55 protein-coding genes and 1 tRNA gene (2 of these 56 running past the window's edge) are annotated in these 54,225 nt (G+C 68.8%); 28 read left to right on the top strand and 28 right to left on the bottom strand.

What is annotated here, in order from left to right:
- The 8 genes from AC3WL8_RS21740 to gspF all read left to right on the top strand — a co-directional run.
- On the top strand, positions 1 to 680 hold the 3' portion of the coding sequence (locus AC3WL8_RS21740) for a PulJ/GspJ family protein (protein WP_211980392.1). The gene continues 25 nt to the left of window position 1, outside the view; 680 of the gene's 705 nt are visible here — the last part of the coding sequence; its start codon lies off the left edge, out of view; the stop codon is at positions 678 to 680.
- A complete protein-coding gene (gene gspK / locus AC3WL8_RS21735) occupies positions 677 to 1,717 on the top strand; it encodes a type II secretion system minor pseudopilin GspK (RefSeq protein WP_211980393.1) in 1,041 nt (346 codons plus the stop codon). The genes AC3WL8_RS21740 and gspK overlap by 4 nt, the downstream gene beginning before the upstream one ends.
- 270 nt (positions 1,718 to 1,987) lie before the next feature.
- Entirely contained in the window at positions 1,988 to 3,415 is a 1,428-nt protein-coding gene (gene gspL / locus AC3WL8_RS21730; RefSeq protein WP_153954267.1) for a type II secretion system protein GspL, read from the top strand.
- 14 nt (positions 3,416 to 3,429) lie between these two features.
- Positions 3,430 to 4,038: a type II secretion system protein M gene (locus AC3WL8_RS21725; protein WP_013958290.1), complete on the top strand. Its 609-nt coding sequence runs from the start codon at positions 3,430 to 3,432 to the stop codon at positions 4,036 to 4,038.
- A complete protein-coding gene (locus AC3WL8_RS21720; RefSeq protein WP_153954266.1) occupies positions 4,038 to 4,847 on the top strand; it encodes a type II secretion system protein N in 810 nt (269 codons plus the stop codon). The genes AC3WL8_RS21725 and AC3WL8_RS21720 overlap by 1 nt, the downstream gene beginning before the upstream one ends.
- A gap of 34 nt (positions 4,848 to 4,881) precedes the next feature.
- Positions 4,882 to 7,320 (top strand): type II secretion system secretin GspD, encoded by a 2,439-nt coding sequence (gspD, locus tag AC3WL8_RS21715; RefSeq protein ID WP_211982350.1) that lies wholly within the window; start codon positions 4,882 to 4,884, stop codon positions 7,318 to 7,320.
- An 8-nt stretch (positions 7,321 to 7,328) separates the two neighbouring features.
- Entirely contained in the window at positions 7,329 to 8,882 is a 1,554-nt protein-coding gene (gene gspE / locus AC3WL8_RS21710) for a type II secretion system ATPase GspE (protein WP_305852184.1), read from the top strand.
- A 15-nt stretch (positions 8,883 to 8,897) separates the two neighbouring features.
- Positions 8,898 to 10,115 carry a type II secretion system inner membrane protein GspF gene (gene gspF / locus AC3WL8_RS21705; protein WP_013958294.1) on the top strand — a complete coding sequence of 406 codons (1,218 nt, stop codon included), beginning with the start codon at positions 8,898 to 8,900 and terminating at the stop codon, positions 10,113 to 10,115.
- 83 nt (positions 10,116 to 10,198) lie between these two features.
- Here gspF and AC3WL8_RS21700 read toward each other — a convergent pair whose 3' ends face one another.
- The gene (locus AC3WL8_RS21700) at positions 10,199 to 11,500 is read right to left on the bottom strand and encodes an NYN domain-containing protein (RefSeq protein WP_211980394.1); all 1,302 of its coding nucleotides are present in this window, start codon (positions 11,498 to 11,500) and stop codon (positions 10,199 to 10,201) included.
- Between the two features lie 348 nt (positions 11,501 to 11,848).
- On the opposite strand from AC3WL8_RS21700, the gene AC3WL8_RS21695 reads away from it, so the two are divergent.
- The gene (locus AC3WL8_RS21695) at positions 11,849 to 15,442 is read left to right on the top strand and encodes an indolepyruvate ferredoxin oxidoreductase family protein (RefSeq protein WP_211980395.1); all 3,594 of its coding nucleotides are present in this window, start codon (positions 11,849 to 11,851) and stop codon (positions 15,440 to 15,442) included.
- Between the two features lie 56 nt (positions 15,443 to 15,498).
- On the opposite strand, the gene AC3WL8_RS21690 is transcribed toward AC3WL8_RS21695, so the two are convergent.
- The gene (locus tag AC3WL8_RS21690) at positions 15,499 to 16,110 is read right to left on the bottom strand and encodes an HD domain-containing protein (RefSeq protein ID WP_211980396.1); all 612 of its coding nucleotides are present in this window, start codon (positions 16,108 to 16,110) and stop codon (positions 15,499 to 15,501) included.
- A gap of 138 nt (positions 16,111 to 16,248) precedes the next feature.
- Here AC3WL8_RS21690 and AC3WL8_RS21685 point away from each other — a divergent pair, with 138 nt between their 5' ends.
- The 5 genes from AC3WL8_RS21685 (at position 16,249) to AC3WL8_RS21665 (ending at position 20,195) form a co-directional block, all read left to right on the top strand.
- Positions 16,249 to 16,668 carry a GNAT family acetyltransferase gene (locus tag AC3WL8_RS21685; protein WP_041228224.1) on the top strand — a complete coding sequence of 140 codons (420 nt, stop codon included), beginning with the start codon at positions 16,249 to 16,251 and terminating at the stop codon, positions 16,666 to 16,668.
- Between the two features lie 32 nt (positions 16,669 to 16,700).
- Positions 16,701 to 17,051, top strand: coding sequence for a GFA family protein (locus AC3WL8_RS21680; protein WP_013958300.1), 351 nt, complete (start codon positions 16,701 to 16,703; stop codon positions 17,049 to 17,051).
- Positions 17,052 to 17,058: 7 nt separating this feature from the next.
- Positions 17,059 to 17,478 carry a VOC family protein gene (locus AC3WL8_RS21675; RefSeq protein ID WP_013958301.1) on the top strand — a complete coding sequence of 140 codons (420 nt, stop codon included), beginning with the start codon at positions 17,059 to 17,061 and terminating at the stop codon, positions 17,476 to 17,478.
- A gap of 83 nt (positions 17,479 to 17,561) precedes the next feature.
- Entirely contained in the window at positions 17,562 to 18,878 is a 1,317-nt protein-coding gene (locus AC3WL8_RS21670; protein ID WP_371827380.1) for an MFS transporter, read from the top strand.
- Between the two features lie 93 nt (positions 18,879 to 18,971).
- Complete coding sequence (locus AC3WL8_RS21665; protein WP_211980397.1) at positions 18,972 to 20,195, top strand: MFS transporter; 1,224 nt, start codon at positions 18,972 to 18,974, stop codon at positions 20,193 to 20,195.
- Between the two features lie 4 nt (positions 20,196 to 20,199).
- Here AC3WL8_RS21665 and AC3WL8_RS21660 read toward each other — a convergent pair whose 3' ends face one another.
- Positions 20,200 to 21,084 carry a DODA-type extradiol aromatic ring-opening family dioxygenase gene (locus AC3WL8_RS21660; RefSeq protein ID WP_013958304.1) on the bottom strand — a complete coding sequence of 295 codons (885 nt, stop codon included), beginning with the start codon at positions 21,082 to 21,084 and terminating at the stop codon, positions 20,200 to 20,202.
- A 232-nt stretch (positions 21,085 to 21,316) separates the two neighbouring features.
- Between AC3WL8_RS21660 and AC3WL8_RS21655 the strand changes: the two genes are divergently transcribed.
- The 3 genes from AC3WL8_RS21655 to AC3WL8_RS21645 all read left to right on the top strand — a co-directional run bounded on the left by AC3WL8_RS21655 (position 21,317) and on the right by AC3WL8_RS21645 (position 24,261).
- Positions 21,317 to 21,700, top strand: coding sequence for a hypothetical protein (locus tag AC3WL8_RS21655; protein WP_211980398.1), 384 nt, complete (start codon positions 21,317 to 21,319; stop codon positions 21,698 to 21,700).
- A 152-nt stretch (positions 21,701 to 21,852) separates the two neighbouring features.
- Positions 21,853 to 22,869, top strand: coding sequence for a hypothetical protein (locus AC3WL8_RS21650; protein ID WP_249221210.1), 1,017 nt, complete (start codon positions 21,853 to 21,855; stop codon positions 22,867 to 22,869).
- Between the two features lie 81 nt (positions 22,870 to 22,950).
- Positions 22,951 to 24,261, top strand: a complete 1,311-nt coding sequence (locus AC3WL8_RS21645; protein WP_492378778.1) for an MFS transporter — start codon at positions 22,951 to 22,953, stop codon at positions 24,259 to 24,261.
- A gap of 76 nt (positions 24,262 to 24,337) precedes the next feature.
- Here AC3WL8_RS21645 and AC3WL8_RS21640 read toward each other — a convergent pair whose 3' ends face one another.
- Positions 24,338 to 24,694, bottom strand: coding sequence for a hypothetical protein (locus AC3WL8_RS21640; protein ID WP_013958309.1), 357 nt, complete (start codon positions 24,692 to 24,694; stop codon positions 24,338 to 24,340).
- A gap of 105 nt (positions 24,695 to 24,799) precedes the next feature.
- Here AC3WL8_RS21640 and AC3WL8_RS21635 point away from each other — a divergent pair, with 105 nt between their 5' ends.
- The gene (locus tag AC3WL8_RS21635) at positions 24,800 to 25,417 is read left to right on the top strand and encodes a DNA-3-methyladenine glycosylase I (RefSeq protein WP_013958310.1); all 618 of its coding nucleotides are present in this window, start codon (positions 24,800 to 24,802) and stop codon (positions 25,415 to 25,417) included.
- 415 nt (positions 25,418 to 25,832) lie between these two features.
- Here the strand turns inward: AC3WL8_RS21635 and AC3WL8_RS21630 are convergent, their stop codons facing one another.
- Complete coding sequence (locus AC3WL8_RS21630; protein ID WP_492378777.1) at positions 25,833 to 26,801, bottom strand: cation diffusion facilitator family transporter; 969 nt, start codon at positions 26,799 to 26,801, stop codon at positions 25,833 to 25,835.
- A 150-nt stretch (positions 26,802 to 26,951) separates the two neighbouring features.
- On the opposite strand from AC3WL8_RS21630, the gene AC3WL8_RS21625 reads away from it, so the two are divergent.
- Complete coding sequence (locus tag AC3WL8_RS21625; protein WP_010813430.1) at positions 26,952 to 27,203, top strand: hypothetical protein; 252 nt, start codon at positions 26,952 to 26,954, stop codon at positions 27,201 to 27,203.
- Between the two features lie 79 nt (positions 27,204 to 27,282).
- Here the strand turns inward: AC3WL8_RS21625 and AC3WL8_RS21620 are convergent, their stop codons facing one another.
- The 19 genes from AC3WL8_RS21620 to AC3WL8_RS21530 form a co-directional block, all read right to left on the bottom strand.
- Complete coding sequence (locus tag AC3WL8_RS21620; RefSeq protein WP_013958312.1) at positions 27,283 to 27,960, bottom strand: aspartate/glutamate racemase family protein; 678 nt, start codon at positions 27,958 to 27,960, stop codon at positions 27,283 to 27,285.
- Positions 27,961 to 28,215: 255 nt separating this feature from the next.
- A tRNA-Ala gene (locus AC3WL8_RS21615) sits at positions 28,216 to 28,291 on the bottom strand.
- A 74-nt stretch (positions 28,292 to 28,365) separates the two neighbouring features.
- A complete protein-coding gene (gene soxB, locus AC3WL8_RS21610; protein WP_492378776.1) occupies positions 28,366 to 30,087 on the bottom strand; it encodes a thiosulfohydrolase SoxB in 1,722 nt (573 codons plus the stop codon).
- A 61-nt stretch (positions 30,088 to 30,148) separates the two neighbouring features.
- Complete coding sequence (locus AC3WL8_RS21605; RefSeq protein ID WP_492378775.1) at positions 30,149 to 30,640, bottom strand: TlpA family protein disulfide reductase; 492 nt, start codon at positions 30,638 to 30,640, stop codon at positions 30,149 to 30,151.
- A gap of 5 nt (positions 30,641 to 30,645) precedes the next feature.
- Positions 30,646 to 31,308, bottom strand: coding sequence for a sulfur oxidation c-type cytochrome SoxX (soxX, locus tag AC3WL8_RS21600; RefSeq protein ID WP_013958315.1), 663 nt, complete (start codon positions 31,306 to 31,308; stop codon positions 30,646 to 30,648).
- A 19-nt stretch (positions 31,309 to 31,327) separates the two neighbouring features.
- Positions 31,328 to 32,155, bottom strand: coding sequence for a sulfur oxidation c-type cytochrome SoxA (gene soxA, locus AC3WL8_RS21595; RefSeq protein WP_153954255.1), 828 nt, complete (start codon positions 32,153 to 32,155; stop codon positions 31,328 to 31,330).
- Positions 32,156 to 32,228: 73 nt separating this feature from the next.
- Positions 32,229 to 32,681, bottom strand: coding sequence for a DsrE family protein (locus AC3WL8_RS21590; RefSeq protein ID WP_013958317.1), 453 nt, complete (start codon positions 32,679 to 32,681; stop codon positions 32,229 to 32,231).
- Positions 32,682 to 32,766: 85 nt separating this feature from the next.
- A complete protein-coding gene (soxZ, locus tag AC3WL8_RS21585) occupies positions 32,767 to 33,078 on the bottom strand; it encodes a thiosulfate oxidation carrier complex protein SoxZ (protein WP_013958318.1) in 312 nt (103 codons plus the stop codon).
- Positions 33,079 to 33,124: 46 nt separating this feature from the next.
- Positions 33,125 to 33,580 carry a thiosulfate oxidation carrier protein SoxY gene (gene soxY, locus AC3WL8_RS21580; RefSeq protein ID WP_013958319.1) on the bottom strand — a complete coding sequence of 152 codons (456 nt, stop codon included), beginning with the start codon at positions 33,578 to 33,580 and terminating at the stop codon, positions 33,125 to 33,127.
- Positions 33,581 to 33,735: 155 nt separating this feature from the next.
- Positions 33,736 to 34,062 carry a c-type cytochrome gene (locus AC3WL8_RS21575; RefSeq protein WP_013958320.1) on the bottom strand — a complete coding sequence of 109 codons (327 nt, stop codon included), beginning with the start codon at positions 34,060 to 34,062 and terminating at the stop codon, positions 33,736 to 33,738.
- Positions 34,063 to 34,179: 117 nt separating this feature from the next.
- Positions 34,180 to 35,217, bottom strand: a complete 1,038-nt coding sequence (locus AC3WL8_RS21570; protein ID WP_211980401.1) for a c-type cytochrome — start codon at positions 35,215 to 35,217, stop codon at positions 34,180 to 34,182.
- Positions 35,201 to 36,550, bottom strand: a complete 1,350-nt coding sequence (soxC, locus tag AC3WL8_RS21565; RefSeq protein WP_153954253.1) for a sulfite dehydrogenase — start codon at positions 36,548 to 36,550, stop codon at positions 35,201 to 35,203. The genes AC3WL8_RS21570 and soxC overlap by 17 nt, the downstream gene beginning before the upstream one ends.
- Before the next feature lie 108 nt (positions 36,551 to 36,658).
- The gene (locus tag AC3WL8_RS21560) at positions 36,659 to 37,078 is read right to left on the bottom strand and encodes an ArsR/SmtB family transcription factor (protein ID WP_013958323.1); all 420 of its coding nucleotides are present in this window, start codon (positions 37,076 to 37,078) and stop codon (positions 36,659 to 36,661) included.
- A 47-nt stretch (positions 37,079 to 37,125) separates the two neighbouring features.
- Positions 37,126 to 38,016 carry an EamA family transporter gene (locus tag AC3WL8_RS21555; RefSeq protein ID WP_211980402.1) on the bottom strand — a complete coding sequence of 297 codons (891 nt, stop codon included), beginning with the start codon at positions 38,014 to 38,016 and terminating at the stop codon, positions 37,126 to 37,128.
- A gap of 115 nt (positions 38,017 to 38,131) precedes the next feature.
- Positions 38,132 to 39,397, bottom strand: a complete 1,266-nt coding sequence (locus AC3WL8_RS21550) for an FCSD flavin-binding domain-containing protein (RefSeq protein ID WP_492378774.1) — start codon at positions 39,395 to 39,397, stop codon at positions 38,132 to 38,134.
- Positions 39,398 to 39,412: 15 nt separating this feature from the next.
- Complete coding sequence (locus AC3WL8_RS21545) at positions 39,413 to 39,763, bottom strand: c-type cytochrome (protein ID WP_013958326.1); 351 nt, start codon at positions 39,761 to 39,763, stop codon at positions 39,413 to 39,415.
- Between the two features lie 167 nt (positions 39,764 to 39,930).
- Positions 39,931 to 40,791: a BON domain-containing protein gene (locus AC3WL8_RS21540; RefSeq protein ID WP_013958327.1), complete on the bottom strand. Its 861-nt coding sequence runs from the start codon at positions 40,789 to 40,791 to the stop codon at positions 39,931 to 39,933.
- Positions 40,792 to 40,837: 46 nt separating this feature from the next.
- On the bottom strand, positions 40,838 to 41,425 hold the full coding sequence (locus tag AC3WL8_RS21535) for a phosphoheptose isomerase (protein WP_492378773.1): 588 nt from the start codon (positions 41,423 to 41,425) through the stop codon (positions 40,838 to 40,840).
- Complete coding sequence (locus AC3WL8_RS21530; protein ID WP_492378772.1) at positions 41,422 to 41,883, bottom strand: YraN family protein; 462 nt, start codon at positions 41,881 to 41,883, stop codon at positions 41,422 to 41,424. The genes AC3WL8_RS21535 and AC3WL8_RS21530 overlap by 4 nt, the downstream gene beginning before the upstream one ends.
- An 18-nt stretch (positions 41,884 to 41,901) precedes the next feature.
- Between AC3WL8_RS21530 and rsmI the strand changes: the two genes are divergently transcribed.
- On the top strand, positions 41,902 to 42,810 hold the full coding sequence (gene rsmI, locus AC3WL8_RS21525; RefSeq protein ID WP_153954249.1) for a 16S rRNA (cytidine(1402)-2'-O)-methyltransferase: 909 nt from the start codon (positions 41,902 to 41,904) through the stop codon (positions 42,808 to 42,810).
- 87 nt (positions 42,811 to 42,897) lie between these two features.
- Here rsmI and AC3WL8_RS21520 read toward each other — a convergent pair whose 3' ends face one another.
- Positions 42,898 to 43,665: a septal ring lytic transglycosylase RlpA family protein gene (locus AC3WL8_RS21520; protein ID WP_194946812.1), complete on the bottom strand. Its 768-nt coding sequence runs from the start codon at positions 43,663 to 43,665 to the stop codon at positions 42,898 to 42,900.
- Between the two features lie 281 nt (positions 43,666 to 43,946).
- Between AC3WL8_RS21520 and AC3WL8_RS21515 the strand changes: the two genes are divergently transcribed.
- The 3 genes from AC3WL8_RS21515 to AC3WL8_RS21505 all read left to right on the top strand — a co-directional run bounded on the left by AC3WL8_RS21515 (position 43,947) and on the right by AC3WL8_RS21505 (position 45,693).
- Positions 43,947 to 44,597 (top strand): MBL fold metallo-hydrolase, encoded by a 651-nt coding sequence (locus tag AC3WL8_RS21515; protein ID WP_013958332.1) that lies wholly within the window; start codon positions 43,947 to 43,949, stop codon positions 44,595 to 44,597.
- A 4-nt stretch (positions 44,598 to 44,601) separates the two neighbouring features.
- On the top strand, positions 44,602 to 45,258 hold the full coding sequence (locus AC3WL8_RS21510) for an exonuclease (protein WP_492378771.1): 657 nt from the start codon (positions 44,602 to 44,604) through the stop codon (positions 45,256 to 45,258).
- A 207-nt stretch (positions 45,259 to 45,465) separates the two neighbouring features.
- Positions 45,466 to 45,693 carry a hypothetical protein gene (locus AC3WL8_RS21505; protein WP_010812133.1) on the top strand — a complete coding sequence of 76 codons (228 nt, stop codon included), beginning with the start codon at positions 45,466 to 45,468 and terminating at the stop codon, positions 45,691 to 45,693.
- Positions 45,694 to 45,781: 88 nt separating this feature from the next.
- On the opposite strand, the gene arsC is transcribed toward AC3WL8_RS21505, so the two are convergent.
- Positions 45,782 to 46,141: an arsenate reductase (glutaredoxin) gene (gene arsC, locus AC3WL8_RS21500; RefSeq protein ID WP_492378770.1), complete on the bottom strand. Its 360-nt coding sequence runs from the start codon at positions 46,139 to 46,141 to the stop codon at positions 45,782 to 45,784.
- A gap of 174 nt (positions 46,142 to 46,315) precedes the next feature.
- Between arsC and AC3WL8_RS21495 the strand changes: the two genes are divergently transcribed.
- Positions 46,316 to 46,897, top strand: a complete 582-nt coding sequence (locus AC3WL8_RS21495; protein ID WP_013958335.1) for a GNAT family N-acetyltransferase — start codon at positions 46,316 to 46,318, stop codon at positions 46,895 to 46,897.
- Positions 46,898 to 47,392: 495 nt separating this feature from the next.
- On the opposite strand, the gene AC3WL8_RS21490 is transcribed toward AC3WL8_RS21495, so the two are convergent.
- Together AC3WL8_RS21490 and AC3WL8_RS21485 are read right to left on the bottom strand one after the other, a co-directional pair.
- The gene (locus AC3WL8_RS21490) at positions 47,393 to 48,661 is read right to left on the bottom strand and encodes a M20/M25/M40 family metallo-hydrolase (RefSeq protein WP_013958336.1); all 1,269 of its coding nucleotides are present in this window, start codon (positions 48,659 to 48,661) and stop codon (positions 47,393 to 47,395) included.
- A gap of 59 nt (positions 48,662 to 48,720) precedes the next feature.
- Positions 48,721 to 49,977: an allantoate amidohydrolase gene (locus AC3WL8_RS21485; protein WP_013958337.1), complete on the bottom strand. Its 1,257-nt coding sequence runs from the start codon at positions 49,975 to 49,977 to the stop codon at positions 48,721 to 48,723.
- Positions 49,978 to 50,403: 426 nt separating this feature from the next.
- Here AC3WL8_RS21485 and AC3WL8_RS21480 point away from each other — a divergent pair, with 426 nt between their 5' ends.
- The 4 genes from AC3WL8_RS21480 to AC3WL8_RS21465 all read left to right on the top strand — a co-directional run.
- A complete protein-coding gene (locus tag AC3WL8_RS21480; protein ID WP_041228234.1) occupies positions 50,404 to 51,804 on the top strand; it encodes a C4-dicarboxylate transporter DctA in 1,401 nt (466 codons plus the stop codon).
- A 47-nt stretch (positions 51,805 to 51,851) separates the two neighbouring features.
- On the top strand, positions 51,852 to 52,544 hold the full coding sequence (locus tag AC3WL8_RS21475) for a GntR family transcriptional regulator (RefSeq protein ID WP_013958339.1): 693 nt from the start codon (positions 51,852 to 51,854) through the stop codon (positions 52,542 to 52,544).
- 581 nt (positions 52,545 to 53,125) lie between these two features.
- Positions 53,126 to 53,929, top strand: a complete 804-nt coding sequence (locus AC3WL8_RS21470) for an SDR family oxidoreductase (RefSeq protein WP_013958340.1) — start codon at positions 53,126 to 53,128, stop codon at positions 53,927 to 53,929.
- A gap of 42 nt (positions 53,930 to 53,971) precedes the next feature.
- On the top strand, positions 53,972 to 54,225 hold the start of the coding sequence (locus AC3WL8_RS21465) for an enoyl-CoA hydratase-related protein (RefSeq protein WP_340530978.1). 526 nt of this gene lie beyond the right edge of the window; the window shows 254 of its 780 coding nt (coding positions 1–254); its start codon is at positions 53,972 to 53,974; its stop codon lies off the right edge, out of view.

The following is a 54,225-nucleotide window of genomic DNA, read 5'->3' as shown; positions in this document are numbered from 1 at the left end:
GCCGCCGCCCAAGGCGGCCCGGCGGCTTCACGCTGCTGGAGATGCTGGTCGCCATCACGCTGCTGGCGGTGATGGCGGTGATCGGCTGGCGCGCGCTGGACAGCCTGACGCGCAGCCGCGAGCGCCTCACCGACCACGACGCGCGCCTGGACGCGCTGAAAGTGCTCTACGGCCAACTCCAGGCCGACTGCGAGCACCTGGCCAACCCCACGCTGCTGCAGGCCAGCCCGGTCGAGATCGGCCAGAATCGGCTGCTGCTGGTGCGCGACCGGCGCGACGAAGGCCAGCCGCCTACCTGGCAGGTGCTGTCGTACCAGCTCGACGGCAATACCCTGGTGCGCGTGGCGGCACCGCCGGTGAACAGCAGGGCCGGCCTGCAGTCGGCGCTGCTGGCCCTGCGCCAGGGCGGCGGCAACACCGCGCAGGTGCGGCGCGTGCTGGCCGACGTGGACGGCATGAGCATGCGCGCATGGGTGGAGCCCGCCGGCTGGCAGGCCGACAGCGGGCGCATCCGCAACGTGCTGTTCGCGGGCAATGCCGCCAGCGCCGTGGCCGCCTCCGCGCCCGGCGCGGCACAGCCCAACACCGCGGTGCGCGCAGTGGAACTGACCATCTTCGCCCGCATGGGCGATGGCGATGCGCCGCGGCAGTTCCAGAAGATCTGCATGACCGGGCTATGAGGCAAGCCGGCCGCCCGCCTCGCCTGGTGCCGTTGCGCCGCCGCCCGCGCGGTGCGGCCGTGGTCACCGCGCTGCTGATGGTGACGCTGGCCGTGGTGGTGGTGTCCGGCATGCTGTGGCGCCAGCAGGTGCAGATCCGCGCCATCGAGAACCAGCGGCTGCTGGCCCAGGCCACCTGGATCGAGCGTGCCGCCGTGGACTGGGCGCGGCTGATCCTGCGCGACGACCAGCGCCGCACCAATGTCGACGAACTGGGCGAGCCGTGGGCGGTGCCGATCGCCGAGACGCGGCTGTCGGACTTCCTCGGCGCGGCACTGCGCACCGATGTCGCGGGCGAGACCTCGTTCCTGTCGGGCCGCATCCTGGATGCGCAGGCGCGCCTGAACCTGGCCAACCTGGTGGTGTGGACCGCCACTGGCGGCGAAGGCGGCCAGGCAGGCCGCGCGGCCTCGGTCGACCCGGCGGCGCAGGCCGCATACCGCCGCCTGCTGCAGACGGTCGGCCTGAACCCGGCGCTGGCCGAGAACACGGCGCGCTACATGCTGCAGGCCGCGCAGGGCGGCAATGCCAGCGGCCAGCCGGCGCCGCGCCCGCTGGACAGCGTGCAGGGGCTGATGGCACTGCCCGGCTACACGCCGGAGATGGTGGCGGTGCTGGAGCCCTTTGTTACCGTGCTGCCCGAGCGCACGCTGGTCAACGCCAACACCGCCGAGGCCGAGGTGCTGGCTGCGGTCATCGACAAGCTGCCGCTGGAGCGCGCGCGCGAACTGGTGCGCCAGCGCGACCGCGCCTACTTCAACAACCTGGGCAACCTGCAGACCCAGCTGGCCGCGGTGGCGCCGCAGGCGGATGCCGCCAACCTCGGCAACCTGCTCGACGTGCGCACGCACTACTTCCTGGTCTACGGACTGGTGCGGCACGAGCGCGCCACCCGGCTGCAGGTGTCGCTGATCTTCCGCGGCGAGCCGCTGGGCACGGCCAACACCACCCGCGTGGTCTGGACCCAGGATGCGGACCGGCTGCCGGACCTGCGCTGAGCGGCGCCCACCAAACCAGGCAACAGGCCGAATTTGCACGCGCAAGCAACCGGGGAGAATGGTATTGACGCGGTTTAGTCACACAGGCAAGGTATGCTGCGGCGCTGGCGCGAGCGTGGCCCCAGCCCACCCGCCGCCGTCCGGCCTTCCTGGCCGCCCGCCGGCATCCCCGCGCCCCGGCAAGTTTCTGACTCCGGGGCGATCCAGGGCGCATCCCAACCGGCCATGCGCCTGCCCGAGCCGTTCCACTGACGCCAAAGCAAGGAAACCTTGAGCACCACCCTGTACGTCCGCCTGCCGCACCGGCCGCATGACCAGCCGCAACCGTGGCAGTTCGGCACCCTGCCGTTCGCGCTGGTGCGCACGGCCACGGCCGACGCAGCGCGGCGTGGCCAGGCCCGTGCGGCACCGGAAGTGTTGCGCGAAGGCCACGCCCGCATCGCTGACCTGCCCGCGGCCGAGCGCCTGGTGCTGATCCTCGCCGCCAGCGACGTACTGCTGACCACCGCCAGCGTGCCGCCGCTGCCGCCCGCCCGTTTGAAACAGGCGCTGCCCAACCTGGTCGAGGACGCGCTCGCCACCGATGCGCAGCCGTGCCATATCGGCGTGGGCCCTGCCCTGGACGGCAGCGCCGCGCGCGGATCGCGCCAGCGGCTGCTGATGGTGGCCGACCGCGCCTGGCTGCGCGCCGTGCTCGACGCCTTTGCCGAACACCGCCACCGGCGCCGCCATGTGCTGGCCGCGCAGCTGTGCGTGCCGCTGGCCGCCGCCGCGCAAGCCAGCACCGAGCCGTCACTGGCGAGCACCGACGCGCCGCCACCGGCGGCCACGCTGGTGGTCGAAGCCGCCGCCAGCGCCCTCGCCCGGAGCGGCGAGTTGAGCGATGCGTTAAGCGGCGAACTGCCCGCCACCGCCGCCGACGCCGCGCGCCAGTGGCAACTGACCGTGCGCACCGGCGCCCACGCCGGCTACGGCTTGCTGCTGGGCGACGATGCCCTGGCCGCGTGGCAGGCGCTTGCGCCTGCCGGCACCTGGTATGCCGATGCCGACGCTGCCGCCGCGGCCCCGGTGCCCGACCTGCGCCAGGCCGCCCGCACCAGCTGGCAGCTGTGGATCGAAGGCGCGCAGGACTGCCTGCGCGAGCCGGCGCTGGACCTGGCGCAGTTTGAATTCGCGCAGGGCCGTGCCGACCGCTGGAACCTGGTGGCATGGCGCGTGCCGCTGGCATTGCTGGCGGGCATCGTGCTGGTCCAGGTCATTGGCATGAACACGCACTGGCTGCTGCTGCGGCGCGAGCAGCAGCGGCTGGAAGCCGCGCAGTTGCAGGCGCTGCACGGCGCCTTCCCGCAGATCCAGACCGTGCTCGACGCGCCGCTGCAGATGCGGCGGCAGGTCGAGCAGCTGCGCACCGCCAGCGGCCGCAGCACGCCGGAAGACTTCCTGCCGCTGGCCGACCGCTTTGCCCAGGCCGCGCGCAGGCTGCCGCCCGACGCGCTGCAGGCGCTGGAGTACCGCGGCCGCATGCTGGTGGTGACGCTCAAGCCGGGCACGGACACGGCCGGGCTGCGCAGCGCCGCGCGCCAAGCCGGACTGCAGATGGAAGAAGACAAGGCCGGAAGTGCCGCTGGCAGTACCAGCAGCAGCGCAGGCACCCCGGTGACGCCCGGCTCCCGCTGGACCGTCAGGCCCGGCCTGTAAGCGGGCCCACCAGCATGAACCCCATGAAAGACACAGCCCGAAGCCAGACGCCACGCGCCAGCCGGCCAGGCGCGACCTCTGCGCTGCGCACGCGCCTGGCGCGGCTGCGCCCGTCCGTGCCGCAGGCGTGGCAGGAGCGCTTCAACGCCTTCTGGTCGGCGCGCAACCCGCGCGAACAGGCCATCCTGGGCGGCGGCGGCGCCGTGCTGGCGCTGGTGATCGGCTACCTGGTCCTGTGGGAGCCGGCCGCCGACGGCCGCGAGCGCCTAGCGCGCAACCTGCCCAAGCTGCGCGCCGACCTGGCCGAAATGGAAACCCTGGCGCAGGAAGCCCGCGGCCTGAAGGCCACGCCGGCGCCATCGCTGCGCGGCGACGCGCTCACGCAAGCGCTACAGGACAGCCTGGGCCAGCACGGCCTGAAGGCGACCCGGCTGGCCGCCGGCGCCGACAACAGCGTGCAGGTGCAGCTGGACAAGGTGCCGTTCGGCGCGGTCAGCGGCTGGCTGCAGGACGTGCGCCAGCAGCAGCGCATGAAGGTGATCGACGCCCGTATCGTCTATGTCGGCGCCACGGCGCTGGTGAACGTCAGCGCGACCCTGCAGGGTCCGGGCGGCCGCAGCTGATGGTACGGCTGGAAACGCTGCGCCTGCCGCGCCGCAAGCTGCGCCAGCCGGCCGCATGGCGGCGCCTGCGCTGGCTGGGGCTTGGCCTAGCGAGCGCCGCGGTGACCGTGGTGGCGATGCTGCCGGCGGCATGGATCGCCGCGCGCGTGGCCACGCAGACGCAGGGACGGGTACTGCTGGCCGATGCCAGCGGCTCGCTCTGGCATGGCAGCGCCACGCTGGCGCTGTCGGCCGGCGCCGGCAGCCAGACCGCGACCGTGCTGCCCGGCCGGCTGCAATGGACGCTGGCGTTCTGGCCGCTGCTGGGCGGCAGCGCGCGCCTGGTGGTGAGCCACTCCGAGGCCATGGCCGCGCCGGTCGCCATCACCGTGACCCCCGGCGGCTGGAGTGCGCAGGCAGGCGCCATCCGGCTGCCCGCGGCGCTGCTCGAAGGCATCGGCGCGCCGTTCAATACGCTGCGCCCGGACGGCCTGATGCGCGTGGACTGGTCCACGCTGCAGGGACGCTTTTCGGGCCAGGGCATGCGCGGCCATATGACGCTGCGCATCGAACAGGTGTCGTCGGCCGTGAGCCGGCTGCGCCCGCTGGGCAGCTACCGCGCCGAAATCGACTGGACCGGCGAGGGTGGCGGCAAGCTGCAGCTGAGCACCATCGCCGGGCCGCTGCACCTGGAGGGCAGCGGCACGCTGGGGCGGCAGGCGCGCTTCGAGGGCACCGCGCACGCCGAGCCCGAAGCGGCAACGCAACTGACCAGCCTGCTGAGCCTGCTGGGACGACGAGACAACCATGTGACAAGGCTGCGCTTCTGATGCCTGGCCAATCCAGGAGCGCCCGGAAATGACTATGAAAACCCACGCCATCCGACCTGTTTTCCACACCGCCTGCGCCCGCGCCGTGGCCCTGCTGTGCGGGCTCTCGCTGCTGGCGCCCGCGCCGTTGTGGGCCCAGCCCGGCGCGCGCACCGGCACCCCGCCCGCGCCGCCCGACATCACGCCGTCCAACCGCGACCAAGTGGTGCTGAACTTCGTCAACGCCGACCTTGACTCGGTGGTCAAGGCGGTCGGCCAGGCCACCGGCAAGAACTTCGTGATCGACCCGCGCGTGAAAGGCACGGTCAACCTGGTCACCGAGCAGCCGGTCTCGCGCGCGCAGGCGCTGCAGACGCTGGGCTCGGTGCTGCGCATGCAGGGCTATGCCATGGTCGAGAGCAACGGCTTCACCAAGGTCGTGCCCGAGGCCGACGCCAAGCTGCAGGGCTCGCCCACGGTGATCGGCGCCAGCCCCAGCCGCGGCGACCAGGTGGTGACGCAGGTGTTCCGGCTGAACTATGAATCGGCCAACAACCTGGTGCCGGTGCTGCGGCCGATGATCGCGCCCAACAACACCATCACCGCCTACCCGGCCAACAACACGCTTGTCATCACCGACTACGCCGACAACCTGCGCCGGCTGGCGCGCATCATCGCCGCGGTCGATGCGCCGGCCTCGGGCGAGGTCGAGCTGGTGCCGCTCAAGCACGCCCTGGCCAGCGATACCGCGGCGGTGCTGCAGAAGCTGCTCGACCCCGGCGCCGCGGGCGCCACCGGCGGCGGCGCACCGGGCGTCGACGCCAGCCTGCGCACCTCGGTGGTGGCGGAGCCGCGCAGCAATTCGCTAATGATCCGCGCCACCAGCCGCGCGCGGCTGCAGCAGGCGCGCCAGCTGATCGAAAAGCTCGACCAGCCCTATGCGCGCCCCGGCAATATCTGGGTGGTGCCGCTGAAGAACGCCGATGCGATCAAGCTGGCGGCCACGCTGCGCGCCATTGTCGCCGCCGACAGCAGCTTTGCCAGCGCCACCCAGCCCGGCGGGCAGGCCGGCGGCATCGGCGGCGCGGGGGGCATGACCAATGTCTCGACGCCGGCCGGCGGGCAATTCACCGGCGGCGCCACCGGCACCCAGGCCAGCATGCGGGGCGGCACCGGCGCGGCGGGAGGCTCCGGCGGCGCCTATGGCAACTCGGCCTTCGCCGCGTCGTTCGGCACCAATACCCAGCCGGCCACCGGCGGCATCATCCAGGCCGACCAGTCCACCAACTCGCTCATCATCACCGCCAGCGAACCGGTCTACCGCAACCTGCGCGGCGTGATCGACGACCTCGACGCGCGCCGCGCGCAGGTCTACATCGAGTCGATGATCGTCGAAGTGACCTCCACCCAGGCGAGCGAGCTGGGCATCCAGTGGCAGGGCCTGATCAGCTCGTCGAGCGGCAACAACAACGTCTTTGCCGGCACCAACTTCGGCACCGGCGGACAGAACATCCTGAACCTGACCCTGGCCGGGGCGCTGGCCGACACCAACCGCGGCGCCGCCATCGCCGCGGCGCAAGGGTTCGTGAAGGACGTCGGCGGCCTGAACCTGGGCATCGTCAACAAGGCGATGGGGCTGGGCGCGCTGCTGCGCGCGCTGGGCTCCAACGGCAGCGTCAATCTGCTGTCCACGCCGAACCTGATCACGCTGGAGAACGAGGAAGCCAAGATCCTGATCGGCCAGAACATCCCGATCACCACCGGCTCCTATGCCCAGACCGGCGGCGCGGCGTCGGTCACGCCGTTCCAGACCTTCGACCGCAAGGACGTGGGCATCACGCTGCGCGTGAAGCCGCAGATCACCGACGGCGGGCTGGTGAAGATGCAGATCTTCCAGGAATCGTCGTCGGTGGTGCAGTCCACCGCCAACCTGATCCAGGGCCCGACCACCAACGTGCGCTCGATCGAGACCAATGTGCTGGTCGACGACGGCCAGATCATCGTGCTGGGCGGCCTGATCGAGGACTCATACGGCGACGGCGTGCAGAAGGTGCCGCTGCTGGGCGACATCCCATGGATCGGCGGCCTGTTCCGCTACGAGAACAAGAACCGCTCCAAGACCAACCTGCTGGTGTTCCTGCGCCCCTATGTGATGCGCACGGCCGGCGCCACCGACCGCCTGACGCAGGACCGCTACGACTATATGCGCGCGCAGCAGCAGGGCTTTGTTTCGCCTAACATCATGATGCGTGATACCAACACGCCGTTGCTGCCGCCGGCCGAGGCTCCGTCCACGCCGTTCGTCGATCCGCGTGCAAACGGCCCGGTTGCCGCCCCGTTGCCCCTGCAGCAGCCCCTTCCGCAGAATGCCCCGCAGCCCGGCGTGCCGGGCCAGCCACAGCCCGTGCAGCCGGCACCGCAGCAGCTGCCGCAAGCACCGGCGAACGCACCCCAGCCGCTGAGCCTGCGCGGCGAGTCTGCGTTCCAGAACTAGGCCCCGACATGGCTAGCGAAGTCCAAACTGCCCTGCCCGCCGGCGCCAGCGCGCCGGCCGAGACCCTGGAGCCGCCCTCGCCGATGGCCGCGCGGCTGGTCTCGTACGGCTTTGCGCGCGAGGCGCCGCTGCTGGTCGCGCACCAGCGCCCTGACGGACTGGAAGTCTGGGTGACCCGTGCCACGTCCCCGACCGCGCTGGCCGAGGTCGCGCGCGTGCACGGCGCGCTGCGGCTGCGCGTGCTTGAGCCCGACGCACTGGAACTCGCCATGGCCGACGCCTACAACCGCCAGGACGCCGGCAGCGCCGCGCAGGTGGTGGGCGAGGTCGAAGGCGAGGTCGACCTGTCGCGCCTGATGCAGGACATCCCGGCGGTGGAGGACCTGCTTGAATCCGAGGACGACGCGCCGATCATCCGCATGATCAATGCGCTGCTGACGCAGGCCGCGCGCGAAGGCGCCTCGGATATCCATATCGAGCCGTTCGAGTCGTCGTCGGTGGTGCGCTTTCGCGTGGACGGCACGCTGCGCGACGTGGTGCGGCCGAAAAAGGCGCTGCACGGCGCGCTGATCTCGCGCATCAAGATCATGGCGCAGCTCGATATCGCCGAGAAACGCCTGCCGCAGGACGGCCGCATCACGCTGCGCGTGGGCGGGCGCCCGGTCGACGTGCGGGTCTCGACCCTGCCCACCGGCCATGGCGAGCGCGCGGTGCTGCGCCTGCTGGACAAGGAAGCGGGCCGGCTCGACCTGGCCAAGCTGGGCATGGCGCCCGGCACGCTGCGCGGCTTCGACCACCTGATCCGCCAGCCGCACGGCATCGTGCTGGTGACCGGGCCGACCGGCTCGGGCAAGACCACCACGCTGTATGCGGCGCTGTCGCGGCTGGATGCGCGCACCACCAACATCATGACGGTGGAAGACCCGATCGAGTACGACCTGGACGGCATCGGCCAGACCCAGGTCAACGCGCGCATCGACATGACCTTCGGCAAGGCCCTGCGCGCGATCCTGCGCCAGGACCCGGACGTGGTCATGATCGGCGAAATCCGCGACCTGGAAACCGCGCAGATCGCGGTGCAGGCCTCGCTGACCGGCCACCTGGTGCTGGCCACGCTGCACACCAACGACTCGGCCTCGGCGGTGACGCGGCTGGTCGACATGGGGATCGAGCCGTTCCTGCTGTCGTCATCGCTGCTGGGGGTGCTGGCACAGCGGCTGGTACGCCGCCTGTGCCAGCACTGCAAGCGCGAGGAAGTGATCGAGATCACTGCCGCCGAGGCCGAGGTGCTGCACGCGCAGGGCAAGCCGCTGCAGACCGTGTGGCACCCGGTGGGCTGCGACAAGTGCGGCCAGTCCGGGTACCAGGGGCGCATGGGCGTGTATGAGCTGCTGACCGTCGGTGACGAGATCCGCACCATGATCCACCGGCAGGCGCCGGAGTCCGAGATCAAGCAGGTGGCACTGGCGCACGGCATGCACACCATGCGCGGCGACGCGCAGCGCTGGGTCGACAGCGGCGCGACCTCGCTTGAGGAAGTGCTGCGCGTGACGCGCGACTAAAGCGGAGCCACCCGAATGCCAGCCTTCCGCTACGAAGCCGCCGACGCCGCCGGCAAGACCGACCGCGGCGTGATCGAGGCCGACAGCCCGCGCCAGGCGCGTTCGCAGCTGCGCGCGCGCGGGCTGACACCGCTGACCGTTGACCCGCTGGCTGGTGCCGGCCTGGCGCCGCGCAGCGGCAGCCAGCTGTTTGCGCGCAGGCTGTCGACGCAGGAGCAGGCGCTGTTCACGCGCCAGCTGGCCAGCCTGATCGTGGCCGGGCTGCCACTGGACGAGGCCCTGGGCGCACTGGCCGACCAGGCCGAGCGCGCCTATGTGCACGAGCTGCTGGCCGGCATCCGCGCCGAGGTGATGGGCGGCAGCTCGCTGTCGGTGGCGCTGGCGCAGCACCCGCGCGACTTCCCCGACATCTACCGCGCGCTGGTCTCGGCCGGCGAGCACTCCGGCCACCTGGGACTGGTGCTGGAGCGGCTGGCCGGCTATATCGAGTCGCGCAACACCCTGACCTCCAAGATCCGGCTGGCCTTCACCTACCCCGCCATCGTCACGGTGGTGGCGTTCGCCATCGTGATCTTCCTGCTGTCGTACGTGGTGCCGCAGGTGGTGAGCGTGTTCGCCAACACCAAGCAGAAGCTGCCGACGCTGACCATCGTCATGCTGGCGCTGTCGGACTTCGTGCGCAACTGGTGGTGGGCGGCGCTGGCGGTGATCGCGGTGGCGGCGTTCAGCATCCGCCGCCTGCTGCGCCAGCCCGCGGTGCGGCTGGAATGGCACCGCTGGCTGCTGACCGCGCCGCTGCTGGGCAAGCTGATCCGTGGCTACAACACCGCGCGCTTTGCCGGCACGCTGGCCATCCTGGTGTCGGCCGGGGTGCCGATCCTGCGCAGCCTGCAGGCCGCGGGCGAGACGCTGACCAACGAGGCGCTGCGCGCCAACGTGGAAGACGCCAACACCCGCGTGCGCGAAGGCGCCTCGCTGGCGCGCGCGCTGGCGGCGCAGAACCAGTTCCCGCCGGTGCTGGTGCACCTGATCCGCTCCGGCGAAGCCACTGGCAACCTGCCGGTGATGCTGGACCGCGCGGCCCAGGGCGAGGCGCAGGAACTGGAACGCCGCACGCTGTTCCTGACCAGCCTGCTGGAACCACTGCTGATCCTGACCATGGGCGTGGTGGTGCTGCTGATCGTGCTGGCGGTGCTGATGCCGATCATCGAAATCAACCAGCTGGTGCGGTAAGGACCTCTGCAAAAGAAAACGCCGGCGCGATGCCGGCGTTTTCTTTTTGGCGGGTGGGGCCGGCATGGCGCCGGCCGGCCACATTACTCCGCTTTCTTGGCCGGGCGCTTGCGCGTCTTCCTGGCCGGTGCACGGGCGGGCGCCGCCTCGGCAGCGGCCGCCTCAGGCTGGGGCTGGGCCTCTGGCTGCGCTTCAACCTGCGCCGACAGCACCGTCGTGCCCGGCGCGGCAAAGATCGACTGGTCGATCGGCCACGGGGTTTCGCTCAGCGTCACGTCAGGGCGGCGCGTGGCGCGTTTGCGTGCGGGGCGGGCCTTGGACTCTGCCTGCGGCGCTGCCTCCGCCACCGGCTCGGCAACGGGCTCCGGTTCGGCCACTTCGGCGGCGATGACAGACTGCCCGATCGCGGGTTCGCGCACTGGCACCGGCTCAGGCGCCGCCTCTGGCTGGGCCACGACGGGCGCAGGCGGATCCGCGGGCACGGGCGCCGGTGCCGGCTGGCGGCGCGCTTCAGGCTGTGCCTGAGCCTGCTGGGCCTGGCGCTGCTGCTGCGACTGCTGCGGTTGGGATTGCTGCGGCTGCGGCTGGCCACGCCCGTCGCTCTCCCCGCCCCCCTTGGAACGCTTCTTGAGCCGGATCCAGATGGTCTTGTTGTTGCCGCCGTTGCGGGTCTCGACCTCGAACAGGCCGGTGGCCTGCACCAGCTCGGAAAGCTTGCCGTAGCCGTAGTTGCGCGAGTCGAATTCCGGCGCCTGCTTGGCGATATGGTTGCCCATGCTGCCGAGCGTCAGCCAGCCGTCTTCATCCGACACGGCCTGCGCCGCGTTCTGCAGCAGGCGCACCAGGCGCGAGTCCTGGCGCAGTTCGCCGGTGCTGCGCTTGCGCGTGGGCGCGGCAGCCCCGTCGACGCCTTCGGTCCCTTCCGTATCCGCGTCGGCGCGCAGCACGTCGGAGTAGATGAACTTGTCGCAGGCGGTGACAAAGGGCTTGGGGGTCTTGCGCTCGCCGAAGCCATAGACGGTCAGCCCCTGCTCGCGGATGCGCGAGGCCAGGCGGGTGAAGTCGCTGTCGCTGGAGACGATGCAGAAGCCGTCGAAGCGCCCGGTGTAGAGCAGGTCCATGGCGTCGATGATCATGGCGCTGTCGGTGGCGTTCTTGCCCACGGTGTAGCGGAACTGCTGGATCGGCTGGATCGAGTGCGACAGCAGCCGCTCCTTCCAGCCGGCCAGGTTGGGTCGGGTCCAGTCGCCGTAGATGCGCTTGACGGCGGCCACGCCGTACTTGGCGACTTCGGCCAGCAGGCCTTCGACGATGGCGGGCGCCGCGTTGTCGGCGTCGATCAGCACGGCCAGGGTCGCGGTGCCCTGGCGGGGGGAATTGGTCATGTTCAGGTAGTCACTGGTTTGCCCGTCTCATGCGTACATCAGGACGGGCAATCGGAAATCAGGTTGCACCAGGCTGGCTGTGCAGGTGTGGCGCATCGCGGACAGCCTGGCAGCGGCACGGGCCGTCTCGATGCAACGCAGTGTACACGCGAACCCCTGTCCATACGGGAAATCACGGGCGCGACGGGCACGCTTTGTGCTGCATTGCAAGGTACCGCCAATTATGTGGCGGTGCTACCATGCCGCGCAGAGACACGACCGCCCTACACCTTCACAAGAGGCTACGAGGCGGTCGCCCACAACTGTAGGTGTCGGTGATCCCGACAGCACGCCCATAGAGGAGCACCTATGAATGCCCCCCTGACCCCTCCGGTCAGCGACGCCATCCGCCGCGCGCTCGAAAACGTTTCCCTCGAAGATAAATACACGCTGGAGCGTGGCCGCATCTATATCAGCGGCACGCAGGCGCTGGTACGCCTGCCAATGCTGCAGCAGGAGCGCGACCGTGCCGCCGGCCTGAACACCGCCGGCTTTATCTCCGGCTACCGGGGCTCGCCGCTGGGCGCGCTGGACCTGTCGCTATGGAAGGCCAAGAAGCACCTCGCCGCGCACAATATCGTGTTCCAGGCCGGCCTCAACGAGGACCTGGCCGCTACCTCGGTGTGGGGGTCGCAGCAGGTCAACATGTACCCGGATGCCAGGTTCGATGGCGTGTTCGGCATGTGGTACGGCAAGGGGCCGGGCGTGGACCGCACCGGTGACGTGTTCAAGCATGCCAACTCTGCGGGATCGTCGAAGCATGGCGGCGTGCTGGTGCTGGCCGGTGACGACCATTCGGCCAAGTCCTCGACGCTGGCGCACCAGTCCGAGCACATCTTCAAGGCCTGCGGCCTGCCGGTGCTCTATCCGTCGAACGTGCAGGAGTACCTGGACTACGGCCTGCACGGCTGGGCCATGAGCCGTTACTCCGGCCTATGGGTGGCGATGAAGTGCGTGACCGACGTGGTGGAATCGTCGGCCTCGGTGGAACTGGACCCGCACCGCGTGCAGATCGTGCTGCCGGACGACTTCATCATGCCGCCGGGCGGCCTGAATATCCGCTGGCCGGATCCGCCGCTGGAACAGGAAGCGCGACTGCTCGACTACAAGTGGTACGCGGGCCTGGCCTATGTGCGTGCCAACAAGATCGACCGCATCGAGATCGATTCGCCGCACGCGCGCTTCGGCATCATGACCGGCGGCAAGGCCTACCTGGACACGCGCCAGGCGCTGGCCGACCTGGGCCTGGACGATGCCACCTGCTCGCAGATCGGCATCCGCCTGTACAAGGTCGGCTGCGTGTGGCCGCTGGAGGCGCACGGCGCCCGCGCCTTTGCTGAAGGCCTGCAGGAAATCCTGGTGGTCGAAGAGAAGCGCCAGATCATGGAGTACGCGCTCAAGGAAGAGCTGTACAACTGGCGCGATGACGTGCGCCCCAAGGTCTACGGCAAGTTCGACGAGAAGGACAACGCGGGCGGCGAATGGTCGATCCCGCAGAGCAACTGGCTGCTGCCGGCGCACTATGAGCTGTCGCCGGCGATCATTGCCAAGGCCATCGCCACGCGCCTGGACAAGTTCGAGCTGCCGATGGACGTGCGCGCGCGCATCACCGCGCGCCTGGCCATCATCGAGGCCAAGGAAAAGGCGCTGGCCACGCCGCGCGTGACGGCGGAGCGCAAGCCCTGGTTCTGCTCGGGCTGCCCGCACAACACCTCGACCAATGTGCCCGAGGGCTCGCGCGCGCTGGCCGGCATCGGCTGCCACTACATGACGGTGTGGATGGACCGCAATACCAGCACCTTCAGCCAGATGGGCGGCGAAGGCGTGGCGTGGATCGGCCAGGCGCCGTTCGCGGGCGACAAGCACGTGTTCGCCAACCTGGGCGACGGCACCTACTTCCACTCCGGTCTATTGGCGATCCGCGCGTCGATCGCGGCCAACGTCAACATCACCTACAAGATCCTGTACAACGATGCGGTGGCGATGACCGGCGGCCAGCCGGTGGACGGCCAGCTGTCGGTGCGGGACATCGCCTGGCAGGTGCACAGCGAAGGCGCGAAAAAGATCGTCATCGTCAGCGACCAGCCGGAGAAGTACAACGGCGCGATCAAGCTGCCCGAAGGCGTCACGATCTATCACCGCGACCAGCTCGACAGCGTGCAGCGCGAGCTGCGCGAGGTGCCGGGCTGCACCATCCTGATCTACGACCAGACCTGCGCCACCGAGAAGCGCCGCCGCCGCAAGCGCGGCACGATGGAGGATCCGCAACGCCGCGCCTTTATCAACGACGCGGTGTGCGAAGGCTGCGGCGACTGCTCGGTCAAGTCCAACTGCCTGTCGGTGGAACCGCTGGAAACGGATTTCGGCACCAAGCGCCAGATCAACCAGTCGTCATGCAACAAGGACTTCTCGTGCCTGAATGGCTTCTGCCCGAGCTTTGTCACGGCCGAAGGCGCGCAGGTGCGCAAGCCCGAGCAGCACGGCGTGTCGATGGACACCCTGCCCGCGCTGCCTGACCCGGAACTGCCGCCGATCCGCCGTGCCTACGGCATCCTGGTGACCGGCGTGGGCGGTACCGGCGTGGTGACCATCGGCGGCCTGCTCGGCATGGCCGCGCACCTGGAGAACAAGGGCGTCACGGTGCTCGATATGGCGGGCCTGGCGCAGAAAGGCGGCGCGGTGCTGTCGCACGTGCAGCTGGCCGCGCGCCCGGACGACCTGCATGCCACCCGGATCGCCATGGGCGAGGCGGACCTGGTGATCGGCTGCGATGCGATCGTGTCGGCCACCGACGAAGTCATCTCCAAGACCCAGGCCGGCCGCACCCGCGCCGTGGTCAACACGGCGCAGACGCCGACCGCCGACTTCATCAAGAACCCGAAGTGGCAGTTCCCGGGTCTGTCGGCCGAGCAGGACGTGCGCACCGCCGTGGGCGAGAAGTGCGAGTTCATCAACGCCTCGGGTCTCGCCGTGGCGCTGCTGGGCGACGCGATCTACACCAACCCGCTGGTGCTGGGCTACGCCTGGCAGAAGGGCTGGATCCCGCTGACGCTGCAGGCACTGGAGCGCGCCATCGAACTCAACGGCGTCGCCGTCGAGAAGAACAAGGCCGCGTTCGACTGGGGCCGCCATATGGCGCACGACCCCGAGCACGTGCTGTCGCTGACCGGCAAGCTGAAGAACACCGCGGAAGGCGCGGAAGTGGTCAAGATGCCGACTTCCAGCGGCGCGATGCTGGAGAAGCTGATCGCCCGGCGCATGGAACACCTGACGGCCTACCAGGATGCCGCCTACGCGCGCACCTACCGCGAAGCCATCGACCGCGTGCGCGTGGCCGAGAGCACGCTGGCTGGCAGCGGCAAGGCCCTGCCGCTGACCGAGGCCGCGGCGCGCAACCTGGCCAAGCTGATGGCGTACAAGGACGAGTACGAGGTGGCGCGGCTCTACACCGACCCTGCCTTCCTCGACAAGCTGCGTGCGCAGTTCGAAGGCGAACCGGGCAAGGACTACCAGCTCAACTTCTGGCTGGCACCGCCGACGACGTCAAAGCGCGACGACAAGGGCCACCTGGTCAAGCGCAAGTTCGGTCCGTCGACGATGAAGCTGTTCCGCGTGCTGGCCAAGCTGAAGGGCCTGCGCGGCGGTGCCTTCGACATCTTCGGCAAGACCGAGGAGCGCCGCACCGAGCGCGCGCTGATCGGCGAGTACCGGGCCTTGCTGGATGAACTGGTGGCGGGCCTCAATGCCGCCAACTACGACACCGCGGTGACGCTGGCCAACCTGCCGGACGATATTCGTGGCTTCGGGCATGTGAAGGAAAACAACCTGAAGGCGGTACGCGGACGCTGGGCCAAGCTGCTGGAGCAGTTCCGCCATCCGGAGACGGCGCAGCGCGCGGCCTGACTGGCCACGGCATGACACAACGGCCTCGCTTCGCATGAAGCGAGGCCGTTGTGCTTTCAGGGCTGTGCCAGCGTCGCTTCTCCCGGCTTCACATACATCGAGTTGCGCGGTTGCGCCAGCACGCGCCGCACCATCGGCTCGAAGAACGACAGCGGCAGCGTGTCGTAGTCCGTCATGAAGGCGGCACCGTCGTACTTGCGGCAGAACTCCGCGGTGCGCTCGAACAGTTCGGGCTGGCTGCGGTACTGCTCGCGCAGGTTGCGGTCCAGGCCGAGGTGATGGAAGAAGTAGTAGCCCTGGAACACGCCGTGCTTTTCCACCATCCACAGGTTCTCGGGGCTGACGAATGGCTTGAGGATGGCGGCGGCGATATCGGGATGGTTGAAGCTGCCGAGCGTATCGCCGATATCGTGCAGCAGCGCGCAGACCACGTATTCCTCGTCCTGGCCGTCGCGGTGCGCCAGCGTCGCGGCCTGCAGCGAATGCGTGAGCCGGTCCACGGGGAAGCCGCCGTAATCGCCATCCAGCAGGCGCAGGTGCGCCAGCACACGCTCCGGCAGCGCCCGCGCGAATGGCATGAACTCGGCGGAGATGGCGGCCCAGTCTTCGCGGGTGCCGTGTTCCATATGGCTGAAGGTGGCGCGTGCAGGCGCGTGGATGTCGCTCATGCGGGTCTCCTGTTGTGGGAGCGTGCGCGATGGCCGCGCATCGTCTCGTCATGTTTTGCAGGCATTGTGGCACCCGCAGCGGCGATACACTGTCAAAAAGCTAACAATGTGCCGGCATATTGCGGCGCACCACCAAGCATGCTGATCCGTCCTTTCCGACCGGAAGACCAATCCTGCGTCATTGCCTTGTGGCAGGCCTGCGGCCTGACCCGTCCGTGGAACGACCCGCAGCGCGATATCGCGCGCAAGCTGACCGAGCAACCTGAACTGTTCCTGGTCGGTGACATCGACGGCCATCCCGTCGCCACTGCCATGGTGGGGTTCGACGGGCATCGCGGCTGGGTCTACTATCTGGCGGTACAGCCCGGCCTGCAGGGCAAGGGGTACGGGCGCATGCTGATGGCGCATGCCGAACAGCTGCTGATCGAGCGGGGCTGTCCCAAGATCAACTTGCTGGTACGCGCAGGCAACCGCGCCGTGATCGATTTCTACGACAAGCTGGGCTATGCGCCCGACGAGGCGGTCAGCCTGGGCAAACGACTGATTCCCGATATTTAGCGGGCACGCCGGACCGACAACAAGGAGACGACATGACTTTCCACGGAAGCTGCCACTGCGGTGCCATTGCCTTCGAAGTGGAGGCCGACAGCATCCCCAGCGTGATCCGCTGCAACTGCTCGATCTGCCGCCGGCGCGGCCACCTGCTGTGGTTCGTGCCGCGCGCGACGTTCAAGCTGGAAACGCCGGAGAGCAATGCCTCCACCTACCGCTTCAACACCATGAAGATCGCGCACCGCTTCTGCCCCGTGTGCGGCTGCGGCCCGTATGCGGACGGGCAGGACAAGGACGGCAAGCCGATGGCCGCGGTCAATGTGCGCTGCCTGGACAATGTCGACCTGGACAGCCTGAAGGTCATCGACTACGACGGGCTGCACCACTGAGGCCGCCATGTTCCGCATCCTGGGCATCGACCACCTGGTACTGCGCAGCCCCGACGTGGACGCGCTGCGGCGCTTTTATGTCGAGGTGCTGGGCTGCAGCGTGGAGCGCGAGCAAACCGAACTGGGCCTGACGCAGCTGCGCGCGGGCAGCGGGCTGATCGACCTGGTCGCGCTCGACGGCCCGCTCGGCCGCGCCGGCGGCGCGGGACCGGGTGCGCAGGGCCGCAACCTGGACCATTTCTGCCTGCGCATCGACCCGTTCGATGCCGACGCGGTGCGGGCGCAACTGGCACGGCATGGCGTGCAGGCCGGCGAGGTGGCGCAGCGCTTCGGCGCCGAAGGCAAGGGACCGTCGCTCTATGTGAGCGATCCGGACGGCAACGTGGTCGAGCTCAAGGGACCGCCCGCGCCGGTGACCGCACAGTAACGCGCGCCCCCCCCACGGCACCCCGCGCGCAGGGTGCGCGCGGGATCGCTACAATTTCCGCCTGGCCCCACGCGCCGCCACCCATGGCGACCACCCCCGCCGGGCCCGCCATGACAACATTGGAAGCCAGCTCCGACGCGGACGCCGCCAGCACAGACCCAGACGCCAGCCCGGCACGCACCGGACCCGCGCACCCCGCCACGCCGCCGCGCCGGCTGGTCTGGATCCTCGGCCTGACCGAGACCATCTCCTGGGGCACGCTGTTCTTCGCCTTCACTGTTTTCATCGACCCCATGATCCGCAGCCTGGGCTGGTCCAAGCCCTTCCTGGCGGGCGGCTATTCGCTGGGGCTGCTGGTATGGGCGCTGTGCTCGTTCGCGGTGGGGCGGCTGCTGGACCGCGCACCAGCGCGCAAGGTGATGGGCGCGGGCTCGGTGCTGGCCGGGCTGGGCCTGCTGCTGTGGGCATGGACGCCATCGCAGCCGGTGTTCCTGCTGATGTGGGTGCCGATCGGGCTGGCCATGGCGACCACACTGTACGAGCCCGCCTTCGTGGTGCTGCGCCAGGCCTATGGCGACCAGTACCAGAAGCCGATCGTGGTAGTCACGCTGATGGCCGGCTTTGCCAGCACGATCTTCGTGCCGCTGGCGCAATGGCTGGTGATCCATCTGGGCTGGCGCCCGACGCTGATCGGCTTTGCCGCGCTCAACCTGCTGGTCTGCGCGCCGCTGCACGCGCGCATGCGCTACGCGCTGCATCCCACCTACACCGGCATGACCCCCGCCGACGGCCAGGCCGGCAGCCGCGACATTGCACGCGCCACGCTGCGCCAGCCGGTGTTCTGGGCGGTGGTGCTGGCCTTTACCGCGACCGCCGTGGTGGCCTCGCTGCTGGGCGCGCACCTGATCCCGATGCTGACCGAAAAGGGAATGCCGGTGGCGCAGCAACTGGTGGTCGCCGCGCTGATCGGCCCGGCCCAGGTGGCGGGCCGCATGCTGATGATGCGCGCGGGGGTGCGCCACCCGGTGCGGCTGTCGCTGCCGGTCTATGCGCTGATGGGCGCCGGGCTGCTGTGCTTTGCGCTGGGGCACGGCGCCTGGCTGATGGTGGCCGCGGTGCTGTACGGCTGCGCCAATGGCGTCAACACCATGCTGCGTGCGATGGCTATGCCGGAACTGATCTCGCGCCATCACTACGCCACGCTCAACGGGCTGATGATGACGCCGGTGCTGCTGATGCAGGCCGCCGCGCCGTGGCTGGGCGCGCTGCTGTGGCGTGCCGCCGGCGGCTACTGGCTGATGCTGTGGGTGATGGTGGCGCTGGCGCTGGGCGCGCTGCTGGCCTTCGGCTACGCGCTGCACCGACGCGGGCTGCTGCGCGTGGATGCCGCCAGCCGGTAGCGCTAGTGCGGTGCTGTCATGCCCGCCCCACGCCGATGCGGGACAATGACGGCTTTTGCAGGGGCACCGCTGCGCCGCCTGCCGCACCCTCCCATGCCTGATCCGCATTCCCCGACCGCCTCCGCGCCCTTGCCGGCCGCGGTGTCGCGCGCCACGCGCGGCACCATGGCGCTTTTCTTCGTCAATGGCGCCACCTTTGCCACGTGGGGCGTGCATATCCCCACCATCAAGGCACGCTTCGGCCTGTCCGACGCCATGCTCTCGCTGGCGATGCTGGCCGTGGCCGGCGGCGCCATCCTGGCGATGGGCCCCGTCGGGCGCTGGGTGGCACGTGCGGGCAGCGCACGGGCGTCGATGACGGGCGGGCTGCTGTTCGCGCTGGCCACGGTGGCGATCCTGGCGATGCCGTCGTTCTGGCTGCTGCTGCCCGCGCTGGCGGCGTTCGGCATGGCCAATGCGGCCTTTGATGTCGCCATGAACGCGCAGGCCGCCACGGTCGAGGCCGGCCGCACGCGGCCCGTGATGTCGGCGCTGCACGGCATGTTCAGCCTGGGCGGCATGGCGGGTGCGGGCGCGGGCGGCCTGATGCTGTCGCTGGGCGTGGCGCCGCTGGCGCATGCGGCGATGATGGCGGGCGTGACCGCGACGGTGGCGCTCGGTACGCTGCCCGGGCTGCTGGCGGATCATCCGGTGCTGCCATCGGCGGCCCACCATCGCGACCATGCGGTGCGCGCGCTGTGGCTGCTGGGGCTGCTGGCCTTCCTCGGGCTGATCGGCGAGGGCGCGATGTACGACTGGACCAGCGTCTATATGCGCGACGTGGCGCAGGCGCCCGATGGCTGGATCAGCCTGGGCTACGCCGCGTTCTCGGGCGGGATGGCGTGCGGACGCTTCGGCGGCGACCGCCTGCGCGCGCGCTTGGGCGACGGCGCCACGCTGACTGGCAGTGCCTGGCTGGGCTTTGGCGGCATCGCGCTGGCGCTGCTGGTGCCGCTTCCGCTGGCTGCGCTGGCGGGCTTTACGCTGATGGGGCTGGGCGCGGCCAATATGGTGCCGATCTTCTTCGTTGCCGCGTCGCGGCTGCCGGGCGTGGCGCCGGCCGAAGCAATTTCGCGCGTGGCGCGCTTTGCCTACCTGGGGCTGCTGCTGGGGCCGGTGCTGATCGGTGGGGTGGCGCACCTGGCCAACCTGCGCATCGGGCTGGCGCTGGTGGCGCTGACCATGGGCTGGATTGCGCTGGCGGGCGCGCGCTCGGCACGGCGCTACCTGCCGGCGCGCGCCGGCACGCCGGCGGCGCAGGCCGCGGCCGAGCGGTAAGGCATCAGGCGGCCGCGCGCAGCGGCGCGCCGGCGCCTAGGCCCTCGAACACGAAGCTGTCCATGGCGAGCACGCCATAGGTCACTTCATCGGCAACCCGCGACACGCTGGCCGGCGCCGCTCCTGCGCCCCTGGCAGCCTGCGGCCCCAACGCCGCGCCCAGCGCCACGAAGAGCGGCAGCAGGTGCTCGTCGGTCGGGTGCGCGCGGCGCGCATATGGCGCCTGGGCGCGGTAGTCGGCAATACGGCCGGTATCGCCGGTGGCCAGGGCCTCGTCCAGGGCATCCGTCATCCAGCCGCGGAAGGCTTCCACATACGGCTCGGCCTGCGGCCCATGCTGGTCGCGCCGGCCGCCGCCAAACACTTCCTGCAGGTTGTGCGTGAAGCTGCCGGACGCCAGCACCAGCACGCCCTCGTCGCGCAGCGGGGCCAGCGCGCGGCCGATCTCGATCTGCGTGGCGGGCGACAGGTAGGGGTTCAGCGCCAGCTGCACCACCGGCACGTCGGCATCCGGGAAGAAGTGGCGCATCGGCATCCAGGCGCCATGGTCCAGCGGGCGCTCGTCGTCCTGGCCGACAAACCCGGCGCCGGGGACGGCCGCCGCCTCGACCAGGGCCTTGACCCGCTCGGCCAGCGCCGGCGAGCCCGGGGCGTCGTAGCGCAGTGCATACAGCTCGCGCGGGAAGCCGCCAAAGTCGTGCCAGGCTTCCTGGCGCTCGCGGCTGGTGACAGCCAGCGTGCTGTAGATCCAGTGCGCCGAGATCACCAGCACCGCGCGCGGGCGCCGGGCGCGCAACTGCCCGCCCAGCGCATCGAAGGCGGCGCCGGTGGGGCCGGGGTCGATGGCGAGCATCGGGGAACCGTGGGAAATATAAAGCGAGGGAAGCATGGCGGGACCACCTTCAAACTGTTTGTGTACCTGCATCCAGTTTGGCAAATATCCGAGCTCGGCACGGGCGCCATTTGCGGACACATCGTGCAAAAAAGTTGAACGGCCGGACTCAGCGTGGCGTGGCGCACACAGCGCCTGGGGCACCGGCAGCGCAGCCAGGGGCGATCAGCCTATGATGCAACCGTGAGTCCGCCGGCGGTGTCATCCGGCGGGGTCCTGCAACGCCTTGATGCCACCGGCACGCCCCGCGCGCCATGTGTGGCCGGAGACTTCGGTGGTACCGCGCATCCCGCGCCGCCCCGGGCGGCACCCTCCCTTCCTGGCCCACTGGTGGCAACCGGGCGTCTACGGCAGCGTGCCCGCCGTCGCCCTGTGGATCCTGGCGCGCCTGCCGGCCGGCTTGCTGGCATCCCTGGCCGGCACGCCCTCGGCGGCAGCCTGGCTGAACCATGCCGGCGACACCGTGTTCGTGACCGGCTGGGCCGCCAGTGCCCTGCTGCTGTGGCTCATGCGCCGCCGGCCGGCGCCCGCCTGTCCGGCCATGCCGGCTACGCCGCCCTCCCCGCCTGCCTCACCCTCCAGGCCGTCAACCCGGCGCCATCCTGCCGGCTGACCGGCGCCGCCGCGCCGATGTAAGGCGGCAACAGTCCGATCTGAAAGATTTCGCGCGACGCTCCCACCCTATCCTGCGTCGCTAGAATGCGCGGGAGACCGCCGCATGCCGCACTGCAGCGCGCACCGGCACCGACTGCACAGAGATTGTCCATGTCCGCACGCCAGCGACACCGCCGGTTCCACCCCGCGCCAAGCCGCCGCTCGCGGCCTCTTTGGCGGGCGGCCCTGGCCGCCACGGGCGCGGCGGCGCTGCTGGCCGCCGGCGCGGCACATGCCCAGGGCACGCCCGGACTGCGCCTGGCCGGGGCCAATGTGCAGCGGCACGCCAACGCGGTGCTGTCGCTGATGGCGTACTCGGTGGTGCCGGACCTTACCTCCAGCTCGCTGTCGATCAACAACACCAGCACCAACGATCCCGGCATCGTCATGTCGCAGCTGGGCGGCGGCTTCACGATCAGCAAGTCGTTCCCGCTCTACCTGGAAGGCGCCATCGCCTACAGCCGCTACGATCCCACCTTCGTTGCCACCAATGGCGCCGAGTCCCGCGCCATCCCGACCCGCTGGAACACCTTTTCCGGCACCATCGGCGTGGGCTGGGACTTTCCGCTGACGGCCAACAAGGAACTGGTGTTCCGGCCCATCTTCAACGCCTCGCTGGGCAATGTCTCCAGCGACCTGTCAATCGGCAAGTTCGCGGTCGAGCAGGTCACCGACCGCCAGATCAACTTCCTCGACGGCGGCAGCCTGAACGCCTACGGGCTGGGCGGCTCGGTGATGCTGGACTGGGAGCACTACCGCGAGAACTATGAGATCGACGTGGAACTGCGCTACACCAATATCCACCTGCAGAGCTTCGGCGGCACGACCAGCTCGGTGACGGGCACGGCCACGGCGCAGACCGCCAACCTGTGGGCGCGCTGGCGGGCGCCGACCGGGATGCACGCGTTCGACCGGCCGGTGCGGTACGTGCTTGAACTATCCCATTCACACTACCTCGGCAGCCAGGCCGGCATCCTCGGCTTCAACTACCTGACCACGCTCGGCACCGGGCTGGAACTGGACACCAGCGCACACGAGGTCTTTGTCACGCGGATCCGGGCGGTGGTGCGCTATGTGTTCGGCAACAACGTGTCGGGCGTCTCGCTGGGGCTGGCGGCCAGCTTCTGAGCGCGTTCACAGCGGATCAGGGGCGGATCGAAAATTAAGGAATCGCTTAACATTGCGGTTTCCCTGCATTTCCGACGCTTCATGACCGCGACTACCGCCCCCATCCCCGACATTTCCGCCGCCACCCGACGAAAGGCGATCATCGCCGCCACTATCGGCAACGGCCTGGAATGGTTCGACTTCACCGTCTACAGCTTCTTTGCCGTCATCATCGCCAAGCTGTTCTTCCCGACCGGCGATGACCTGACCTCGTTCCTGCTGACCGTCGCCACCTTCGGCGTGGGCTTTTTCATGCGCCCGGTCGGCGCCATCGTGCTCGGCGTCTACGCCGACCGCGTGGGCCGCAAGGCGGCACTGACGCTGACCATCCTGCTGATGGCGCTGGGTACGGCCATCATCGGCCTGGCCCCGACCTACGACCAGATCGGTCTGTGGGCACCGGCGCTGATCGTGCTGGCGCGCCTGATCCAGGGCTTCTCCGCCGGCGGCGAGGTGGGCGGCGCCACCGCCTTCCTGATCGAGCACGCGCCCGACGCGGAGCGCGGCGCCTACGCCAGCTGGCAGCAGGCCAGCCAGGGCATCTCCTTCATGCTGGGCGCGGCCATGGGCGCGCTGGTCACCAACGGCCTGTCGCCCGAGCAGATCGATGCCTGGGGCTGGCGCATCCCGTTCCTGTTCGGCCTGCTGATCGGCCCGGTCGGCATGTATATCCGCTCGCACCTGGACGAGCCACCCGAGTTCGAGGCGCGCCGGGCCGCCCGCAAGGCTGCCAAGGTCAAGTTCTCGCCGCTCACGCAGGTGCTGCGCGACCACCCGCGCGAAGTGCTGGCCGGCCTGGGCGTGACCATCCTGTGGACGGTGTGCACCTACGTGCTGGTGTTCTACATGCCGTCGTACGCCAAGCAGCAGTTGGGCCTGCCGCTGGGCGCGACCTTCAAGTCGACCGCGCTGTGCGGCGCCATCATCCTGGTGCTGTGCCCGCTGATGGGCATGCTGTCGGACCGCATGGGCCGCAAGCGCATGCTGGGCATCGTGGCGCTGCTGATCGGCGTGCTGGCCTATCCGCTGTTCCACTGGCTCAATGTGTCGCCGAGCACGCAGACGCTGCTGCAGGTGCAGATCGTGCTGGGCATCCTGCTGGCGGCCTTCACCGGCCCGGCCCCGGCGGTGCTGGCCGAGCAGTTCCCGACCGAGGTGCGCTCCACCGGGCTGTCGCTGGCCTACAACTTCGCCGTGACCATCTTCGGCGGCTTTGCGCCGCTGATCGTGACGTGGCTGATCGAGTCGACGCAGAACAAGCTGGCGCCGGCTTACTACGTGATCGCTGCTGCCGTGGTGAGTTTTATCGCGCTGGTGTTCATGCACGACCGTACGGGCAAGAAGCTGGCCTGAGCCGTCTGCGCCAGTTCCCAGCAAGAAAGCCAGCCGCGAGGCTGGCTTTCTTTTTTGTTGTCCGCTGACAGGCCCCCTAGCCGGCTTCGTCCTCGTCCCGGTGGATATTGATCACATGCCGCGCCTCGAAGCACAGCGGCATGCCCGGGTTCATCTCCTCGGTGCAATACGGCTGGTTGTCGAGCTCGCCGGTGTAAAGGCTACCCTCGCGCCCGGTGACGATCACCCACATCCGTTCGACGTGGACCTCTTCGCTGCCCGCCTCGTCGGCGACCAGGATGCGGAAGATCAGCTTGACCAGCTGGCCGGGTGCGAGTGCATCACGTTCCTCGCGCGGCGGCATCCAGAAGGTATCGGGATGGGCGGCGGCGATGGGCTCGGCGTCGTCGAGCTCCCATCCGTCTTCGTCCAGGGTTGTCAATCGCATGTCCATTTTCAGCCTTCCGCAATCTCTCAGGTGCGGGCATGATCGCAGCAAATGCGCCGGTCGGCGAGAGCCTGGCCGGCGTCCGGGACTTTCAACAGGGAACAGGTACCCATGACAAGCAAGAAGGAAGCATCGGTGCGCTGCGGCTGGTGCGGCACGCTGGAGGACTATTGCCACTACCACGACACCGAGTGGGGATTCCCGGTCGCCGATGACCGCCGGCTGTTCGAGAAGCTGTGCCTGGAAGGCTTCCAGTCCGGGCTGAGCTGGCTGACCATCCTGCGCAAGCGCGAGGCCTTCCGCAAGGCGTTTGCCAATTTCGACATCGAGAAGGTGGCGCGCTTCAGCGAGCGCGATATCGCTCGCCTGCTGGGCGACGCCGGCATCGTGCGCCACCGCGGCAAGATCGAGGCGGCCATCAACAATGCGCAGCGGGCCCGCGAACTGCTGGAGACGGAATCGTCGCTGGCCGCCTACTTCTGGCGCTTCGAACCCGATCCGGCCAGCCGGCCCAGGGTGCTGACACCCGAGGTGCTGCGCACCATGGCGACCTCGCCGGAATCCACCGCGCTGTCAAAGGACCTGAAGAAGCGCGGCTGGCGCTTTGTCGGTCCCACCACCATGTACGCGCTGATGCAGGCGATGGGCCTGGTCAATGACCACCAGGAAGGCTGCACGACCCGTGCCGAGGTACTGGCTGCGCGCAAGGCCTTCAAGGTGCCGCGCTAGCGTTGCGTGGACGTATACCCGGTGCGCGCCAGCTATACGTCCGCGTGCGCCGGCTGGCGGCGCCGGTATACGCCGGCGCATGGCCATGCCCGCGTAAACGTCAGGCCACCGCGAACAGCGCAACGGTCCTAGCTATGTCTTTAATATTGTTTACATATGTAAACATAGTAGTAGTAGGTAAACCAGGCTTCAGGCCGTGGATAAGTCACCTTTTCCCTTTCGGCTCAGGGACTTGCAGCAAAGATAACCACTCCGGGATAACCCTGATTCTCCGGGATAGCCCGGCAGCCGCGTATACGTCGGCGGCGTGGGTGCCGGAGTTATCCGTATACGTCCCACAAGGCGCCCCCAGGCGGGGCACAGCTTGTCCGGGCGGTTATCCCCAGCAAGCTGCGAAGATATCCACAGGCCGGGCTCAGGCAGCGCTGGCCTGGCTGGTCATGTATACGGGGTCGACGTGGGTCATCACGTTGAGCACGTGATGATGTTCCAGGGCGCGGCGCCGGGCTTCGACCGCGATGGCATGGCCCTGCGCCACCGTCAGCGTGGCATCGATCTCCAGGTGCACGTCCACCAGCACTTGGTCGCCCATCTTGCGGGTGCGCAGGTCGTGCAGGCCCAGCACGCCGGGCGTGCCCAGCATGGTCGCGTGGATCTCCGCGACGGTCTCCTCGTCGGCCGCGCGGTCCATCAGGTCGTCGAGCGCATCCCAGCCGAAACGCAGGCCCATGCGCGCCACCATCAGCCCCACCACGATGGCCGCCACCGGATCGAGCATGTGGTAACCCAGCAGGTTGCCGCCAATGCCCAGTGCCACCACCAGCGACGAGGCCGCATCCGAGCGCGCATGCCACGCATTGGCCACCAGCATGCCCGAGCGCACGCGCCGCGCCACCGCCAGCATGTAGCGGAACAGCAGCTCCTTGGACACCAGCGCGGCCAGCGCCACCCACAAGGCCACCGGCTGCACCGGCTGCAGGCTGGCCGGATGCTGCAATTTGTCCACTGCCGCCCACAGCATGCCCGCGCCCACCGCCAGCAGCAGCGCGCCGAGCGCCAGCGACGCCGCGGTCTCGAAGCGCAGGTGGCCGTACTGGTGGTCGGCGTCCGGGTCCTTGCGGCTCTGCCAGCCGGCCAGCAGCACCACGAAGTCGGACAGCAGGTCTGAGAGGGAATGCGCGGCGTCGGCGATCAGCGCCTGCGAGCCAGAGATGACGCCGGCCACCGCCTGCGCGGCGGTGAGGCCGATATTGACGGCCACGCTGACCAGCGTGCTGCGCCGGCCGGCCCGGTGGCGCGCGTCGGCCTCGGCCGGGCTGGCGGCGGTGGCGTCGTCCGGCAGGCCGGCGGAGGCGGGCCGCAGAGGGTTGTGTTCCGATTCCATCGGGTGACTATAGCCCAACATCCGCGATGGGCGGAGTGGGCCATGGCGGCGCTGCCGTGCCGATTTCGTAACAGCGCTGGCGAAGTTTTGGTGTCGCCTTTACCGTTACACAGGACGGGCATACCCGGACACTGCAAGGAGGACCCAACGATGGCGATTCGGTCACTTGCCTCGCACAGCACATCCCAGCTGCGCCGCCTGGTCGGACAGATGCAGGCGGAAGTCGATGCATTAGAGAACCTTTCCACCCCTGACGCCGACGCGCAAAGCCGCCTTGGCTATGCCATCGGCCGCCTGCGCGACGGCATCGAGGCGGTCGAGGACGCGCTGCAGTCGCTGCGCGCGCTGCAACAGGTACGGCCGTCGGCGATGAAGGCCCGCCGGCCGACCCGGGTGGCCTAGCCTACCCGCGCCTGCACGCTGGCGCGATCCACACGGCCGGGCAGATCACTCGCGCTCCTTGTTGGCCCCACGGGCCGGCTCACGCCGCCGGACAATAGCGCAGCGCCTGCGACATGGCTTCGCACGCGGCCGGCACCGGGCCGATGACCGGAATCGGAAAGCGCTGGCCCAGCGCCCGGGCGGCCTCGCCCAGCGGGCCGCCGCCGATGATCACGGCTTGCGCGCCATCGGCGCGGATGCAGGTATCGACCGCGCCCGCCAGCAGGTCTTCCTGCTGCTGCGGCGTGCCGCCCAGCGCGCGCGGATCCCCCTCGGTGAAGCGCGCGCCGGTGAAGAGTTCGTCCAACCCCTGCCGGCGCACGCTGGCGCTGATCGACGCCGCCAGCCGCGGCGTGGTGGTGGCAATGCCGAAGCGCCGCCGCCCGGCCGCGGCCGCATGCATCGAGGCTTCGCCGATGCCCACCACCGGCACCGACAGGTGCGCGCGCAGGGCCTCGATGCCGGGGTCGCCGAAGGCGCCGACGATCACGCCGTCGGCACCGCCGGCCAGGCGCAGCATGTCTGCATCGCAGATCGCCTCAGCGGCCACGGCAAGATCGTCTTCGTCGATGATCATCGGCGCCCCGCGCGTGACCGTCGCGCCGACCACGGCCGGCGGCGCGGCCATGGCCTGCGCGAACCAGGCGCGCGCGATCTCAACCATCATCTGCGTGGTGGCGCTCGACGTATTCGGGTTGATCAGCAGGATGTGGCTCATGGATGTCTCTTGAGATTCAGGATTGCCAGCGCAGGTACATCGCCAGCGGGTGGCCCGATTTCCTGTTGGCTTGCATGGGATCGAACAAGGCCCCGGCGGGTGTGGATTGACGGCGGCACAAGGCGCGTACGCCTGTGCCGAGGGGTCAACGATAGCGTATGGCGGCTGCCAGCGCGAGATGGCGGACAGCGCAGGCGGCAGAAACACAAAAGCCCCGGAAAGCGTTGGCTTTCCGGGGCTTTTGCGCGGGATATCTGGTGGACCGAAGGAGGATCGAACTCCCGACCTCTGCATTGCGAACGCAGCGCTCTCCCAGCTGAGCTATCGGCCCGTGGCGGTTGATTGTAGCGTAATACGGCGGCGCCCTTCAATCCTCGCGGCGGCGCATGAGGGCGCTGTGCAACATCAGGCTGCCATGCCCGGATTGCCGTCCATGCCGCGCACGCGCGGCAGGTTCAGCGGGCGGGCGCTGACTTCCTTCGTGCTGCGCAGCCACTGCGCCATCACGTCCCAGATCGGGGCGCCGCCGGCCTGGCGCGCCTCTTCGGCCACCGGGGCCCAGCCCGCCACCTTGTAGGTCTTGCCGGCTTCCAGCGGCTTGCCGCCCAGGCGCATGTCGCTGATGCGCTTGCCCATGCCGGCGGTCGGATCGATGGTGTACTGCAGCCCACCCACGCGAACCATGTCGCCGCCCTGCTGGTAGTACGGGTCGGGGTTGAACAGGTTGTCGGCCACGTCTTCCAGGATGGTCTTGATGGTCTCGCCGCTCATTTGCGCCACCGTGGTGTACGGGTAGGTGATGGCGGTCTGGTCCATCAGGTGTTCCATGGTGATGGCCTCGCCCGGCAGCAGCGTGGTGCCCCAGCGGAAGCCCGGCGAGAACGCGATCTGCGCGCCCTGGGCCTGCATCAGGCCGTCCAGGATCAGCTGGTCGAAGGTGCCGTTGAAGTTGCCGCGGCGGTACAGCAGGCCGCGGTTGACGGCCAGCACTTCGCCCAGTTTTTGCTCATAGGGCGCGCGAACCTTCTTGATCAGCGCGTCCATGGCAGGGTCGGCCAGCAGGTAGTTGGCGAACACCGGCAGCAGCCGGTAGCGGAAGTCCGCGACCTTGCCGCCCTTCACGTCAAAGTCCAGCACGCCGAGGAACTTGCCGTTGGAGCCGGCATTGGTCACCAGCGTGGTGCCGCCGGCATTCTTCACCGGCACCGGCGCCGGCATGCCGTCATGGGTGTGGCCGCCCAGGATGGCGTCGAGCCCGCGCACGCGCGAGGCCAGCTTGAGGTCCACATCCATGCCGTTGTGGGACAGCAGCACCACCGCCTGCGCGCCCTTGCCGCGCGCTGCGTCGATGACCTGCTGCAGGTTCTCTTCCTGGATGCCGAAGGTCCAGTCCGGCACGAAGTAGCGCGGATTGGCAATGGGCGTGTACGGGAAGGCCTGGCCGATGATGGCCACCGGCACGCCGTTGATCTCGCGGATCACATACGGATCGAACACCGGATCGCCGAAATCGTTGGTCTTGATGTTCTGCGCCAGGAAGGCGACCTTGCCCTTGAAGTCCTTGTCGACGATCTCCTTGACGCGGTCCGCGCCGAGGGTCATTTCCCAGTGCGGGGTCATCACGTCCACCCCCAGCGCCAGTGCGGCATCGACCATGTCCTGGCCTTTGGTCCACAGCGCGGTGGCCGAGCCCTGCCAGGTATCGCCGCCGTCCAGCAGCAAGGCGCCCGGCCGGCCCGCCTTCAGCCGTTTCACCAGCGTGGCCAGGTGCGCAAACCCGCCGACCTTGCCATAGCGGCGCGCGGCCTCGTTGAAATCCAGGTATGTGAACGCATGCGCCTGCGGCGTGCCGGGGCGGATGCCGTACTGGCGCAGCAGCGCGTCGCCGACCAGGTGCGGCGGCTTGCCAGCATAGTCGCCGATGCCGAGGTTGACATTGGGTTCGCGGAAGTACACCGGCCGCAGTTGCGCATGGCAGTCGGTGAAATGCAGCAGGTGGACGTTGCCAAAGCGCGGCAGGTCGTACATGGCCTCGGCGGCCTGCGCGGCGTGCGCGTCTTGATGGGGGAACGTCATGCCGCCGGCGCCGGCAATGGCCAGCACCTGCAGGAACTCGCGTCGGTTCATGTCTCTTCCTGGAATTGGCGGTGGCGGTCGGCCCGTGGCGCGAGCGTCCGCCATCGCCTAGCTATGGCCGCGCGTACCGCTCCAGCGCCGCCACGTCGTCTTCAAGCACTTCGCCCACTTCCTTCTGCACCACGCGGCCACGCGCGTCGATCACGTACAACTCCGGCAGCCCCTTGCGCTTGCCGAACACGGCCTGCAGCGCGGGCGAATCCATCGTCGCCGGGAAGGTGTAGCCGCGCTTCTTCATGTAGTCGGCGGCCTCGCGTGGATCCTTGTCGATGCTGATGGTCAGCACCTGCAGCGTGCCGCGCGTGCGTTCATGGAGCTTCTGCAGGCGCGGGTTCTGCATCGCGCAGAAAGGGCACCACGAGGCCCAGTACTCGACCACCAGCGGCTTGCCGGCCAGCGCGGCGGCGCTGAGGGTGCGGCCGTCGAGCGTGCGCACGTCGGGCAGGCGCACGGTGTCGCCCACCTCCAGCGCTGCCGCGCCTGCTGCAGCGCCGGCCAGGCTGAAAGCCAGCAGCCAGCGCAGCAACACGGCAGGCGCGCGCATCGGCCTTACTGGTTGACCGGCGAGGCCGGGTCGAGCAGCAGCGCCATCACGTCGCGGATCTGGGCTTCGGTCAGGATGCCCTTGTGGCCGAAGCGCGGCATGTTGGAGCAGGCGGCGTAGGCGCTGGAGTCCCAGATCTTGCCCCAGGTGTACTTGATGACCTCCTGCGAGTTGCCGCGCAGCTTGCCGTACTGGTACAGCGACGGACCGATATTGCCGAACGAGATCTCGGCCTTGGTCATCTGGTGGCAGGCGTAGCAATTGCCGCCGTTGGTGCCGCCGACCTGGTCGGTGAACTGCATGCCGCGGCCGTTCTGGGCGACCTTTTCGCCTTCCTTCCAGTCGCCCAGCCATTTGTCTTCGGCGGGGTATTTCACCTGCTTGAGCTCGGCGGCTTCGATCTTCCTGGCAAGCTTTGCCGGCACCTTGGTGCGGTCCGGGTACTGGCTGCAGGCCTGCTGCATGCCGTCCTGGTTGAGCACGCCCTCGACCGTGACGGGGCCGCGCGACGAGAACGAGTCCTCGATCAGGTGCTTCATGTCGGCGCCGCTGACGGCGGCGGGCTTGCCCTTGGGCGTGCGGGCCTTGGTGCTGTCCTGCGCGTTGGCGCCGGTTGCCAGCAGGGTGGCCAGGGCCGCGATGGCCAGTGCCTGGTGTTGTCGTTGCATGTTGTCTCTCCCGTACTGGTCAGCGCTTCATCGCCGGGCCGTCGTAGGTCCCGCCGTTGGCGTTCTTCGCCAGGAACATGGTCAGCGCGGTGATCACGTCCGAGCCATAGGCGGGTTCGGGAAAGCGCTGCTGGCGCAGGCAGTCGTACAGGCGGTGCTGCATGGTGCGGACCTCGCCCTGCGAGACGCGGTAGGCGGGCCAGGTGGTGTAGGCCGCCTGCGCGCCCTTGTCGGTCAGCAGGTTGGGCAGGTCCTGCAGGCGGATGCGCTGGCCGTCCACTGCATGGCAGGTGGCGCAGGCAAAGTCATAGGCGCCGCCGCGGTAGAAGAACATCTTCTCGCCCAGCGCATAGGTGCGCTTTTCTTCGGGATGGCTGAGCTGCACGTTCATCTTCACGCCGCGCGACTCGCCGGTCAGGTAGGCCACCAGGCGCTCGATCTCGGACGGCTTGCCCGACGACGAGAACGGGTTCTTCGTTGCCTCTTCCTTGGTCAGCCCCTGCAGCGTCATGCGGCAGTAAGCCAGCCGCTGCTCCAGGTCCATCACCTTGCTGGCGTCCTTGAAGTAGCGCGGCAGCTCGGCGTAGGCGCCCTTCGTCACGCCCGGGCCCTTGCCCAGGTCACACTGTTCCAGCGAGACGTTCTTCGGGCCGGCCGGCTTCTTCCACAGCTCTTCGCCGGCGGCTTCCCACAACTCGGCGGGATTGCCTTCGGCCAGCATCTGGCGGTACTTGGCGATTTCTTCGGCGGTGCTGCCCTGCGCATGCACGGCGGCGGCAGAGGCCACCGCAGCGGTGGCCGCCGCGGCCAGCGCGGCGCGCCGGGCCAGGCTTCGGATGGTGTTCATGGGGCTTCTCCTCGCGACCTCGCACCGTGGCGGGCCGTTCTCTCTCTTGTTGCCGGAAGCTACGCCGCCCGGCTCAGGGCTTGATATAGGCGTAGCCTTCTTCGGCCTGCAGGCGCGCAATCTCGACCACGCCGGCCGGTACCACTTTGGCTTCCATCAACAGGCTCGATTCCGGGATCTTGCGCGCCGTCAGCGTATTGCGGCACACGCGGAACTCCACCCCGGCCGAGGCCAGCGCGCCCACCGGGCCGTCAAAGGTGTTGCCGCGCGCATCTTTGGCGCCTTCGACCAGGAAATCGATGCCGTAGCCGAACGCGACCACCACGATCTTCGTTCCCGGCGCGCCGTTCAGGTGGTTGCGCAGGTTGCCCATCGCGCGCACCGCCTGGTCGATGCCTTCGGACAGCTGGTACACCACCTTCACGCGCCCGCCCTTGCCGGCGGACGGGGCAGCCTGCGCCGCCGCCCTGGCGCTCAGGCCGATGGCGGCCAGTGCCGCCGATGCTCGAATAAATGCTCGCCGCATGTTGTTCCTTCCCGCCGGGCCAGTCCCGGCATCCGTCCCGAACCTTAGCAGAGGACGGCATGGCCTGCCGGCCGCGGAACGGCTGTCAGGCGATGGTCGCTTCGTCGGTGCGCTTGTCGCCCTTGTTGTCGATCCAGGTCACGGCGACCTTGTCGCCCTTGGCGCCGCCCTTGAACTTGAAGTTCAGGAACGGGTCCTTCGACACCGCCGGTCCGAACTGGGCGCGGAACACTTCCTTGCCCTTGCACTGGGCGGTCACGGACTGGATATGCCAGGCCGGCACGACCTTGCCGGACGCGTCCTTGCGCTGGCCGGTTTCCATGTCGTGCTTCATCAGAATCTTGACGTCAACCACGCCGCCGTTTTCGGTGGCGCGTACGCGCATCGGGTCTGCCATGTGTTTCTCCTGTTGCAGTTTGGGAATCTCGATCCGGGGCGCGGCGTCAGCCGCCGCAGCCGCCCAGCGTGACCTTGATTTCCTTCGATGCCACGTACCACTTGCCGCCGGCCTTGACCGCGGCATGCACGACCGAGGTCTGGCCCATCTTCACGCGCGTGGAGACGAACGGCTCCGTGCCGGCCGGGATGACGAAGTCGGCGGCCAGCGTGTTGGGGTTCTTTTCCACCAGGATCGCGATCTGCTCGGTATCCGGGATGGTGCTGGTCACGGCCACCGGCACCACGGCGCCGTTCTCGGCGATATCGGGGGCGGTGAAGGTGATGGCGGTGCTTTTCTCGGTGCCGCTGCCGCCCAGCGCCTTGATCACGTCGGCAACGCTCTTGCCGTCAAAGGCGTTCTTGTTCCACTCGGCCGCCTGCGCTTCGCTGATCAGGCCGGTGGCGGCCATCAGCGACAGGACAGCGGTGACCCGCAGCACTTCTCGTCGTTTGGAATTCATTCTTTGCTCTCCGGCTACTCCGTTCCAGTCGGTCGATGACCGCTTCGGGGATCTTCATGCGGCCGGTACATGGCCGGCCGCTGGTCTGTCCTGGCCGCGCGGCATTCACCGCCCGGCCTGGTGCATCGGCGGACTGCCCGCCTGGTCGGTCAGGCTTACTTGGCCGGGGCGCCAGCCAGCACCCACTCGACCACGGTCTTCAGGTCGGCGTCGCTGACCGCCGCATTGGCGGGCATCGGCACCGGGCCCCAGACGCCCGAGCCACCGCTCTTGACCTTCTTGGTCAGGGTCGCGAGGGCGTTCTTGTCGCCCTTGTACTTGGCGGCCACGTCCTTGTAGGAAGGACCGACCAGCTTCTTGTCGACCTGGTGGCAACCCATGCAGGCGTTCTTGTTGGCGATCTCCTGTGCCTTGGCGGCATCGACCGCGTGGGCCGATGCGGCGGCGCCGAGCATCAGCGCTGCGATGACAAACTGCTTCATTGTTAAGCTCTCCAAACTCTGTAAAGCCGTGGGGACGGCAAAGGCCGCTGGGTCGTACTGCAATGGCTTCGCGGCACACACTGGCCGCCGCCCGGGGGCACTGCGGTGGCCAGTCCGCTATTTTGCCTCAAGAATCCAGCCCACCATGGCCTGCACGTCCGAATCCGGGATCTGCGGCTGCGGCGGCATCGGCACGCTGCCCCATGCGCCCTGCCCGCCCGCCTTGACCTTGCGCGCCAGCGCGGCATGCGCGTCCTGGCCCTTGTACTTGCCGGCGATGTCGGCAAAGGACGGCCCCACCAGCTTGCGGTCCATCGCGTGGCAGGCCATGCACTGGTACTGGCCGGTGAGGCGCGCGCCCGGCGCGCCCGGTTCCGAAGACGCTGATGCAGCACTTTTCGATGCGGCATTGCCCGCGGCCACGCCGCGCACCGGGCCGAAGGCCCGCTGCTGCTGCGCCAACTCGCCATGGGCATCGCGAGCATAGTCCGGTATCGACGAGGCAATCACCACCTTGCCGGTACAGTCCTTCATGCAGGCCGTATTGCGCGTGTCCGGGCGGCCGCGCCCCGGCCACAGGCCGTGGCCGGTGGTCATGCCGTCGCGGTTGGGCATGCGCCGCTGGACCTCGGCGATATTGGCGTCAGACAGCGTGAAGTCGGCCGGGACGATCTCGCCCAGGTGCAGCATATAGGCGGTGACGGCGTAGACGTCGCTCACGCTCAGGCTCTTGGGCACATTCCACGGCATGGCACGGTGGATGTAGTCCCACAGCGTGCTGACGGTGCTGACCTTCATCAGCGTGGTGCGGTACGGCTGGTTGCCGGTCATGCCGGCCACGCGGCCGCGCCTGATGTCTTCGGCCGTGGTGCCGCCGACCAGCGGCGAGAACACCTCGTTGGATTCACCGAAGTCGCCGTGGCACGACGCGCACTTGCCGTCCCAGACCTTCTGCCCCTGCGCCACCGTGCCGCTGCCCCTGGGCAGGCCCTGGAAGTCCGGGCGCACGTCGATGTCCCACGCGGCGACTTCGGCGGGCGAAGCGGTGCGGCCAAGCGCCGCGCGCGCGTCGGCCGTGCCTGCCCAGGCCGGGGCGGCGCTGACGGCTGCCAGCACCAGGGCAGCGGCGGTCCTGAACTCAGCCCACATGGACATTGGACACCTCGCCGCCTGCTGCCACCTGCCAGCTCTGGATCGCGTTGTTATGGTAGATCGAGCGCGTGCCGCGCACCGCGCGCAGCTGCCCCAGCTTCGGCTGCACGTAGCCGGTGTCGTCGATGGCGCGGCTTTGCAGGATGGCGGGGCCGCCGTCCCAGACCCAGTCCAGGTTGAAGCGCGTCAGGCACTTGGACAGCACCGGCGCCTCCAGCCGCGCGGTGCGCCAGTTGCGCCCGCCGTCGGTCGAGACATCGACACGCCTGATGCGCCCGCGCCCCGACCACGCCAGCCCGCTGATGTTGTAGAAGCCCTTGCCCACCAGCTGCTGCCCGCCCGAAGGCGTGGTGATGACCGACTTGCACTCCTGGATCGAGGTGTACTGGCGCAGCTTGCCGTCCGGCATCATGTCCACGTAGTGGATGGTCTCGTCCTTGGCGTTCCAGGGCTGGTCGCCCAGCTCCAGCCGGCGCAGCCACTTGACCCACGACACTCCCTGCACGCCCGGCACCACCAGGCGCAGCGGATAGCCGTTCTCGGGGCGCAGCATTTCGCCGTTCATGCCCCAGGCGACGATGATCTCGTCGGCCAGCTCCATCGGGATGGTGCGCGTCATCGACGAGCCATCGCCACCTTCGGCCAGCAGGTAGCGGCCGCGGCGCAGGTCGGCGCCGGCATCGTCCAGCAGCACCCGCAGCGGCACGCCGGTGAACTCGCAGCACGACAGCATGCCGTGGGTGTACTGGACCGTGGGCACGGCCACATTGCCCCATTCCATGCCGGTATTGGCGCCGCATTCGATGAAGTGCATGCGCGACACCGCCGGCAGGCGCATCAGGTCGTCCATGGTGTAGACGCGCGGCGTGCGCACCAGGCCGTTGAGCATCAGGCGGTGACGGGCCGGGTCGATATCGTGCCAGCCCTGGTGGTGGCGCTCGAAATGCAGGCCGTTGGGCGTGATGATGCCGAAGAAGCCCTGCAGCGGCGCGAAGGCCACCGAAGCGGCAGAGACGCGCGTCAGGCCCGGCGACTCGCGCCGGACCAGGTTTTTCTCATGCACGGAGGGCTGCCCGTACGGGCGTGCCGCCACCGGCTGGCCGAGCGAGGTGGCCCAGGGCTGCGGCTGCAGGATGGCGGGATCGCCGTCGGCCGCCAGCGCCTGGCGGCCCGCCGTGGCGGCGGCAATCCCCGCGGCCGCGCCCAGGAAGCTCTTTCGCAGGAAGTCGCGCCGCGGCGCGTCCAGGCCGTGCCGGCCGATGTCCTGCTGCAGCGATGCGCTGACGAAGTGCTCGGGCGCGGGCACGATGCGCCCGGGCCGGTTCCGTTCCTGCAAATCAGTCTCCTCCGGCGCGCTCGCCACGGTCCTATGGACCGGTCGGCGTGCCTGTTATCGGGCCGCTGCAACGGGTGCGGCAGCGATCCGTTTGCCGGAAGAGCTGAGCTAGCCAGCGGTGCGCCGCCTGCGCGCCGGGGCTTCGGGTGCCGGCTGTGCCATGAAGCGGTCGACCACGCCGGAGGACAAGGCGCTGTCCTCCAGCCGGCTCGCCACCTGCACGCAGACCGTGCGGCACAGCTCGATCACGCTTTCGTCCGCAATGGCATAAAACACCAGGTTCGCCTCCTTGCGGCGCGACAGCACGCCCGAGCGGTACATCGCGTTGAGATGCCGCGACACATTGGTCTGCGACGAACCCACCGTCTCGACCACCGTGCTGACCGGCTTCTCGCCATCGCACAAGGCGTGCAGGATCTTCAGCCGCGTCGGCTCCGCCAACAGGCTGAAGTAGCCCGATACCTTTTCGAATACGCGATCCAGCTCTTCCATGGCATCCAATATATTCGTATATGCGTGAATGCGCATATAGTGTTTACCCACTGATGCAGCACAGCATAAGCGCGGCGGGCGGATCAGCGGCGCGCCAGCGCCCTGCCCGCCCACAGGCGCTGGCCGAACACGTTGAGCAGCAGCCCGGCCATCACCACTGCCGCGCCCGCCCACTGCGCGCCGGAAAGGTCCTCGCCCAGCAGCACATGCGCCGACACCAGCCCCACCACCGGCACCAGCAGCGTTAGCGGCGCCACCTGGCTGGCCGGGTAGCGCGTCAGCAGGCGGCCCCACATGGTGTAGCCGAACACCGTCGCCGCAAAGGCCAGGTAGGCCACGGCGAACACGGCCATGCCCGACACATGGGTGACGCTCTGCATGATGCGCGCCGGGCCCTCGACCCACAGCGACAGCAGCGCGAACGGCACGATCGGGATCAGCGCGCCCCAGATCACCAGCCCCAGCAGGTCGACCGGGCCGATCTTCTTGCTGACGATATTGCCGCTGGCCCAGCAGAACGCCGCGCACAGCGTCAGCACGAAGCCCGCCACGCTCATGCCGCCAGCGCTGCCGGCACCGGCTCCGATCAGGGCCAGCCCGCCCGCCGCCACTGCCATGCCCGCAATGTTGTGCCAGCGCACCGGCTCGCCCAGCCACAGCGCCGCAATGGCCAGCGTGAAGAAGGCCTGCGACTGCAGCACCAGCGAGGCCAGTCCGGCCGGCATGCCGACCGCCATGGCGTAGAACAGGAAGGCGAACTGGCCCAGGCTGATGGTGACGCCGTAGGCCAGCAGCAGCCGCCACGGCACGCGCGGGCGCGGCACGAAGAAGATCGCCGGGAACGCCACCAGCAGAAAGCGCAGCGCACCCAGCAGCATCGGCGGCATGCCCGCTAGGCCAACCTTGATCACGACGAAGTTGACGCCCCAGACGCAGACAATGGCGAGGGCGAGGAGACGGTCTCTGGCTTGCATGAGGGGGCTGGGGGTGCGGCCCGGCGCAGTGCCGGACAAAACCCATAGGGTAGCAGCCCGCGGCCTTCGGGGCATGGCTCGCGCCTGCCGCGCGGCAGGGCGAGCCGTCCTGCCCCTACCCCAGCATCTCCGCCCAGATGCCCTTTGCCCACGCCAGCGCGTAGTCGCCTTCGAGCTGGTTCGGCGCCTCCGACAACCCGCCCGATCCCGGCACCGTGACCATGGTCTTCTGCGCCGCGTCATAGCGGTGCACGCTGGCCACATGCACCGCCTCGCGGTCGGAGGTGAAGCTGTAGCAGGTGTTGTTGTAGAGCGGCTGCGGGTCAGGTGCCCGGCCCGACAGCAGCGCGACCATGGCCGCGGCCGCGACCTTGCCGTGCTGGTTGGCCATATGGCCCGACTTGGGCATCAGCGGCGCGATCTGGATGGCATCGCCGATCACGTGGATATTGGCCGCGGCGCGCGACTCGAAGGTGACGAAGTCCACCTCGCACCACTTGCCATTGGCCGTGGCCAGCCCCGCCGACACCGCGATCGCGCCGGCGCGCTGGGGCGGCAGCACGTTGAGCACATCGGCGCGCTCGTCGTCCTGCACGTCGAACTTGAGCGTGCGCGTGGCGGGGTCCACATCCACCGCGTTGAACTGCGGCCGGTATTCCACCAGGCCGGGGTACTGCGACGCCCACACCTTGCGGAACAGCCCGGCCTTGGAGGTGATGTCGGGGTTGGCATCGAGGATCAGCACCTTGCTGCGCGGCTTGTGCTGCCTGAAGTAGTACGCCACCTGGCAGGCGCGCTCGTACGGTCCCGGCGGGCAGCGGTACGGCGCCAGCGGGATGGTGATGACATAGGTGCCGCCGTCCGGCATGGCCTCCAGCTGGCGGCGCAGCGCCACGGTCTGTGGGCCGGCCTTCCAGGCGTGCAGGACCTGGTCGCCGCCGGGCTGCTTCAGCCCGGGCAGCGCATCGCTCATCATCTCGACGCCCGGCGACAGCAGCAGGCGGTCGTACGGCAGCGTGGAGCCGCCCGCTAGGCGCACGGTCCGCTTGGCCGGGTCGATGGCCACGGCGGTATCGCGCACCAGCCGCACGCCGTGGCGGCGCACCAGCGCGTCGTACGGCAAGGTCAGGTCCGCCAGCTGCCGGCTGCCGCCGAGCACCAGGTTCGACAGGGGGCAGGAGACAAAGGCCGGATTGGGTTCGACCAGCGTGACCTCGATCGCCTGTCCGCTCCACTCGCGCAGGTAGCGGGCGGCGGTGGCGCCGCCGTAGCCGCCACCCACCACCACCACCTTGGCCGGCGACGCGGCGCGTGCCGCCCCGACCCCGACCGAACCCAGTACTGCGGCGCCCGCGGCGCCCAGGAAGCTTCGTCTTTGCATGGTAGTCCCCCGCTGTCAGCGCACCGCGGCGAACCACGCCGTGATGGCCGCGATCTGGTCGTCGCTGTAGCCCTTGGCAATCTGGTGCATCACCGTGGCCGGCCGCGTGCCGGCTTTGAAGGCCTGCATCTGCGCGGCCAGTTCCGCCTGCGGGCGGCCGGCCAGCGGCGGGATCGTGCTGCCCGCTGGCGCCCGCCCGGCGGGGCCGTGGCAACTGGTGCAGGCAGCGGCCTGGCTGCGCGCACGCAGCGCGGCATCGGTGGCAGGGGCGGCGCTGTCTGCCGGCAGCGCCGGCCGGGCGCCGCACAGCGCCGCGGCCAGCAGCGCCAGCCGCAGCAACACAGCGGGCCGGGGGAAGATTGTCATGGTCTCGCTCCGTGTGGGGGCCGGCGCTGGACTCCGCTGGGGGCGGCCGGCGTGGCAACCGTAGCACATCGGGCGGGGCGGTGTGCGGTGAAAACCGCAGAAGGACAAACGGCGTCCGCATGAGCGGACGCCGTCGAGATCGGCCCCGGAAGCTGGACCGGGGGCGCTCAGGGCAGGTTGCGGCCCGGCGGCAGTGTCACCGGCGAAGTCACCGGTGCGGCGACCGGGCTGGTGGTCGCCGCCGTGCCAGCGGCGGCACCGGCCGGCGCATCGACCGGACCGCCCACGCCCGGCACCGACTGCACCGGCGCCGGCGTGCCGACATTGCCGTCGAACGACGGGTTCTGCGAGGTGGAAGCCGCGTCCAGGCGCGCGCGCTCGGTGTCGTTGACGTAGTCGAAGGCCTTGACCACCTTGGTCACGCCCGAGGCATTGCGCGCCACGTCGGTGGCGCGGTCGCCCTCGGCCGCGGTCACCACGCCCAGCAGGTAGACCACGCTCTTCTCGGTGGTGATCTTGATCGAGTTGGACGGCACGCCCTCGGCGGTCATCATCAGCGTCTTGACCTTGCTGGTCAGGTAGGCGTCCTGGCTCTGGGTCATGAAGCCGGGCGAGTTGACGATCTCAAGCTCGTTGATCACCACGCGCGCATTGGGCAGGCCGCGCACGTACTGTTCGATCTGCTGCTTGACGTTGTCGTTGCTGGCTTCGCCGGTCAGCAGCACCTTGCGGTTGAACACGGTCACGTTGACGCGTGCCTGGCCGCTGTAGCGCGAGTTGATGGTGCTCTCGGCCTCGAGCTGCAGGCCGCGGTCCACGGTCTGGGTGGCGGCCGGGCGACGGTCGGTGGCCATGGCCACGCCGGTCCCCATGGCGCCGGCGATCACGGGGAAGCAGCCGGCGAGCTGGGTGGCGCAGACCAGCACGGCCGCCGCGGCCAGGCTGGCGCGGCCCAGGCCGGCGGTGCGGGAAGGATGGCGCGCGCCGGCGCCGTTCCGGGGGGCTTGCGTAGTGGGCAGGTTCGTCATGCGGTCCTTGCTGTGGCTGGATGTTGGGAATGGGAGGAAGGCAGGATCAGGCTTCCCCGAGCAGTGCCTCGTCGATGCCGTCGCACAGGCAATGCAGGGTCAGCAGGTGCACTTCCTGGATGCGCGCGGTGCGCTCGCTCGGCACGCACAGGTGGATATCGAATTCATCGAGCAGGCCGGCAATGGTGCCGCCGCCCTTGCCGGTCAGCGCAATCACGGCCATCTCGCGCTGCCGCGAGGCTTCGATGGCGGCGATCACGTTGGCCGAATTGCCCGAGGTGGAAAGCGCCAGCAGGATGTCGCCGGGCTGGCCCAACGCCTCGACCTGCTTGGAAAACACCTTGCTGAAGTCATAGTCGTTGCCGATCGCGGTCAGGATCGAGCTGTCGGTGGTCAGTGCGATCGCGACCAGGCCCGGGCGCTCGCGCTCGAAGCGCCCGACCAGTTCGGCGGCAAAGTGCTGCGCATCGGCTGCGGAGCCGCCGTTGCCGCAGGCCAGGATCTTGTTGCCGCTGGTCAGCGCGCCGACCATGCGTTCCACGGCGGCGTCGATATAAGGGGCCATCACCGCCGCAGCCTGTCGCTTGGTCTCGGCGCTGTCTAGAAACTGTTGCTGGATACTGTCGATACTCATGGCTCTGGGGGCCTTGTTGTTGCCATTGCGATCCGCGGATCGTACCTCAGGGTCTGCCGCGGATATGAAACAGCCCCGGCGGCATTCTGGTCAAAGGCATGCTGCAGCCAGTCCAGCCGGCCGGGTTCCAGGGCCACCACGTCGAAGCGGCACGGCGGCACCTGCGCCAGCGTGGCCAGGTAATGCGCGGCCGCCAGCAGCACGCGGCGCTGCTTGGCCGGCGTGACGCTGGCGGCAGCGCCGCCGAAGCCCCTGCCGCTGCGCCGGCGCACCTCCACGAACGCCAGCGTGCCGTCCGGCGCCCGCATGACCAGGTCGATCTCGCCGCCTTTGCAGCGATAATTGCGAACCACGGGCTCCAGGCCCTGGCGCCGCAGGTGTGCCAGGGCCCGGTCCTCCGCCTGCGCACCGCGTAGCTGTGTGGTTTGCAACTGCGTGGTGGATTTGAATGATCGCATCAACGGAAGTTCTCAAGCATGAGTGACTGGATCTCCCTGGCGGCCAGCCAGTCCTACCCGGCCGGCACCCTTTATGTCGTGGCCACGCCCATCGGCAACGTCGCCGACCTGTCGCTGCGCGCGCTGCATGTGCTCGGCCTGGCCGACGCCGTGGCCTGCGAAGACACCCGCAATACCGGCCAGCTGCTGTCGCGCGTGGGCCTGCAGCGGCCGCTGGTGGCCGTGCACGAGCACAACGAGCGCGAGGCCGCGGTCCGCATCGCGGCGCGCCTGGCGGCCGGCGAGCGCATCGCCTACGTCTCGGATGCCGGTACGCCGGGCATCTCCGACCCGGGTGCGCGCCTGGTCGAGGCGGTGCGCGCCGCCGGCCATCCGGTGGTGCCGTTGCCCGGGCCCAGTGCCGCGGTGGCCGCGCTGTCGGTGGCGGGCGACATGCTCGATGCCGGCGAGGGCCGCTTCACCTTTGTCGGCTTCCTGCCCAACAAGCCCAAGGCGCGCACCGAGGCCATCGCCCGGCTGGCGGCGCTGGACCACGCCTGGGTCTGCTACGAGGCGCCGCACCGCATTGCCGACACGCTGGCCGCGCTGGCCGCGGGCCTGCCAGGCGAGCGCCGGCTGCTGGTCGGGCGTGAACTGACCAAGCTGTTCGAGGACATCGCGGTGCTGCCAGTGGCGCAGGCGCCGGCCTGGCTGGCCGCCGACCCGAACCGGGCCAAGGGGGAATTCGTGCTGGTGGTGGAAGGCGCTGGCGTCGCAACGGCCGCGGACGGCTTGCCGGATGCCGAAGCCCAGCGCGTGCTGGCGCTGCTGCTGGCGGAGCTGCCGGCCAAGCGCGCCGCCAAGCTCGCGGCCGCCATCACCGGCGCCGGCACCGATGCGCTCTACCAGCTGGCGCTGGCGCAGCGCGCGGGGCAGGCAGAGGACTGACGCGGCCCGCGCGTGGTCCCGGGATGGGGAGGAGGAAGGTAAAGCGGAGGTGTCAGCGCGCGGCGGCATGCGGCGGCGCTGCGCTGGTCAGCGCCGTGTGCGCTTGACGGTCTTGCCGCTGGCCCTGGTCCACTTGCGCGCCTTGGCGGGCGCCAGCGAATTGGCCAGTTCCGGCACGGATACGTCGTCGTCGCCGCTGCCGTCGCCGGCCTCGGTGCCGCCGGCCTCGACCTGCGGACCCAGCGCGGCCACTTCGGTGCGCGTCAGGCGGCGGATTTCAACGTTGGTGGCGCCGCGGTCGACGAAGCCGAGGCGGCGCGCAGCGCCGAAGGACACGTCCAGTACGCGGTTGCCGTGGTACGGCCCGCGGTCATTGATGCGCAGCACTGCTACCTTGTTATTGCGCAGGTTGCGCACCAGCACCCAGCTGTCGAGCGGCAGCGAAGGATGGGCGGCGGTCATGGCGCGCATGTCGAAGCGTTCGCCGTTGGCGGTCTTGCGGCCGTGGAAGCCCTTGCCGTACCAGGACGCGACGCCGCGCTGCTCGAACGTGCCGATGTCGGCGCGCAGGCCTTCCAGCGAGCTGCCGCTGCGGCCTTCGTCCGCGTCATAGCCGAACAGGTTCCAGCTGCCGCTGTCCGAGGCACGCGCGGACTTGTCGGCGTCGGTGCGATCGGTCCTGCCGGCCTTGCCGCTCTTCGTCGCGCGCGTGGGCACGGCGCCTGCGTTGTCGTTGCTTGCGTGGTCGCCTTCAGGGGGCGTGGCACAGGCGGCCAGCACCACGGCGCATGCGGTGCATGCGCCGAGCTTGGCAAGCCGTTGCCAGCGCTTGGCGAGAGCGGAGATCCGTAACATGGGCGGCAGTCTAACATTGACTCTTTACGACTATCTCTTTCAATTTGTTACGAAGTCTGTGCGATTTCGCACCATCGTGGCCTATCTGCCCGGAATCCCGCTTGTGGCAAGGGATTTCCGCCCGAGACGGGGCTTTCGCACGGGTAACGCATAAAGCACGCGGCTTGCCTTGCGGGCGGTGAATCGCCGCCCGGCGCTACAATGCTGGGCACCGCCCGCCGTTCGTGCGGGCCAGTCCGTGGCGCCCGGCCAGAAGGCGCCCGGCGCACAAGAAATCGTCCATGAAAGCCCTGCTCATTCCCGTCACGCCCTTCCAGCAAAACTGTTCGCTGCTGATCGATGAAAGCACCGGCCGCGCCGCGGTCTGCGATCCCGGCGGCGACCTGGATCGCATCCGCGCGGCGGTCAAGGAGCAAGGCGTCACGCTGGAAAAGATCTTCCTGACACATGGCCATGTCGATCACTGCGCCGGCGCCGCGGCGCTCGCGCGCGAGCTGGGCATCCCGATCGAAGGCCCGCAGCAGGACGAGCGCTTCTGGATCGAGCAGCTGCCCGAACAGACGCGCCGCTTCGGCTTCGGCCAGGCCGAGAGCTTCGAGCCAGACCGCTGGCTGGAGAACGGCGACACCGTGCAGTTCGGCAACGAGACGCTGGAGGTCTACCACTGCCCCGGCCACACGCCCGGCCACGTGGTGTTCTTCTCGCGCGCAAACCGGCTGGCGGTGGTGGGCGACGTGCTGTTCGCCGGCTCGATCGGCCGCACCGACTTCCCGCGCGGCAACCACGCCGACCTGATCCGCTCGATCCGCACGCGGCTGTGGCCGCTGGGGGAGGACGTAACCTTCATCCCCGGCCACGGCCCGGTCTCGACCTTCGGCGAAGAGCGTCGCAACAACCCCTACGTGGCTGACCATCTGATCGACGTGGGCTGACGCCATGGCCAAGCGACAGGCGCCCGACACCCGCCCGGAGATCTACGTCAGCACCGACGTGGAGGCCGACGGCCCGATCCCGGGCCCGCATTCGATGCTGTCGTTCGCGTCCGCGGCGATGCTGGCGGACAAGACCGTGGTGGGCACGTTTTCCGCCAACCTTGAGACCCTGCCCGGCGCCGCCGGCCACCCGGTGCAGATGCAGTGGTGGCAGACCCAGCCCGAGGCCTGGAGCGCCTGCCGGCGCGACCTGCAGCGGCCCGAGGACGCCATGGTCCGCTATGTCGAATGGGTCGAGAGCCTGCCCGGCAAGCCGGTCTTCGTGGCCTTCCCGGCCGGCTTCGATTTCACCTGGATGTTCTGGTACATGATGCGGTTCGCCGGGCGCTCGCCCTTTGGCTGGGCCGCCCTCGACATCAAGACGCTGGGCTTTGCGCTGACCGGGCGCCCCTATCGCAAGACCGTCAAGGCGGCCTTCCCGGCCGCCTGGATGGATCCGCTGCCGCACACCCATGTGGCGCTGGACGATGCGCTCGAACAGGGTGCGCTGTTCTGCAACATGCTGGCTACGCTACGTGAGCGCGAGGCCGCACTGGCCAGCCTGATGCCCGACGAGGAAACGGACGGTAGCGAGCCCTCACCTTCGCCCGGGCAACCCTGAATCGGTTGCTGCGCCGCGGCAGCCCCGGCGGCACGCCCCTTGCAGGCTTGCGTTAGCATCTGACGCCAGCGCGCCTATAGTAGAAGCGGATATGGCGTACCGGGCGAAACGAGCCACAGACTATCCGGCGCACTTGCGCAGCCACGCCATATGCCATTTGAGCCATGTTGCCCGGATCGCGCGGCGCCTGCCGAGGAGGTGTCGATCATGCGTTTTCATACCGACCTGCACTTGAGAGACCTGGCCGGCCGGATTCATTGGCCGCATGCCACGCGGGGCGCCACACCCATTACCCATCGCCACACCTCGGATGAGGACGCCGAAGTCGCCAAGGCCACGCTATACGTCAGCACGGTGACGCTGGTGGTGCTGCTGGTCGTGCTTGCGGCCATCGCTTTCGGTCAGGAGGCCATGCACTGGCTGGGTGTTCATTAGACGACCCGCCTGAAGCTGTTTGCCTCAAGCACCGGCCGGCCCCCACAACGTGGGGGCCGGTTTTATTTGGGGCCGTGCATTGGCTGGCTCAGGCCAGCAGCGGTGCCACGTTCTCGGGCGGCCGGCCGATCGCGGCGTGGCGGTTGCGCACCACCACCGGACGCTGCAGCAGGATCGGGTTGTCAGCCACGGCCGCCAGCAGCTCGGCCTCGGTCAGGCCGGGATCGGCCAGGCCCAGCTCGGCATACGGCGCTTCGTTGTCGCGCAGCATCTCCCGCACCGGCACGCCCAGCATGGTGTGCAACTGGCGCAGCGTGGCCAGCGACGGCGGCTCTTTCAGGTATTCCACGATTTCCACCGGTTCGCCCAGCCGCTCGCTGGCGGCCTGGACCAGGGCGAGCGTTTCGCGCGACTTGGAGCAGCGGGGGTTGTGGTAGATGGTGATCATGGCAGGGTCCTTTCTTGTCGTTGCCGTGCCTCGCCCCGGGGCGTTGGCACTAATGCGGTGCAAATCAATCCGCACTATATACAAGACACCGGCCCTCGCGCAGGATCACGCTGGTGCATGTGCCCGGCACGCATCCTGCGTTGCCCCAAGTCCTTGCATAGGGCGCCATTCCCGATGACTTCCACTACCCTTTCCGCCACGACGCCGTCCGCCGGCACGCGCAAACCCTTTACCCTGCGCGACGCCACGCCCGCCGACGTCCCCGCCATCCACGCCATCTACGCGCACCATGTGCTGCACGGCCGCGCCTCGTTCGAGGAAGCGCCGCCGGGCCTGGACGAGATGCAGCAGCGTTTTGCCGAAGTGCAGCGCAAGGGCCTGCCCTACCTGGTCGCCGTGCGCGACGGCGAGGTGCTGGGCTATGCCTATGCCTCGTCCTACCGCGCGCGCAGCGCCTACCGCTTTGCCATCGAGGACTCGATCTATATCGACCACCGCCGCGTCGGCGAGGGCCTGGGCCAGGCCCTGCTGGCCGAACTGGTCGCCCGCTGCGAGACCGGTCCCTGGCGCCAGATGGTCGCCGTGATCGCCTGCACCGCCGGCGGCGAAGGTGCCGGTTCGCTGGCCGTGCATGAGCGGCTGGGCTTTCGCACTGTCGGCCGGCTGGAGGCGGTGGGGTTCAAGCATGGGCAGTGGATCGACACGGTGCTGATGCAACGGGTGCTGGGGGCGGGGGCGATGACGCTGCCGGGATAAGAGACTTTTCCGTTGTTGCGGCAGACGAGTCTGCTTGAGCGATGGGATGGCAGTCTGAAGAATGGCTATGGTCAGAGCACCTCATCGGAACCTGCCCATGCCCAAGAAAACTGACTTCACCATTACGCTGGATGCAAAGCTCAAATTCGCATTCCTGCAGGCGATCGAGGTTGAACAGCGTCCCGCTTCGGATGTAATCGCTGACCTGATGCTCGTGTACTGGAGTTTTGCGAGCATGTCTACGATGACGACGACTACCTGCGCGCCAAAGTTGAAGCAGGCAGAGCGAGCATCCGAGCTGGGGAAGGAATACCTCACGAGCGAGTCGAAGCCGAGTTCGCGGCCTGGCGGGCGGAAATACTGCCGAGTCCCGGAATGTCAGACTCGAAGTGAGCGGCGGGATCAATCCCATCCCGCCCGCATCAAACAAAAACGCCACGGATTCCTCCATGGCGTCTTGCGCAGCAAAGCCCGGCGCCTGCCGGCGCCCAAGCCTTACTTCATTAGGTCCGACAGCGCCAGCGCCACCACCTTGGTAGCGCGGTTCAGGTCGTTCAGGCGCAGGTTCTCGTCCGAGTTATGGCCGCGGGCTTCCATCAGCGTGCGTGGGCCGGCGCCGTACAGCACGGTCGGGATGCCGCGCTTGGTGTAGTGACGGGCGTCGGTGTAGAGCGGCACGCCTTGCACCGGGATCTCCACGCCGAACACGGACTCGGCACGGCTCTTCAGGGCGCCGATCAGCTTTTCCACGCCCGGCAGTTCCGACAGCGGCTCGGCCAGGATGATGCGCTCGACCTTCACTTCGATGCCCGGACGGTCCTTGGCGGCCTTTTCCACCACGGCGCGGATCTCGCCTTCGGCGTCGAAGCCGATTTCCTCGGGGATCATGCGGCGGTCGACGCGGAAGGTCACCAGGTCAGGCACTACGTTGGTGTTGATGCCGCCCTTGATCAGGCCCACGTTCAGCGTGGCGGTGTCGATGCCCGGCACCTTGGACTTGCGCGTGGCCAGCTCGGCACGCAGGCCGTAGATGGCTTGCAGGATGTGGGTGGCGGCTTCGATCGCGTCCACGCCGGTGTGCGGCATGGCGGCGTGGCCCTGCTTGCCCTTGACCGTCACTTCGACGTGCAGGCAGCCGTTGTGCGACGAGGTGATGCCATACGAGAAGCCGGCCGAGATGGCGTAGTCGGCCTTGCTCAGGTTGTTGTCGAGCAGGAACTTGGGACCGATGTCGCCGCCGGTTTCCTCGTCATAGGTGAACTGCAGCTCGACCGCGCCGTTGATCGTTGCGCCCTGCTTCTCGGCCTCCATCAGCGCCAGCACGGCGTAGGTGTAGGTGGCGAAATCCGACTTGGACACCGCCACGCCGCGGCCGTACATGACCGGGCCGTGCTCGCTGTCTGCCACTTCGCCGCCGTACGGGTCCTTGGTCCAGCCCAAGCCCGGGGGCACCACGTCACCGTGGGCGTTCATGGCGATGGTCGGGCCGCCCGTGCCGAACTGCTTGCGCACGACCAGGTTGGTGGCGCTGATCATGCCGGCTGCCTTCACCAGCTCGTCCGGCACCTTGTGCGCCTCCACCGTGAAGCCCAGCCCCTCCAGCAGCTCCTTGGCGCGCTTGCCATGGGCGTCGCAGTCGCCTGCGGGGTTGTCCGAGGGAACCTTGACCAGTTCGGCCAGGAAGGCTTCCTGTTCCGGACGGTGCTGGTCGATGAATTGCGTCAGCGTGGTTTCAGTCGGGTTCATATTGTCTCGTGCGGTCATGACTTGTTCTCTTAACTACGGAGGAGGGTTCGGGTGGGTTCCGGGGAGTCTGCACTGGCTTACTGCGGCAGGCGGAAGTGCTCGACGAAATCGCTGAACACGCGCGCGGACAGGGCTGCGTCCTCGGCGGTCATGGTTTCGGTGGGATGGTGGCTGATGCCGCCGTTGCCGCAGCGCACAAACAGCATGGCGACGTCGGCGATGGCGGCAATGGCCATGGCGTCGTGGCCGGCGCCCGACGGCAGGTGGCGCACCGGCACGCCCTGGCGGGCAATCGCGGCGGCCCATTGCTCTTGCAGCCACGGGGCACACGGCACACTCTTCGCCTCGTGGGTCTTGCGCACTTGCGCGCGCACGTTGCGGCGCGCGCACACACGCTCGATCTCGGCCAGCACGTCGTTGGCGGCGGCCTCGCGCTCGGCATCAATGCCCGAGCGGATGTCGATGGAGAACACCGCATGGCCGGGCACCACGTTGGTGGCGCCGTTGGGCACGTTGAACTGGCCGACCGTGCCGACCAGGCCCGGCTTGCCGCCGCAGCGCTTCTCGATATACAGGCCGATCTCGGCCCCGGCCATGGCGGCGTCGCGGCGCATGTCCATCGGCACCGTGCCGGCGTGGCCGGCCAGGCCTTCGAGCTCGACGATAAAGCGGGTGGCGCCGGAGATGGCGGTCACCACGCCCACCGGCAGGTTTTCATTGAGCAGCACCGGACCTTGCTCGATATGGACTTCGATGAAGGCCGCGACCTGGCTGCGGTCATGCCTGGCGGCGGGCAAGGCAGCGGGGTCGAAACCGGCCTCGCGCATCACCTGGCGCATGGTCTTGCCGCTGTCGTCGACGTTGTCCAGCACGTTGTTGTCGAAGGTGCCGGCGATGGCGCGGCTGCCCAGCAGCGTGGCCTTGAAGCGCACGCCCTCTTCCTCGGCAAAGCCGACCACCTCGATCGCAAACGGGAAGCGCTTGCCCTGGCGGTTCCATTCGGCCACGCACGCGGTCGGCAGGATCACGCCGAGGTTGCCGTCATAGCGGCCGCCGTCGCGCACGGTGTCGAAGTGCGAACCGGTCAGCAGCGCTGGCGCGTCGGGCGTGGTGCCCTCATAGCGGCCGATCACGTTGCCGGCGGCGTCGCGCCGCACCGTCATGCCGGCCTGCTGCATCCATTCGGTCAGCTGCGCGGCGGCGCCGTGGTGGGCCTCGGTCAGGTAGGTACGGGTGAGCATGCCGGGCTGCTCGGTGTGGACGGCCAGGGCGTCGGCCCAGGCCATGATGCGCGTGCCAGTCTCTGCGGCGGACGGCGACGGATTTGCTGCCATGCGTTGTCTCCTGCTGGAAGTGCGTGAACGCCGCGGCGGGTGGTCCGGCAAGGCCCGCCGGTGTCTGCCGCTAGGCCTGCCGGCGCGGGCGGGGCGCCCGGGCCGAAGCTCTATTCTGTGCGATTCATGTTAGCACAGTGAATTCAAAAATTGCATACAAAAATGATATGCACTATATTCGCTTCTACGTTCAGACAATTTGCCGCGGACAATCCGGTCCGCACAGGCGATTGCGTGGATTCCGCCTCAACAGGGGGGCTATCCGCGAGGTGGCGCGCTCCCGACCCGGAAGCCCCGCACGGAACGTAAGGCCGGCAGCCACCCGCCAGTAGAGCAGTACGGGGCCGCCGGTGATTCCTGGATCAGATGGGCCAGCCAGCACCAGCCAATGCACAGGCGCCGGACCGGCCCGGTACGGAGACAACCATGCAGCATGCAGTTCCCTCGCAGCCCCGCCCCGGCACCCCCCAGCCCCGTTTGCATACCCGCTTCACCCGTTCGCTGTTTGGCCAGGTGCTGATTGCCCTGGTGATTGGCACGGCACTCGGCCTGGCATTCCCCGAGTTCGCCGCCAAGCTCAAGCCGCTTGGCGATGCCTTTATCAAGCTGATCAAGATGCTGATCGGCCCGATCGTATTCTGCGTGGTGGTGGCCGGCATCTGCGGTGCGGGCGAGCTGAAGAAGGTCGGCCGCGTCGGCATCAAGGCGGTGGTGTACTTCGAGATCGTCACCACCATCGCGCTGGCGCTTGGCATCCTGCTGGCCTATGTGTTCCAGCCCGGCGTCGGCATGAATGTCGACCCGCGTTCGCTCGATGCGTCGGCCATCGCCGGCTATATCGACAATGCCACCAAGGTGAAGGACCAGGGCACCGTCGATTTCCTGCTCAAGCTGATCCCCAATACCGTGTTCGGTGCCTTTGCCAATGGCGACGTGCTGCAGGTACTGGTGGTATCGATCCTGTTCGGCTGCGCGCTGTCGCTGGTGGGTGAGCCGGGCCGGCCGCTGGTCAGGCTGATCGATACCTTCTCGCACACGCTGTTCAAGATGATGGGCTTCATCATCAAGCTGGCGCCGCTGGGCGTGCTGGGCGCGGTGGCCTTTACCGTGGGCAAGTACGGCATCGGCTCGCTCAAGCAGTTGGGCTTCCTGGTGTTCCTGTTCTACGGCGCGGTGGCCATCTTCGTGCTGGTGGTGCTGGGCACGATCATGCGCGTGTGCGGTTTCTCGGTGATCAAGCTGATCCGCTACCTGCGCGCCGAGCTGCTGGTGGTGCTGGGCACGGCCTCGTCCGACAGCGTGCTGCCGCAGGTGATGAAGAAGCTGGAGTTCATGGGCATCAAGAAGTCGGTGGTGGGCCTGGTGATCCCGACCGGCTACTCGTTCAACCTGGATGCGTTCTCGATCTACCTGACGCTGGCCGCGGTGTTTATCGCGCAGGCGACCAACACGCCGCTGGCGCTGGGCGACCTGCTTGGCATCCTGGCGGTGGCGCTGGTCACCTCCAAGGGCGCGCACGGCATCCCCGGCTCGGCCATCGTGATCCTGGCGGCAACGCTGTCGGCGCACCCGGCGATTCCGGCGATCGGGCTGGTGCTGGTGTTGTCGGTGGACTGGTTCATCGGCATCGCCCGCGCGCTCGGCAACCTGATCGGCAACTGCGTGGCCACCGTGGTGGTGGCCGCCTGGGAGAAGGATATCGACCGCGAACGGGCCCATGGCGTGCTCAACGGCACCATTGAAGCGACCGACCTGGATGCGGGTCTGGCCGCGATGGCGGAGGACGGCGTGGACGCCGGATCTCCGGTCGCCGTGCCAGGGCGATAGAATCACGCATCTCCCCAACCGCGCAGCCTCTGCGCAAGTGCGCTGCCATGCCCGAGCATATCGATCCTGACATGACCGCCGAGGCGATCGCCGAAGACATAGTCGCGGCCATCGTTTCGCACCGCCTGCCGCCCGGCACCAAGCTGCGCGAGGAGGCCCTGGCCAGTGTCTACCGCGTCAGCCGCACCAAGGTGCGCGCGGCGCTGCTGATGCTGTCCAAGGACAAGGTCATCCAGATCGTGCCGGACAAGGGCGCCTTCGTGGCCAAGCCCAGCGCCGAAGAGGCGCGCGAGGTCTTCGCGGTGCGCCGCATCCTGGAAGCGGCGCTGGCGCGCGAGTTCGTCGCCAAGGCGACGCCCGCCGACTACAAGCGGATTGACAAGCACCTGGCGGCCGAGCGCAAGGCGCTGACGGGCAACGATGCGCAGGTGCGCACCCGGCTGCTGGGCGACTTCCATATCGTGCTGGCCGAGGTGGTCGGCAACGGCGTGCTGACCGAGATGATGCGCGAGCTGTCGACGCGCAGCGCGGTCATCACCATGCTGTACCAGTCGCGCCGCGACGCGGCCTGCTCCTCCGACGAGCACCGCGAATTCATCGAGGCCGCCCGCGCCGGCGATGTCGAGCGGGCCGTCGCGCTGATGGTGGACCACCTGGGCCACGTGGAAGGTGCGCTGCATTTCGAGGAAACCGCGCCGGTGTCGCGCGGCAAGGACCTGGTGACCGCGCTGCTCGCGTAGGCGTCCGCTTGATGTGAGTCAAAGCGGCCCCAGCCGCCCACGCGCACACTTGACCCCGCCATGAAGACGCGGGGGCGCACTTCATGAGCACTCCGCCTTCCGGCACCTCATCGTCGGAAGGCTGCCCGCACGCTGCAACGGTGTGCGGGCTTTCTTTTTTCTGAGGACTGGGTTTTGCGCTGCGGAATGGCGCCCTGTCCCGCCCCTTCGCCGCCACGCTGGCGCACCCGTTTTTCCCTTTCCCGCCAGCTAGTTGCAGCCCCCGGACGGCATTCCCGGCGCCGCCATTGTTGCGTCCGCGGCGGCCGGCATTGCCGGCAATACGCGAAATCGAATCCCGGCTTCGGGTTAGGATGCCGGAGGCCAGAGGCCAGAGGCCAGAGGCCGGCGCCGCCCCCGCAGCATCGGGGGCGGACGCACACCAGAACAGAAACATGGAGACCGTCATGCGCCATCGCGCGATACCTGCCGTGCAGCCACGCCGCCGGCGCTAGCCCTCCCCTGCATTTCGCCCCGCCACGGTTCTGCCCGACGCCGGATCGCGGCCCGCATCGCCTGACCATCGATCGAGAGGACTTCCCATGCCCAGTGCCTTCCGCCCCGACGCCTTTGCCGGCAAGACCGTATTCGTCGCCGGCGCCTCCTCCGGCATCAACCTCGGCATCGCGCACGGCTTCGCGCGCGCCGGGGCGAAGCTGGCGCTGATCAGCCGCACCGCCGAGCGCATCCAGGCCGCCGCCGACACCATCACCGCGGCCGGCGGCACCGCCATCGGCATGGCCGCCGACGTGCGCGACTATCCCGCCGTGGAAGCGGCCTTCGCGCGCGCCCAGGACGAACTGGGGCCGATCGACGTGGTGATCTCCGGCGCCGCAGGCAACTTCCTCGCGCCCGTGGTCGGCATGTCGGCCAATGCCTTCAAGACCGTGGTCGATATCGACCTGCTCGGCACCTTCAACGTGTTCCGCGCCAGCTTCGACCACCTGGCCAAGCCGGGTGCATCGCTGATCGCCATCACCGCGCCGCAGGCGGTCAACGCCATGATGTTCCAGGCCCATGCCTGCGCCGCCAAGGCCGGCATCAACATGCTGATCAAGTGCCTGGCGATGGAATGGGGCCCGGCCGGCGTGCGCGTGAACGGCATCTCGCCCGGGCCGATCGCCGACACCGAAGGCATGGCGCGGCTGGCGCCCACGCCCGAGATGGAGGCGCGCTACAAGGCCCGCCTGGCGCTGCGCGACTACGGCACCAAGGACGATATCGCCGATGCCGCGATGTACCTGAGCAGCGACAACGCGCACTACGTCACCGGCACCATCCTCGACTGCGACGGCGGCAGCAAGCTGGGCGACGCCTCGGCCGATGCGCTGAAGAAGCCGCAGTAAATCACCGTACCGAATACCGACCACGAGACCAGGAGACCCCCCATGACGGCATCCGTCCTCTATCAAGCCAGCGAAGGCGTGGCCACGCTGACCCTGAACCGCCCGGACGTGCTCAACGCAATGAACGGCGACCTGATGCGCGAGCTGCGCGAGGGCGTTGAGCGCGCCGCCGGCGACGCCGGCGTGCGCGCCGTGCTGATCACCGGCGCGGGCCGCGGCTTCTGCGCCGGCGCCGACCTGGCCGCGCGCGGCAAGGATGGCATCACCGATTCCGGCACGCTGCTACGCGAGCGCTA

This window comes from Cupriavidus sp. FW305-F7 (assembly GCF_058782875.1).
Note: the sequence above shows the minus strand (reverse complement) of the source record. Positions and strands in the feature narration are given on the sequence as shown.

Excerpts from the sequence above, each read along its gene's own strand:
- AC3WL8_RS21630 (WP_492378777.1), bottom strand. The coding sequence starts at position 26,801 with ATGGAATCGGAACACAACCCTCTGCGGCCCGCCTCCGCCGGCCTGCCG.
- AC3WL8_RS21560 (WP_013958323.1), bottom strand. The coding sequence starts at position 37,078 with ATGCGCATTCACGCATATACGAATATATTGGATGCCATGGAAGAGCTG.
- AC3WL8_RS21590 (WP_013958317.1), bottom strand. The coding sequence starts at position 32,681 with ATGCGGCGAGCATTTATTCGAGCATCGGCGGCACTGGCCGCCATCGGC.
- soxB (WP_492378776.1), bottom strand. The coding sequence starts at position 30,087 with ATGAACCGACGCGAGTTCCTGCAGGTGCTGGCCATTGCCGGCGCCGGC.
- AC3WL8_RS21575 (WP_013958320.1), bottom strand. The coding sequence starts at position 34,062 with ATGAAGCAGTTTGTCATCGCAGCGCTGATGCTCGGCGCCGCCGCATCG.
- AC3WL8_RS21505 (WP_010812133.1), top strand. The coding sequence starts at position 45,466 with ATGCGTTTTCATACCGACCTGCACTTGAGAGACCTGGCCGGCCGGATT.
- AC3WL8_RS21540 (WP_013958327.1), bottom strand. The coding sequence starts at position 40,791 with ATGACGAACCTGCCCACTACGCAAGCCCCCCGGAACGGCGCCGGCGCG.
- AC3WL8_RS21635 (WP_013958310.1), top strand. The coding sequence starts at position 24,800 with ATGACAAGCAAGAAGGAAGCATCGGTGCGCTGCGGCTGGTGCGGCACG.
- AC3WL8_RS21660 (WP_013958304.1), bottom strand. The coding sequence starts at position 21,084 with ATGCTTCCCTCGCTTTATATTTCCCACGGTTCCCCGATGCTCGCCATC.
- soxA (WP_153954255.1), bottom strand. The coding sequence starts at position 32,155 with ATGAACACCATCCGAAGCCTGGCCCGGCGCGCCGCGCTGGCCGCGGCG.
- AC3WL8_RS21485 (WP_013958337.1), bottom strand. The coding sequence starts at position 49,977 with ATGGCAGCAAATCCGTCGCCGTCCGCCGCAGAGACTGGCACGCGCATC.
- AC3WL8_RS21515 (WP_013958332.1), top strand. The coding sequence starts at position 43,947 with ATGAAAGCCCTGCTCATTCCCGTCACGCCCTTCCAGCAAAACTGTTCG.
- AC3WL8_RS21490 (WP_013958336.1), bottom strand. The coding sequence starts at position 48,661 with ATGACCGCACGAGACAATATGAACCCGACTGAAACCACGCTGACGCAA.
- gspF (WP_013958294.1), top strand. The coding sequence starts at position 8,898 with ATGCCAGCCTTCCGCTACGAAGCCGCCGACGCCGCCGGCAAGACCGAC.
- gspK (WP_211980393.1), top strand. The coding sequence starts at position 677 with ATGAGGCAAGCCGGCCGCCCGCCTCGCCTGGTGCCGTTGCGCCGCCGC.
- AC3WL8_RS21695 (WP_211980395.1), top strand. The coding sequence starts at position 11,849 with ATGAATGCCCCCCTGACCCCTCCGGTCAGCGACGCCATCCGCCGCGCG.
- gspE (WP_305852184.1), top strand. The coding sequence starts at position 7,329 with ATGGCTAGCGAAGTCCAAACTGCCCTGCCCGCCGGCGCCAGCGCGCCG.
- rsmI (WP_153954249.1), top strand. The coding sequence starts at position 41,902 with ATGAGTGACTGGATCTCCCTGGCGGCCAGCCAGTCCTACCCGGCCGGC.
- AC3WL8_RS21690 (WP_211980396.1), bottom strand. The coding sequence starts at position 16,110 with ATGAGCGACATCCACGCGCCTGCACGCGCCACCTTCAGCCATATGGAA.
- AC3WL8_RS21680 (WP_013958300.1), top strand. The coding sequence starts at position 16,701 with ATGACTTTCCACGGAAGCTGCCACTGCGGTGCCATTGCCTTCGAAGTG.
- AC3WL8_RS21470 (WP_013958340.1), top strand. The coding sequence starts at position 53,126 with ATGCCCAGTGCCTTCCGCCCCGACGCCTTTGCCGGCAAGACCGTATTC.
- AC3WL8_RS21475 (WP_013958339.1), top strand. The coding sequence starts at position 51,852 with ATGCCCGAGCATATCGATCCTGACATGACCGCCGAGGCGATCGCCGAA.
- AC3WL8_RS21550 (WP_492378774.1), bottom strand. The coding sequence starts at position 39,397 with ATGCAAAGACGAAGCTTCCTGGGCGCCGCGGGCGCCGCAGTACTGGGT.
- AC3WL8_RS21725 (WP_013958290.1), top strand. The coding sequence starts at position 3,430 with ATGAACCCCATGAAAGACACAGCCCGAAGCCAGACGCCACGCGCCAGC.
- AC3WL8_RS21655 (WP_211980398.1), top strand. The coding sequence starts at position 21,317 with ATGCCACCGGCACGCCCCGCGCGCCATGTGTGGCCGGAGACTTCGGTG.
- AC3WL8_RS21640 (WP_013958309.1), bottom strand. The coding sequence starts at position 24,694 with ATGGACATGCGATTGACAACCCTGGACGAAGACGGATGGGAGCTCGAC.
- AC3WL8_RS21620 (WP_013958312.1), bottom strand. The coding sequence starts at position 27,960 with ATGAGCCACATCCTGCTGATCAACCCGAATACGTCGAGCGCCACCACG.
- AC3WL8_RS21520 (WP_194946812.1), bottom strand. The coding sequence starts at position 43,665 with ATGTTACGGATCTCCGCTCTCGCCAAGCGCTGGCAACGGCTTGCCAAG.
- AC3WL8_RS21625 (WP_010813430.1), top strand. The coding sequence starts at position 26,952 with ATGGCGATTCGGTCACTTGCCTCGCACAGCACATCCCAGCTGCGCCGC.
- AC3WL8_RS21720 (WP_153954266.1), top strand. The coding sequence starts at position 4,038 with ATGGTACGGCTGGAAACGCTGCGCCTGCCGCGCCGCAAGCTGCGCCAG.
- AC3WL8_RS21645 (WP_492378778.1), top strand. The coding sequence starts at position 22,951 with ATGACCGCGACTACCGCCCCCATCCCCGACATTTCCGCCGCCACCCGA.
- AC3WL8_RS21675 (WP_013958301.1), top strand. The coding sequence starts at position 17,059 with ATGTTCCGCATCCTGGGCATCGACCACCTGGTACTGCGCAGCCCCGAC.
- AC3WL8_RS21605 (WP_492378775.1), bottom strand. The coding sequence starts at position 30,640 with ATGCGCGCGCCTGCCGTGTTGCTGCGCTGGCTGCTGGCTTTCAGCCTG.
- soxZ (WP_013958318.1), bottom strand. The coding sequence starts at position 33,078 with ATGGCAGACCCGATGCGCGTACGCGCCACCGAAAACGGCGGCGTGGTT.
- AC3WL8_RS21650 (WP_249221210.1), top strand. The coding sequence starts at position 21,853 with ATGTCCGCACGCCAGCGACACCGCCGGTTCCACCCCGCGCCAAGCCGC.
- soxY (WP_013958319.1), bottom strand. The coding sequence starts at position 33,580 with ATGAATTCCAAACGACGAGAAGTGCTGCGGGTCACCGCTGTCCTGTCG.
- arsC (WP_492378770.1), bottom strand. The coding sequence starts at position 46,141 with ATGATCACCATCTACCACAACCCCCGCTGCTCCAAGTCGCGCGAAACG.
- gspD (WP_211982350.1), top strand. The coding sequence starts at position 4,882 with ATGAAAACCCACGCCATCCGACCTGTTTTCCACACCGCCTGCGCCCGC.
- AC3WL8_RS21670 (WP_371827380.1), top strand. The coding sequence starts at position 17,562 with ATGGCGACCACCCCCGCCGGGCCCGCCATGACAACATTGGAAGCCAGC.
- AC3WL8_RS21480 (WP_041228234.1), top strand. The coding sequence starts at position 50,404 with ATGCAGCATGCAGTTCCCTCGCAGCCCCGCCCCGGCACCCCCCAGCCC.
- AC3WL8_RS21530 (WP_492378772.1), bottom strand. The coding sequence starts at position 41,883 with ATGCGATCATTCAAATCCACCACGCAGTTGCAAACCACACAGCTACGC.
- AC3WL8_RS21535 (WP_492378773.1), bottom strand. The coding sequence starts at position 41,425 with ATGAGTATCGACAGTATCCAGCAACAGTTTCTAGACAGCGCCGAGACC.
- AC3WL8_RS21510 (WP_492378771.1), top strand. The coding sequence starts at position 44,602 with ATGGCCAAGCGACAGGCGCCCGACACCCGCCCGGAGATCTACGTCAGC.
- AC3WL8_RS21665 (WP_211980397.1), top strand. The coding sequence starts at position 18,972 with ATGCCTGATCCGCATTCCCCGACCGCCTCCGCGCCCTTGCCGGCCGCG.
- AC3WL8_RS21495 (WP_013958335.1), top strand. The coding sequence starts at position 46,316 with ATGACTTCCACTACCCTTTCCGCCACGACGCCGTCCGCCGGCACGCGC.
- AC3WL8_RS21555 (WP_211980402.1), bottom strand. The coding sequence starts at position 38,016 with ATGCAAGCCAGAGACCGTCTCCTCGCCCTCGCCATTGTCTGCGTCTGG.
- AC3WL8_RS21700 (WP_211980394.1), bottom strand. The coding sequence starts at position 11,500 with ATGACCAATTCCCCCCGCCAGGGCACCGCGACCCTGGCCGTGCTGATC.
- AC3WL8_RS21685 (WP_041228224.1), top strand. The coding sequence starts at position 16,249 with ATGCTGATCCGTCCTTTCCGACCGGAAGACCAATCCTGCGTCATTGCC.
- soxX (WP_013958315.1), bottom strand. The coding sequence starts at position 31,308 with ATGCAACGACAACACCAGGCACTGGCCATCGCGGCCCTGGCCACCCTG.
- AC3WL8_RS21545 (WP_013958326.1), bottom strand. The coding sequence starts at position 39,763 with ATGACAATCTTCCCCCGGCCCGCTGTGTTGCTGCGGCTGGCGCTGCTG.
- AC3WL8_RS21570 (WP_211980401.1), bottom strand. The coding sequence starts at position 35,217 with ATGTCCATGTGGGCTGAGTTCAGGACCGCCGCTGCCCTGGTGCTGGCA.